At 67.3% G+C, this 56,087-nt stretch carries 52 protein-coding genes and 1 tRNA gene (1 of these 53 running past the window's edge); 21 read left to right on the forward strand and 32 right to left on the reverse strand.

The window, feature by feature from the left end; all coding sequences use genetic code 11:
• Window positions 1–295: 295 nt before the first annotated feature.
• Window positions 296–850, reverse strand: a complete 555-nt coding sequence (locus tag GO986_RS03105) for a DinB family protein (RefSeq protein ID WP_157457766.1) — start codon at window positions 848–850, stop codon at window positions 296–298.
• On the reverse strand, window positions 847–1,857 hold the full coding sequence (locus tag GO986_RS03110) for a tRNA dihydrouridine synthase (protein WP_157457767.1): 1,011 nt from the start codon (window positions 1,855–1,857) through the stop codon (window positions 847–849). Before GO986_RS03110 ends, GO986_RS03105 begins: the two co-directional genes overlap by 4 nt.
• 166 nt (window positions 1,858–2,023) lie before the next feature.
• Here GO986_RS03110 and GO986_RS03115 point away from each other — a divergent pair, with 166 nt between their 5' ends.
• Genes GO986_RS03115 through argB form a run of 3 tightly spaced genes read left to right on the forward strand, consistent with a single transcriptional unit; the run spans window position 2,024 to window position 3,703 of the window.
• A complete protein-coding gene (locus GO986_RS03115; protein WP_157457768.1) occupies window positions 2,024–2,530 on the forward strand; it encodes a GNAT family N-acetyltransferase in 507 nt (168 codons plus the stop codon).
• A gap of 33 nt (window positions 2,531–2,563) precedes the next feature.
• Window positions 2,564–2,911 carry an Imm51 family immunity protein gene (locus GO986_RS03120; RefSeq protein WP_157457769.1) on the forward strand — a complete coding sequence of 116 codons (348 nt, stop codon included), beginning with the start codon at window positions 2,564–2,566 and terminating at the stop codon, window positions 2,909–2,911.
• Between the two features lie 42 nt (window positions 2,912–2,953).
• Window positions 2,954–3,703, forward strand: coding sequence for an acetylglutamate kinase (gene argB / locus GO986_RS03125; RefSeq protein ID WP_369409114.1), 750 nt, complete (start codon window positions 2,954–2,956; stop codon window positions 3,701–3,703).
• A 33-nt stretch (window positions 3,704–3,736) separates the two neighbouring features.
• Here the strand turns inward: argB and GO986_RS03130 are convergent, their stop codons facing one another.
• From GO986_RS03130 to GO986_RS03140, 3 genes are all read right to left on the reverse strand, one after another.
• On the reverse strand, window positions 3,737–4,303 hold the full coding sequence (locus tag GO986_RS03130) for a GNAT family N-acetyltransferase (protein ID WP_157457770.1): 567 nt from the start codon (window positions 4,301–4,303) through the stop codon (window positions 3,737–3,739).
• Window positions 4,304–4,333: 30 nt separating this feature from the next.
• Entirely contained in the window at window positions 4,334–4,666 is a 333-nt protein-coding gene (locus GO986_RS03135; protein ID WP_157457771.1) for a hypothetical protein, read from the reverse strand.
• A 246-nt stretch (window positions 4,667–4,912) separates the two neighbouring features.
• Complete coding sequence (locus GO986_RS03140) at window positions 4,913–6,067, reverse strand: VanW family protein (RefSeq protein WP_157457772.1); 1,155 nt, start codon at window positions 6,065–6,067, stop codon at window positions 4,913–4,915.
• 145 nt (window positions 6,068–6,212) lie between these two features.
• On the opposite strand from GO986_RS03140, the gene GO986_RS03145 reads away from it, so the two are divergent.
• Window positions 6,213–7,178, forward strand: a complete 966-nt coding sequence (locus GO986_RS03145) for a TIGR01777 family oxidoreductase (RefSeq protein WP_157457773.1) — start codon at window positions 6,213–6,215, stop codon at window positions 7,176–7,178.
• A gap of 49 nt (window positions 7,179–7,227) precedes the next feature.
• On the opposite strand, the gene GO986_RS03150 is transcribed toward GO986_RS03145, so the two are convergent.
• A tRNA-Trp gene (locus tag GO986_RS03150) sits at window positions 7,228–7,303 on the reverse strand.
• Window positions 7,304–7,574: 271 nt separating this feature from the next.
• Here GO986_RS03150 and nth point away from each other — a divergent pair.
• Genes nth through GO986_RS03165 form a run of 3 tightly spaced genes read left to right on the forward strand, consistent with a single transcriptional unit; the run spans window position 7,575 to window position 10,246 of the window.
• Window positions 7,575–8,234, forward strand: a complete 660-nt coding sequence (nth, locus tag GO986_RS03155) for an endonuclease III (RefSeq protein ID WP_157457774.1) — start codon at window positions 7,575–7,577, stop codon at window positions 8,232–8,234.
• Window positions 8,231–9,487, forward strand: coding sequence for an MFS transporter (locus tag GO986_RS03160; RefSeq protein WP_369409116.1), 1,257 nt, complete (start codon window positions 8,231–8,233; stop codon window positions 9,485–9,487). The genes nth and GO986_RS03160 overlap by 4 nt, the downstream gene beginning before the upstream one ends.
• Window positions 9,488–9,523: 36 nt before the next feature.
• Window positions 9,524–10,246: a zinc ribbon domain-containing protein gene (locus tag GO986_RS03165; RefSeq protein ID WP_157457775.1), complete on the forward strand. Its 723-nt coding sequence runs from the start codon at window positions 9,524–9,526 to the stop codon at window positions 10,244–10,246.
• A gap of 191 nt (window positions 10,247–10,437) precedes the next feature.
• Here the strand turns inward: GO986_RS03165 and GO986_RS03170 are convergent, their stop codons facing one another.
• Genes GO986_RS03170 through hemC form a run of 3 tightly spaced genes read right to left on the reverse strand, consistent with a single transcriptional unit; the run spans window position 10,438 to window position 12,584 of the window.
• Window positions 10,438–11,406 carry an asparaginase gene (locus GO986_RS03170; protein ID WP_198170374.1) on the reverse strand — a complete coding sequence of 323 codons (969 nt, stop codon included), beginning with the start codon at window positions 11,404–11,406 and terminating at the stop codon, window positions 10,438–10,440.
• A gap of 58 nt (window positions 11,407–11,464) precedes the next feature.
• Window positions 11,465–11,623 carry a hypothetical protein gene (locus tag GO986_RS03175; RefSeq protein WP_157457777.1) on the reverse strand — a complete coding sequence of 53 codons (159 nt, stop codon included), beginning with the start codon at window positions 11,621–11,623 and terminating at the stop codon, window positions 11,465–11,467.
• Window positions 11,624–11,654: 31 nt separating this feature from the next.
• Window positions 11,655–12,584: a hydroxymethylbilane synthase gene (gene hemC, locus GO986_RS03180; RefSeq protein WP_157457778.1), complete on the reverse strand. Its 930-nt coding sequence runs from the start codon at window positions 12,582–12,584 to the stop codon at window positions 11,655–11,657.
• 71 nt (window positions 12,585–12,655) lie between these two features.
• On the opposite strand from hemC, the gene GO986_RS03185 reads away from it, so the two are divergent.
• From GO986_RS03185 to GO986_RS03195, 3 genes are all read left to right on the forward strand, one after another.
• Window positions 12,656–13,993 carry a GH1 family beta-glucosidase gene (locus GO986_RS03185; protein ID WP_157457779.1) on the forward strand — a complete coding sequence of 446 codons (1,338 nt, stop codon included), beginning with the start codon at window positions 12,656–12,658 and terminating at the stop codon, window positions 13,991–13,993.
• A gap of 583 nt (window positions 13,994–14,576) precedes the next feature.
• Window positions 14,577–16,367: an ABC transporter ATP-binding protein gene (locus GO986_RS03190; protein ID WP_157457780.1), complete on the forward strand. Its 1,791-nt coding sequence runs from the start codon at window positions 14,577–14,579 to the stop codon at window positions 16,365–16,367.
• Window positions 16,368–16,458: 91 nt separating this feature from the next.
• Entirely contained in the window at window positions 16,459–18,270 is a 1,812-nt protein-coding gene (locus tag GO986_RS03195; protein WP_157457781.1) for an ATP-binding cassette domain-containing protein, read from the forward strand.
• A 345-nt stretch (window positions 18,271–18,615) separates the two neighbouring features.
• Here GO986_RS03195 and pyrE read toward each other — a convergent pair whose 3' ends face one another.
• Complete coding sequence (pyrE, locus tag GO986_RS03200) at window positions 18,616–19,176, reverse strand: orotate phosphoribosyltransferase (protein ID WP_157457782.1); 561 nt, start codon at window positions 19,174–19,176, stop codon at window positions 18,616–18,618.
• Between the two features lie 47 nt (window positions 19,177–19,223).
• Here pyrE and GO986_RS03205 point away from each other — a divergent pair, with 47 nt between their 5' ends.
• From GO986_RS03205 to GO986_RS03215, 3 genes are all read left to right on the forward strand, one after another.
• Entirely contained in the window at window positions 19,224–19,427 is a 204-nt protein-coding gene (locus GO986_RS03205) for a helix-turn-helix domain-containing protein (protein WP_157457783.1), read from the forward strand.
• Window positions 19,428–19,607: 180 nt separating this feature from the next.
• Window positions 19,608–20,357: a ribonuclease H family protein gene (locus GO986_RS03210; RefSeq protein ID WP_369409130.1), complete on the forward strand. Its 750-nt coding sequence runs from the start codon at window positions 19,608–19,610 to the stop codon at window positions 20,355–20,357.
• A 267-nt stretch (window positions 20,358–20,624) separates the two neighbouring features.
• Window positions 20,625–23,063 (forward strand): glycoside hydrolase family 31 protein, encoded by a 2,439-nt coding sequence (locus tag GO986_RS03215; RefSeq protein ID WP_157457784.1) that lies wholly within the window; start codon window positions 20,625–20,627, stop codon window positions 23,061–23,063.
• Between the two features lie 313 nt (window positions 23,064–23,376).
• Here GO986_RS03215 and GO986_RS03220 read toward each other — a convergent pair whose 3' ends face one another.
• From GO986_RS03220 to GO986_RS03255, 8 genes are all read right to left on the reverse strand, one after another.
• Window positions 23,377–23,751: a hypothetical protein gene (locus tag GO986_RS03220; protein WP_157457785.1), complete on the reverse strand. Its 375-nt coding sequence runs from the start codon at window positions 23,749–23,751 to the stop codon at window positions 23,377–23,379.
• Window positions 23,748–24,305 (reverse strand): VUT family protein, encoded by a 558-nt coding sequence (locus tag GO986_RS03225; RefSeq protein ID WP_198170376.1) that lies wholly within the window; start codon window positions 24,303–24,305, stop codon window positions 23,748–23,750. The genes GO986_RS03220 and GO986_RS03225 overlap by 4 nt, the downstream gene beginning before the upstream one ends.
• 92 nt (window positions 24,306–24,397) lie before the next feature.
• On the reverse strand, window positions 24,398–24,910 hold the full coding sequence (locus tag GO986_RS03230) for an NUDIX hydrolase (protein ID WP_157457786.1): 513 nt from the start codon (window positions 24,908–24,910) through the stop codon (window positions 24,398–24,400).
• Between the two features lie 75 nt (window positions 24,911–24,985).
• Complete coding sequence (locus GO986_RS03235; protein ID WP_157457787.1) at window positions 24,986–25,669, reverse strand: arginase; 684 nt, start codon at window positions 25,667–25,669, stop codon at window positions 24,986–24,988.
• 425 nt (window positions 25,670–26,094) lie between these two features.
• Window positions 26,095–27,069, reverse strand: coding sequence for a GNAT family N-acetyltransferase (locus GO986_RS03240; protein ID WP_157457789.1), 975 nt, complete (start codon window positions 27,067–27,069; stop codon window positions 26,095–26,097).
• A complete protein-coding gene (locus GO986_RS03245) occupies window positions 27,066–28,052 on the reverse strand; it encodes a GNAT family N-acetyltransferase (protein ID WP_232337380.1) in 987 nt (328 codons plus the stop codon). The genes GO986_RS03240 and GO986_RS03245 overlap by 4 nt, the downstream gene beginning before the upstream one ends.
• Window positions 28,052–29,074 (reverse strand): GNAT family N-acetyltransferase, encoded by a 1,023-nt coding sequence (locus GO986_RS03250; protein WP_157457791.1) that lies wholly within the window; start codon window positions 29,072–29,074, stop codon window positions 28,052–28,054. The genes GO986_RS03245 and GO986_RS03250 overlap by 1 nt, the downstream gene beginning before the upstream one ends.
• Window positions 29,075–29,148: 74 nt before the next feature.
• The gene (locus GO986_RS03255) at window positions 29,149–29,988 is read right to left on the reverse strand and encodes a hypothetical protein (RefSeq protein ID WP_232337381.1); all 840 of its coding nucleotides are present in this window, start codon (window positions 29,986–29,988) and stop codon (window positions 29,149–29,151) included.
• 70 nt (window positions 29,989–30,058) lie between these two features.
• Between GO986_RS03255 and GO986_RS03260 the strand changes: the two genes are divergently transcribed.
• The gene (locus GO986_RS03260; protein ID WP_157457793.1) at window positions 30,059–30,646 is read left to right on the forward strand and encodes an HAD-IA family hydrolase; all 588 of its coding nucleotides are present in this window, start codon (window positions 30,059–30,061) and stop codon (window positions 30,644–30,646) included.
• Here the strand turns inward: GO986_RS03260 and GO986_RS03265 are convergent.
• The 6 genes from GO986_RS03265 to aceE form a co-directional block, all read right to left on the reverse strand.
• Window positions 30,630–31,451 (reverse strand): isocitrate lyase/PEP mutase family protein, encoded by an 822-nt coding sequence (locus tag GO986_RS03265; protein ID WP_157457795.1) that lies wholly within the window; start codon window positions 31,449–31,451, stop codon window positions 30,630–30,632. The genes GO986_RS03260 and GO986_RS03265 overlap by 17 nt on opposite strands.
• Window positions 31,441–32,892, reverse strand: a complete 1,452-nt coding sequence (locus GO986_RS03270; RefSeq protein WP_157457797.1) for a DNA-3-methyladenine glycosylase 2 — start codon at window positions 32,890–32,892, stop codon at window positions 31,441–31,443. Before GO986_RS03270 ends, GO986_RS03265 begins: the two co-directional genes overlap by 11 nt.
• 113 nt (window positions 32,893–33,005) lie before the next feature.
• The gene (locus tag GO986_RS03275) at window positions 33,006–33,563 is read right to left on the reverse strand and encodes an RNA ligase 1 family protein (protein ID WP_157457799.1); all 558 of its coding nucleotides are present in this window, start codon (window positions 33,561–33,563) and stop codon (window positions 33,006–33,008) included.
• A gap of 91 nt (window positions 33,564–33,654) precedes the next feature.
• Window positions 33,655–34,158, reverse strand: a complete 504-nt coding sequence (locus GO986_RS03280) for a hypothetical protein (protein ID WP_157457801.1) — start codon at window positions 34,156–34,158, stop codon at window positions 33,655–33,657.
• Window positions 34,159–34,246: 88 nt separating this feature from the next.
• Window positions 34,247–36,007: a dihydrolipoyllysine-residue acetyltransferase gene (gene aceF / locus GO986_RS03285; protein ID WP_157457803.1), complete on the reverse strand. Its 1,761-nt coding sequence runs from the start codon at window positions 36,005–36,007 to the stop codon at window positions 34,247–34,249.
• An 83-nt stretch (window positions 36,008–36,090) separates the two neighbouring features.
• Window positions 36,091–38,820, reverse strand: a complete 2,730-nt coding sequence (aceE, locus tag GO986_RS03290) for a pyruvate dehydrogenase (acetyl-transferring), homodimeric type (protein WP_157457805.1) — start codon at window positions 38,818–38,820, stop codon at window positions 36,091–36,093.
• A 110-nt stretch (window positions 38,821–38,930) separates the two neighbouring features.
• Here aceE and GO986_RS03295 point away from each other — a divergent pair, with 110 nt between their 5' ends.
• The 3 genes from GO986_RS03295 to GO986_RS03305 all read left to right on the forward strand — a co-directional run bounded on the left by GO986_RS03295 (window position 38,931) and on the right by GO986_RS03305 (window position 40,694).
• Window positions 38,931–39,455 carry a hypothetical protein gene (locus tag GO986_RS03295; RefSeq protein ID WP_157457807.1) on the forward strand — a complete coding sequence of 175 codons (525 nt, stop codon included), beginning with the start codon at window positions 38,931–38,933 and terminating at the stop codon, window positions 39,453–39,455.
• A 27-nt stretch (window positions 39,456–39,482) separates the two neighbouring features.
• The gene (locus GO986_RS03300) at window positions 39,483–40,385 is read left to right on the forward strand and encodes a LysR substrate-binding domain-containing protein (protein WP_157457809.1); all 903 of its coding nucleotides are present in this window, start codon (window positions 39,483–39,485) and stop codon (window positions 40,383–40,385) included.
• A 168-nt stretch (window positions 40,386–40,553) separates the two neighbouring features.
• Entirely contained in the window at window positions 40,554–40,694 is a 141-nt protein-coding gene (locus tag GO986_RS03305; protein ID WP_157457811.1) for a hypothetical protein, read from the forward strand.
• 16 nt (window positions 40,695–40,710) lie between these two features.
• Here GO986_RS03305 and GO986_RS03310 read toward each other — a convergent pair whose 3' ends face one another.
• Window positions 40,711–41,934, reverse strand: coding sequence for a TCR/Tet family MFS transporter (locus GO986_RS03310; RefSeq protein ID WP_157457813.1), 1,224 nt, complete (start codon window positions 41,932–41,934; stop codon window positions 40,711–40,713).
• Between the two features lie 166 nt (window positions 41,935–42,100).
• Between GO986_RS03310 and GO986_RS03315 the strand changes: the two genes are divergently transcribed.
• Both GO986_RS03315 and GO986_RS03320 read left to right on the forward strand, forming a co-directional pair.
• A complete protein-coding gene (locus GO986_RS03315; RefSeq protein WP_157457814.1) occupies window positions 42,101–42,712 on the forward strand; it encodes a hypothetical protein in 612 nt (203 codons plus the stop codon).
• A 153-nt stretch (window positions 42,713–42,865) separates the two neighbouring features.
• Window positions 42,866–43,969, forward strand: a complete 1,104-nt coding sequence (locus tag GO986_RS03320) for a GNAT family N-acetyltransferase (RefSeq protein WP_157457816.1) — start codon at window positions 42,866–42,868, stop codon at window positions 43,967–43,969.
• Window positions 43,970–44,062: 93 nt separating this feature from the next.
• Here GO986_RS03320 and GO986_RS03325 read toward each other — a convergent pair whose 3' ends face one another.
• Entirely contained in the window at window positions 44,063–45,454 is a 1,392-nt protein-coding gene (locus GO986_RS03325; protein ID WP_157457818.1) for a 3' terminal RNA ribose 2'-O-methyltransferase Hen1, read from the reverse strand.
• Window positions 45,454–47,958, reverse strand: coding sequence for a polynucleotide kinase-phosphatase (locus tag GO986_RS03330; protein ID WP_157457820.1), 2,505 nt, complete (start codon window positions 47,956–47,958; stop codon window positions 45,454–45,456). The genes GO986_RS03325 and GO986_RS03330 overlap by 1 nt, the downstream gene beginning before the upstream one ends.
• A gap of 205 nt (window positions 47,959–48,163) precedes the next feature.
• Between GO986_RS03330 and uvrB the strand changes: the two genes are divergently transcribed.
• Window positions 48,164–51,745, forward strand: coding sequence for an excinuclease ABC subunit UvrB (uvrB, locus tag GO986_RS23565; protein WP_439648691.1), 3,582 nt, complete (start codon window positions 48,164–48,166; stop codon window positions 51,743–51,745).
• Window positions 51,746–51,809: 64 nt separating this feature from the next.
• Window positions 51,810–52,376 (forward strand): GNAT family N-acetyltransferase, encoded by a 567-nt coding sequence (locus GO986_RS23190; protein ID WP_198170377.1) that lies wholly within the window; start codon window positions 51,810–51,812, stop codon window positions 52,374–52,376.
• On the opposite strand, the gene GO986_RS03345 is transcribed toward GO986_RS23190, so the two are convergent.
• The 5 genes from GO986_RS03345 to GO986_RS03365 form a co-directional block, all read right to left on the reverse strand.
• Window positions 52,312–53,019, reverse strand: a complete 708-nt coding sequence (locus tag GO986_RS03345; RefSeq protein WP_157457823.1) for an HAD family hydrolase — start codon at window positions 53,017–53,019, stop codon at window positions 52,312–52,314. The two genes, GO986_RS23190 and GO986_RS03345, sit on opposite strands and share 65 nt — an antisense overlap.
• Before the next feature lie 12 nt (window positions 53,020–53,031).
• Window positions 53,032–53,562, reverse strand: a complete 531-nt coding sequence (locus GO986_RS03350) for a hypothetical protein (RefSeq protein WP_157457825.1) — start codon at window positions 53,560–53,562, stop codon at window positions 53,032–53,034.
• Between the two features lie 48 nt (window positions 53,563–53,610).
• Window positions 53,611–54,504, reverse strand: a complete 894-nt coding sequence (locus GO986_RS03355; RefSeq protein ID WP_157457827.1) for an aldo/keto reductase — start codon at window positions 54,502–54,504, stop codon at window positions 53,611–53,613.
• Window positions 54,505–54,561: 57 nt separating this feature from the next.
• Window positions 54,562–54,852: a hypothetical protein gene (locus GO986_RS03360; RefSeq protein ID WP_157457829.1), complete on the reverse strand. Its 291-nt coding sequence runs from the start codon at window positions 54,850–54,852 to the stop codon at window positions 54,562–54,564.
• A gap of 289 nt (window positions 54,853–55,141) precedes the next feature.
• Window positions 55,142–56,087, reverse strand: the 3' portion of a protein-coding gene (locus GO986_RS03365) for an ABC transporter ATP-binding protein (protein ID WP_439648692.1). 896 nt of this gene lie beyond the right edge of the window; only the last 946 of its 1,842 coding nucleotides appear in the window; its start codon lies beyond the right edge, outside the window; its stop codon occupies window positions 55,142–55,144.

Here is a 56,087-nt window from a genome sequence, read left to right on the forward strand (position 1 = left end):
GAGGCCACAGAGGCCACACCTGAGATGTGAGAGAAGCACCCCTCCACAGCTTTGGGGCGGGTGGCCTAATGGGATGGCGGCTTCAAGCGAGTCTCTCCATTGAACCAGGAACTCTGTGATGTAAACGAGTCAAACTCAACGCTGTGACGATCAGACGGTGGAGAGCGTCTGACCGCTGAACACTTGAAGCCTCTTCAACTCCTGAAATGGTTGTGGAGGCTTCAAGCTCGTTTGAGGACAAGTGTGCGGGTCAAGGCAACTGTATTAGGGGTTCTCTGCCCCTCTCTGCCCGCAGTTACAGCTCGTCGTCGGTGTCGTCGGCCTCATCACTGTGGATAGGCGTGCTCTGGGGCCGGGCAAAGCGCATGTAATCCAGCCAGGGGGGCGTGTGACCCAGCTGGCGAATCATCAGGGCAATCTGGGCCGTGTGCCGCACTTCATGGGTCATCACGTTCCAGAGCAGCTGGTCCAGGGTCACGGTGTCGCTGGCAGGGTCGTCCTGCACCAGCTTGACCAGGCGGCCCAGGTCAGGCTGGCCGTCCAGAAAGGCAGCGGTGCGCCGCGTCACTTCGCGGCTGTAGGCCAGAATCCAGCCCAGGTCATACTGGGCCGCCTGCGGCTGGACCCAGTCGTGCGGAAACTGACCCTGCACCCCGTCTCCCAGCACGATGCTGTGAATCCAGTGGTCCTCAAAGTCTGTGACGTGCAGCAGCAGGTCCTTGATGCAGTGAAAGCGGTCACCGGACTCGATCAGGTCGCGGTCCAGGTCTTCGGGAGGCAGGGCGCGCAAAAAGTTCCACAGCTGCTCGCGCGCAGCGGTCAGGTAGGCGTAGTACTCGCGCACGTTCATGAATGACTCATAGCATACTCCGCCGCACTGGGCCCCGTTGCTCTCTGGTCGCCTGCCTGCCCCGACAGCACCCCGGCCAGGGCCGAACGCACGTCCTGCACGGTCAGCACACTCACCAGGGCCTCCCGCAGCTCGGGGAACTCTGGCAGGTAGGCGGGCAGCACCTTGCGCAGCGGGCGCAGGGTCAGGCGGCCACTGGTATCGTCGTAAAACTGCTCCTGCAACTCGGCATGGCGCAGGGCCATCTGAGCGCGTTCCTGGGGCCCTGGCCGGGTCTCGTCGCCAGTGGCCAGGGCGCGAAAAATCCAGGGATTGCCCACTGCGCCGCGCCCAATCATGACGGCCGCCACCCCACAGCCGGCCCGCTCTCGCGCTTGTACCGGGCTCAAAATGTCGCCGCTGCCGACCACCGGCACGTCCACGCTGGCGGCCACGCGGGCAATGGCGTCCCAGTCGGCCTGCCCTGTATAGCGCTGGGCACTGGTGCGGCCATGCACGGTAATCAGGGCGGCGCCCGCCGCCGCCAGGCCCTGCGCGACCTCCACACTGCGGTCTGTATCCCAGCCCAGGCGAATCTTGGCGCTCACGTCGAGCGCAGTGGCACTCTTCATGGCGCGCACCAGCTCGTAGGCGACTTCTGGGGTTTGCAGCAGGCAGGCGCCGCCCCGGCCGCGCACCTTGGGCACCGGGCAGCCCATATTCAGGTCCAGGGCGGCCGGCGCAAACCAGGCTTCCGCGCGCGCCACAGCCGCCGCCAGCACCTCGTTTTCGGCACCAAACAGCTGCACCACGCGGCCCGCCTCGCCGGGGTAGGGCCGGCCCAGGTTCAGTTTTTCGCTGTCGCCCCCCGACACCAGACCGCGCGCGCTGATCATCTCGCTGACGGTCCACAGGGCGCCCTGCTCGGCGGCCAGCTGCCGCATGGGGGCGTCGCTGTACCCCGCCATCGGGGCCAGAACCGCGCCGGGACGCTGAAGGCGCTGGGCATAGAAGCCGGGGGCAGACATCCGCCCAGGGTAGCGCACCGTCCCCCCCCAGCGGGTGAAGTCCGTCTTGGCCGCGCGCTGTGCAGGACTTCACCGCGCCGCGCGGCACGCGGAGTATGCTTCGGCCAGTCCGGCCTCCTTCTCCTAGCACCTTGCTGCCCGCCCCAGCCGGACTCGGGGAGGCCCTTTGAACGTTACGCCGCTGGCGCTGCACCATGCGCCGCTGCTTCACCGCCTGTACAGCGCTGCGCCGGGGTATTTTGCCCTCCTCAGCACCCGCGTGCCCACCCTGAGCGAGGTTCAGCGCGACCTTGAAATTGCCCTGCTGGACCCGCGCCGCAGCCTGAGCCTGCTGTGCGATGAGGGGGGCGAGGTCATTGGCAGCCTGGACTGCAAGCGCAACTTTCCCGAACCCGGCGACCTGACCATCAACCTGCTGCTGATCCGGGAAGACCGCCAGTCGCAGGGGTGGGGTGAGCGGGCCGTGCGTCACCTGGAAGCGCGGGTGCCCCCCGGCACGACCCGCATTCTGGCCAGCGTATTGGGCGACAACCCGCGCGGCGCCCGGTTCTGGGAACGCCTAGGCTACACCTTCGCTCTGGACGCCCGCCCCGTCATGACGTGGTATGCGCGGCCGGTGGGGCAGCCCCCCCAGGCACAGGCGCCTGTGGGCATCCGGGCCGGGCACGATTGACCGCCCCGCCAGGGGCCTGACTGGGGCCAGCAGATGACGCCCCCGACCTCCGACGCGCTTTTTCCACTGCTTCTGGCCGAACACGGCTCCTCTACCAGCTTGCTGCTGACAGACTTTTCGGCGGGCGCCCCGGTGTTCCAGGCCGCTGGCTTCAAGGCAGGCGGGTACGCCTGTCAGGGGGTTGCCCAGGCCCTTATTCGGCTGCATGCCCCCCACCTGACCACGGCGATCCGGTTCGACTCGGAATCCAGTATGTTCACGGCCTACAGCGCTGACCGGGCCGCCCTGCTGGCACTGGCGCAGCTCCTCCAGCAGGCCATGACCGACCCGGTGATGCTCGACGGGGCCCTGCGCCACGCTGACCCCGCAGAACTGGATTAGCCGGCGCTTCCTGGCGCCCGGCCCGCCCCTACACTGAGAGGCGTGATTGTCAAATACGGCGGCAATGCCATGAAAAGTCCCGAACTCCGCCGCGCGGTGGCCGCCGAGATTGCGGCGCTGCGCGCCGAGCAGCCAGTGGTCGTGGTTCACGGCGGCGGCCCCGTCATTGAACAGGAACTGAGCGCGCGCGGCCTGACCAGTGAATTTCGCTCTGGCCTGCGCGTCACCCCGCCCGGCGCCATGCATGTCGTGGAGATGGCGCTGTGCCAGCTGAACAAGCAGCTCAGTCAGGACATCGGCGGGGCTGTGGGCGTCATGGGCCGCGATGACCGTCTGCTGCGCGCAGAGGTCTTTGATCCTGCGCTGGGGCGTGTAGGACAGGTGACCGGGGTCAACGCCGAGTTGCTCCGGACCCTGCTGGGCGTGGGCCTGACCCCGGTGGTGGGCTGCGTGGCGGTGGACGAGGGGGGCGAGGCGCTGAACATCAACGCCGACACGGCGGCCGGTGCGGTGGCAGGCGCGCTGGGCGAGGGCATCGTGTTTCTGACCGATGTGGACGGCGTGTACCGCGCCTACCCTGACCCGGCCAGCCTCACCCCCCACCTGACCCGCGCCGAGGTGGAAGCGGGCATAGCAGAGGGCTGGATTGCGGGCGGCATGCTCCCGAAGGTGCGCGCTGCTCTGGACGCCCTGACGCGCGGCGCCCCTTTTGCGGTCATTGCCAGCGGGATGAAAGCTGGCGTGCTGGCCCAGGCGGCACGCGGGGAAGCAGGCACGCGGCTGACGCCGTAAGGGACCAGAGGCAGCAGCCCTGAACCGCCGGCCTCACTGCACCCGGCTGAACACCAGCGTGTCGCGTAGCCGCCCCGGCTCGGCGGGGCACACATCGTCGTTCACCAGATGGGCGTCCAGGCGATAACCCAGTGCAGCGGGGATGCGGGCACTGCGACTATTGGCCGGGTCGCAGCGAATTTCCAGGCGGCGAAAGCCCAGCCCACCTAAGGCCAGGGCTGTCAGGGCACGCGCGACCTCTTCGGCGTAGCCCTGGCCGGTGTGGGCCGTGGCCACCCAGTACCCTATCTCGCCCTTGGGCACGCGCCAGTCCAGCGCGTGAAAACCGCTGCTGCCCAGCAGTTCGGTGCCTGCCGGATTCCAGATGTGATAGCGCAGGGCTTCGCGGCTGTCGAAACGTTCGGCGGCGGCGCGCAGGTTCTCTTGTGCGCCTTCCAGAGTCTGTGGAGTCTGGGCCCAGTGCATCCAGGGCCGCAGTTCGGGCAGCGAGGCATTGACGGCCGCCACCAGGGCCGGCGCGTCGGCGGGGTCAGGGCGGCGCAGCCACAGGCGCGGCGTACGAACCTCCGCTGGAATAGCAAGTGTCACGGGGCGCAGCATAACGGCAGGCCCTGCCTCACCGGCAGCAGCCTAGAAGTGGGTGCGGAAGACACCAGCGCGCGGGGCCGCTTTGGCCCTGCTGGGCGCGCGGCGGGTCGCGTCCAGGTACACCAGGCGCAGCAGCTGCCAGCGCTTCAGCCCAGGCCGCTGCCGCTGCTTGTGCAGAACGCTCCGTTCCAGTGCGGCGCGGTTGCCTTTCAGGGCCGCCAGCACGCGGGCTTCCCAGTACACGTCCTGCGCGTTGTCCCGCCGGGCGCTGCCATGCGGAATGGTGGAGTAGCGGGACTTGCGGCCCGTGAACGCGCTGAGCAGCAACGCTGCCGCGCCCAGAACCAGAACGACGAGCAGGATTGTCAGGGACACAGGCACAGTCTATGCCGGTTAGCCTGCGCAGACGAGGAACTTTTACACGATGTCAGCTGGCGTTCAGACAACTGACAGCAGAACTCAGCATGGCTGATAGGTATGATCCTTAACCACGCTGAGGCGAACACACTGAGTGTCCGTTAGAGAGCGCGGCGAAAGCAGGGTTGAGGAGCGTTGGTGGCTCCTCAATGGAACTGGCAGCCGCTGTGAGGCAGCAGGTCTGTTGCCCTGCTGACTTGCGCCTCAATTCAGGCGGTTATCCCCAGGGCTAACGCCATACACCGCTCCCCAGGGTTTATAGACGCTCTTGAGGGTGTCTTTGCCCACCACTTTGCCCGCGACCTTGATGGTGCGCGTGAGGACGCTGGTCATGCCCTGCATCGGCTGGTCCAGCAGGCGGCGGCCCCCTGGCGCCACCCGGTCGTCCGGCGAGTAGCTGGGGCTGGCCGGCGGCTTAAAGTCGGTAATGACCGGCTTGCTGATGCTGACCTGCCGGCCAGTGTTGGCCCCAAACACGTCAAAGCGCAGGGTGTCAGCCGCCGTGTCCCAGCTGGCCTGAACAAACAGGTGCGCGCCCGTGTCGTTTTTCATGCGCAGGTTCTTGCTGGGGGCGTACACCGTCGCCTCGAAGCCCACCGGGTCGTAGTAGCTGACGCGGTGGCTGTGCTCGTGCCGCTCGGTGATGGGCAGTCCCGCCTGATATAGCGCGCGGAAGATGGTCGTGCTGACCTGACAGATACCGCCGCCGTCCTCCTTGGTCAGCGTGCCGCCGCTGATGACAAACCCCTTCACAAAGCCTGTGCTGGCGTCAATCTGCCCAATTTCCTCGTTGAAGTTGAATTCGTGGCCCGGCGCAATAAAGAAGTTGTCCAGCTTGCTTGCCCCCACCAGCACGTTCTTTTCCCGAAAGTCTGGGCTGCCCGCATAGCTGCTGGTGCCGGCGGCCACATGCCACAGCACGCCGCGCTGGGCCAGCACCTCCACGCTGCGCGTGGGCGTCACCCGTTTATAGGCCACCGGCGCGCTGCCCTTGCCCGCCTTGATGGCTTTCAGCAGGTTGGCCTTAGTGGCGTCCCGGTCAAAGACCCAGCCGGTCTGCCCCTTGGCTATCCAGCTGCCTCCCACATTGCGGAAAACCGCCGGTTTGGGCACGCGGGCTTTCAAGGTCTTTTCAATCTTGTCCAGCACGGGCGTGAAGGTGCTGCTGACTTTGCTGTACTTCTTGCTGGCTTTTACGCCGGCCGCGGGCAGCGCCCAGGACTTGAGGATGCGCTCCTCCTTGACCTCGCCCTTGCGAATCTGAGGCTCGGTGGCCGTCAGAATCAGTTTGAACGGTTGCTGGGCATGTGCGCTGCCCAGCAGGGCCAGGGTGACCAGGGAAGAGAGAAGGCGCCTCATCACCTCAGGCTAGAGAGGCAGGGCTGGGCAGCGGTGAAGCGGCGTTGCGCCGGCCCTTACGCCGCCTTGCCCGAAAGTTGAGCCTTCTGGGGCACCCCTGCCCCCAGGGGCACCTGTCTGGCCAGGCGCGCCGTAGCGTGACCGCATGACCACGCCGGAAACCTCTGTGGGGCAGCGACTGGTAATTGCAGGTGGCTCGGGCTTTCTGGGCCGGGCCGTGACGCGCTTTTTTGCGGCGCAGGGCTGGGAGGTCGTCATCCTATCGCGCAGCCGCCCCCAGCACCCGCTGCCCGCGCGCTGGGTGGGCTGGGACGGCGTGACTCAGGGCGAGTGGGCGCGCGAGCTGGACGGCGCCGCTGCCCTGCTCAACCTGGCCGGCCGCAGTGTCAATTGCCGCTACACCGCCGCCAACATGCTCGACATTTACACCTCGCGCCTGGACAGCACGCGGGCGCTGGGCCGGGCCGCCGCTGCGGCCACCTCTCCTCCGCCCGTGTGGCTCAATTCCAGCACCGCCACCATTTACCGAGACGCCCGCGACCTGCCTCAGGACGAGGCGGCGGGTGAGCAGGGTCAGGGCTTCAGCGTGGACGTGGCCCGGCGCTGGGAGGCCGCTTTTCTGGAGGCCGACCTGCCAAACACCCGCCGCGTGGCCCTGCGCACCGCCATGGTCTATGGCGTGGGCGAAGGCGGCGTGATGGAAACCACCGACCGCGTGGTGCGCCTGGGCGGCGCCGGGCCGATGGCGGGCGGGGGTCAGCGGGTGTCCTGGATTCACGAGCAGGACTTCTGCCGCGCAGTAGCCTTCCTGATCGCCAGAAACCTGAGCGGCCCCGTGAATGTCAGCGCCCCCGAATCGCCCACCAACGCCGAGTTTTTGCGGGCATACCGCAAAGCCTGGGAGGTGCCGCTGGGTGTACCGTCAACTGCCTTCCTGATCCAGTTGGGTGCCCGTGTCATGGGCTCCGAAGCCGAGTTGCTCCTGAAAAGCCGCTGGGTGGCGCCAGGGCGGCTGCTGTCGGCGGGCTTCGCCTTCGACTTCCCCGCCTGGCCCCAGGCGATAGAGACGCTGGTGGCGCAGGCCCGCCGGGAAGGCCATCAGGGCCGCTAGAGGGAACGAAGGCAAACCCCCCGCCAGCATTCGGCGGGGGGTTTGTTCGTGGCGGGCCCTGTAGGACTTGAACCCACGACCTACGGTTTTGGAGACCGCCGCTCTACCAACTGAGCTAAGGACCCGTTCTCGCGCCGCAGCGCGGGCGTGTGCAGAGTAGCAGAGGGTCTGGGGCCGTGCAAGGGGCAGGGCTCATAGGGAATCGGATTGAGCCGAGCAGAATGCCGGGTGGAATCTGAGCGGACTTGCAAAGCCCCGCAGGAGAGCGAGAAGGTACGGATGCCGCTCAATGACGGCACAGCCGGCAGGGCACCGGCTGCGCCTCATATATCGCAGCATCCGATCAGCCAAATGGCGCAGCCGACACGCTGGGCGCATGCTCTAGGGTGAGCAGCGATGACCAAGCAAGCGGCGCAGCGTCCCAGGGGCGCCCAGGTGCGGGCAGCGCAGGTGCTGCCGGCCCTGCACACCCTGTACCCGGACGCCAAGACGGAACTGGCGTTCCGTAATCCCTTCGAACTGCTGGTGGCCACCGTCCTGAGCGCCCAGGCCACCGATGTCAGTGTGAACGCCGCCACCCCAGCCCTATTTGCCGCTTACCCCGACGCCCACGCCATGAGCCTGGCCCAGCCGGAAGACCTCGAACCCCTGATCCGGCGCATCGGACTGTACCGGGGCAAGGCGAAGAATCTGGCGGCGCTGGCGCGGCTACTGGTCGAGCGGCACGGCGGCGAGGTGCCCAACGACTTTGACGCCGTGGTGGCCCTGCCCGGCGCTGGGCGCAAGACGGCCAATGTGGTTCTCAGTAACGCCTACGGCTACCCAGCCATTGCGGTGGACACCCATGTGGGGCGCCTGAGCCGCCGCCTGGCCCTGAGCGTGCAGACCAACCCGGACAAGGTTGAAGCCGACCTCCAAACGCTCTTTCCGCGTGACCGCTGGGTCTTTTTGCACCACGCGCTGATTTTGCACGGGCGGCGGGTGTGCATGGCCCGGCGCCCCCTGTGCGGGGCCTGCGTCATGAACACGTTCTGCCCGAAAGTGGGCGTGGAGTGACCGGCCCTGGTTCCGGGCGGGGACAGACCTGGCGCTTTTCAGGGCAGGTGTGGCTGTTTCTGGCGTCGGTGTTCGTGTTTGGGCTGTCGCAGGCGTTTACCGCCCTGTTCCTCAATTTTTATCTGCGGGCGCTGGGGCTAGGCGCCGAGTGGCAGGGTGTCATGAATGCGCTGCCGGCCCTGACGCTGGCGGCCCTGAGCCTGCCCGCCGTGGCGCTGGCCCGGCGCATCAGCAACGCGCACACCCTGAAAGTCGGCGCGGCCCTGAGCCTGCTGGGCACTGTGCTGCTGGCGCTGGCACAGGGGCCGCTGCTGGTGGTCCTGGGCGCGCTGGTGCAGGGTGCGGGCGCCGCGCTGAGTGTGGTGTCGGGTTCGCCCTTTATGGCCGACAACAGCACCGAACGCAGCCGCGTCACGCTGTTCAGCGTGCAAAGCGCCCTGATGACCGGCGCGGGCTTTCTGGGGAACCTGCTGGGCGGCCAGGTGCCATCGCTGTACGCGGCGTGGACGGGCAGCGAGCCGGACGGGCTGGGCGCCCTGCGCGCCGCGCTGCTGGTGGCGGCGGGGCTGCTGGCCCTGGGGCTGATTCCGGTGCTGGGCCTGCGCGCTAGCGGGCATACAGTGCGCGAAGGCCGCAGCTTCCGGGTACGCGACCGGGCGACGATGGCGCGACTGGTGCTGCCCAACGTGCTGGTGGGGCTGGGGGCGGGGGCCACGATTCCCTTCCTGAACATCTTTATCGAGGGCAAGTTCCGCATTAGTTACAGTGACCTGGGCACGCTGTTCGCCTGGACCAGCCTGGCAACGGCTGCCACGGCCCTGCTGCAGCCCCTGCTCGTCAAGCGGCTGGGCCAGTTGCAGGCGGTGCTGCTCGTGCAGGCCAGCAGCCTGCCGTTTCTGGCGATGCTGGGCTTCGCGCCGAGCCTCTGGCTGGTCACGGCGGCGCTGTTTACGCGCGGCGCCCTGATGAACGCGGCGGGGCCGGTGTATTCCGCCTACGCCATGAGCGCGCTGCCAGAAGAAGACCGGCCCATGTACTCGGCCGTCAACGTGATTGCCTGGGACGCTGGCTGGGCCGTCAGCAGCGTGCTGTCCGGAGTGGTACGCGGCCTGCTGCCGTTTGGCGCGGCTTTTCACGTGCTGTTCGCCTGGACCCTGCTGATGTACGCCAGCAGCGTGCTGGCCATCTACCTGGGCCTGTACCGCCGGGCGCGCATGAAGGGGGCCGCAAGTCCACTTTCTCCGCCCGCGTGACGCTGAATGCAGCATTGGGGGGTAGACTGCCTGGTGATGAGTGACACGTCTCCCCTTCGCCGCCTGCACCGCGTTCAGGAACTTGACCTGAACCTCGACCGCCTGCGCGACGAGGAACAGAACATTTCCGGCGAGCTGCGGGGCGCCCGCGCCGAGCAGGAGCGCCTGAACAACGACCTTGAAGACACCGAAATTACCCTGGAAGGCGTGCAAAAGCAGCTGCGCCAGCAGGAACTCGACCTAAGCGGCACCCGCGAGCAGATTGCCCGCGCCCGTGAGGAGCAGGAAAAAAACGCCTTTGACGCCCGCGCGCAGTCGCAGTACGGCAGCCGCATTCAGATGCTGTCGGAACGCGCCGACGAGATGGAAGAGGACCTGGGGCCGCTCAAGGCCCGTCAGCAGGAACTGAACGAGCGCTCGGCCGATCTGCGCGCCCAGCACCGCACCCTGCGCCCCACCTTAGGCGCCTTGGAGGAGCAGGACGACGCCCGCGTGCAGGACCTGCGCGACCAGGGCGCGGCTGACCGCCAGGAACGCGCCGATCTGGCTGCCGCCCTGGACACCCGCACCGTGCGCGAATACGACATGATTCGCCGCGCGAAAAAGGGCCTGGGCGTGGTGGAAATCAAGGCCGGGCGCTGCTCGGGCTGCAACGTTAACCTGCCGGTGAACGTGCAGCAGAAAGCCGCCCAGGGCAAACTGCCCCCGGTGAAGTGCCCCAGCTGCGGCCGCTTCCTGATCCGGTTGGACCTGGCGTAAGCAGACCAGAAGTGCCGCGCCCCCAGCATCTGCTGGGGGCGTCACTTTTTGTAGGTTGGACGGCTGCCGTCTGTTTCGGCAATTACTCAGGAGAGGACCGAGTCGCAGACTCCGTCCCTAAGAGCCCTCCTATTCCCACCCACTCCCCTCAGAGTTCACCCTCTAGGCTAAGGACTTAATCGGCGTCCATCTTAAAACTCGTCGCGGTCGAACACGGCCGCAATCTGCTCGCGGCTCAGCCCCTGCCCCAGCAGAATCAGCAGCAGCAGGCGAGCCTTATGGGCGTTCAGAAAACTGGCTGGGATAGCGCCCGCTTCCACCAGCGTTGCGCCGCCGCCCGCGTACCCGTACACCGGCAGCACGGGCCCGGCGTGGGTGCGCGTGGCGATCACCACTGGCTTGTCCGTGGCTCGAATCAGGGGCAGCAGTTCGGCGGGCAGGTTGCCGGTGCCCAGGGCGGCAATGACTAGGCCATCAGCCCGCGCGGCGGCCTCGGCGTAGCCCTCGCCAGTCCAACCCGCGTAGGCGTACAGGATCTCCACCTTTGCCCCCAGGTGCGCTGGGTGGTAGGTGGCACGCGGCTCGGGGACTGCAAAATAATGAACGCGTGCGCGCGTACCCTCGCGGTCAATGCGGCCAATGGGACCGGGATAGCCGCCAAAGGCGTCCACCGCCGTCGTGTGAATTTTGGTCACGGTGCGCGCGTCAAAGATGTCCCCGCCAATGACCACCAGCGGCCCCCGGCCCCGGCTGCTGGAGTGCAGCGCCACATGCGCGGCGTCCAGCAGGTTGGCAGGGCCGTCCCAGGACACCTCCTCGGCGTGGCGCATGCTGCCGGTCAGCACCACCGGCAGCGGCACGTCCAGCAGCAGATGCAGCGCAAACGCCGTTTCTTCCAGCGTGTCGGTGCCGTGCGTGACCACCACGCCGTCGTGCGTGTCGGCCAGGTCCCGAATTAGCGCGGCCAGTTGGCCCATGTGGGCTGGGGTGACATGCGGACTGGGGAGGTTAAACGGCTGGGCGTCCGTGACCGTCACGCCCTCCAGGCCGGGCAGGCTGGGGGGCTGCTGGGGCGTCAGGCCGCGCCCGTCGGGACTGGGACGGCTGGCAATCGTGCCGCCCGTGTGAATCACCGCGAGGCGGGGCGCTGGAAGGGACATGCCCGGCATCCTAACGTGCCGGCCGAGCGGAGCGTCCAGCGCGAGGGACTGCCGGGGCCTACCGGCGACGCAGCCGGACCCACACCAGCGCCAGCACAAAGACGGCCAGGGTCAGCGGCAGTTCGGTCATCAGGGCGGCTTCCACCTCAGACCCGGCGCGGGTGCGCTGCCACACGCCAATTCCCAACCACAGCAGCGCGGCCGCCAGGGCGGTCAACACCTGCTGAAAGAGGAGCGGCACCCCGGCGTTACTCGCGCGCCGCGTCGATCAGGGCCTGGGCACCCTGACCCAGCATGTCAGCGGCCAGTTCGGCGCCCAGGTCGGCGCATTCGCCGGGGTCGCCCTGGGTGGTGCCGCGAATCACCTGCGTACCGTCCAGCGCACCTACCCAGCCTTCCAGGGTCAGCAGGCCGCCCTTGACGCTGGCGTGCGCCCCCACCGGCGCCATGCACCCGGCGCCCAGCCCGGCCAGAAACTCGCGCTCGGCGGTAATGCGGTCGTCGGTGGTGTGGTCGTGGATGGCGTAGGCGACTTCAATGCTCAGGTCGTCGTCGGCGCGGGTTTCCAAGGCCAGAGCGCCTTGCCCAGGGGCCGGCAGAATGATGTCGGGCTCCAGAAACTCGTCAATGCGGTGGCGCATTTCAGTGCGAATCAGACCGGCGGCGGCCAGCACGATGGCATCGTATTCATCGCCCGCCAGCGCGGCCAGGCGCGTGTCAATGTTGCCGCGCAGGTTCACGATCTGCAGGTCCGGGCGGAAGGCGCGCAGGAAGGCCTTGCGCCGCACACTGCTGGTGCCCACACGGGCGCCCTGCGGCAACTCGGCCAGCTTTTTCATGCCCTCTTTGCCAATCAGAACGTCGCGGGCGTCCACCCGGCGCGGAATGGCGCTGACCTCCAGGCCCTCGGGCTGCTCGGTGGGCAGGTCCTTGAGGGAATGCACGGCAATGTCAATCCGCTTGGCCAGCAGGGCGTCCTCAATTTCCTTGACCCAGAAGCCCTTGTCGCCCTTTTGCGCCATCGCTTCCAGGCTGCCCCGGTTGCGGTCGCCGCCCGTGCTGATGGTCTGAATCCGGAAGTCCGTCTCGGGCCACTCCTCTTTCAGCCGGGCCACCACCCAATGGGTTTGTGCGAGCGCCAGAGTCGAGCCGCGCGTGCCTACCGTCACCATCCGCATAACCCAAGCAGTATACGGGCTGACCACGAGGACGGGCGGTCGGCCTCTGCCCGTGCGGCACAATGGGCCCTATGACCTTTCCAGACGGCTTCGTGTGGGGCGCGGCCACCGCTGCCTATCAGATTGAAGGCGCTGTGCAGGAGGGCGGGCGCGGGCCCAGCATCTGGGACACCTTTGCCCACACACCGGGCCGGGTGCGCGGCGGCCAGACAGGTGATGTGGCCTGTGACCACTACCACCGCTTTGCCGAAGACGTGGCCCTGCTGCGCGAGTTAGGCGTGGGCGCCTACCGCTTCAGCGTCTCGTGGCCGCGCGTGCAACCGGGCGGCCGGGGCCGGGCCAACCCAGCGGGCCTGGCCTTCTACGACCGCCTGACCGATGAGCTGCTGGCGGCTGGGCTTGAGCCCTGGGTGACGCTCTTCCACTGGGACCTGCCGCAGGAACTGGAAGACGCGGGCGGCTGGCTGAACCGCGACACGGCCCACCGCTTTGAGGACTACGCCTATCTGGTCGGCGAGCGGCTGGCCGACCGCGCGGCAGCCTTTATGACCCTGAACGAGCCTTTCGTGGTCATGGCGCTGGGCTACGCACTGGGCGTCCACGCGCCGGGCAAAACGCTGGGGCTGGGCGCATTTCCAGCGGCGCATCATCAGCTGCTGGCCCACGGCCTGGGGGTGCGGGCGCTGCGCGAGGCCGGGGCGCGGCAAGTCGGCCTGGCCAATACCTACGCCCCAGCCTGGCCCGCCAGTGACCGGGACGCCGACCACCGCGCCGCTGACTTAACAGACGCGCTGCACAACCATCTTTTCACGGACCCGCTGCTGCGCGGCGAGTACCCGGCTCCTGTCCTCGACCTGCTGTCTGAACGCGCGCCCGAAATGCTGGACGTGGTGCGCCCCGGCGACCTGGCCGTCATGGCCACGCCGCTGGACTTTTTGGGGGTCAATTACTACCAGCCCGACTGGGTGAAAGCCAGCGCCGCCTCTCCATTTGGCGCCGAGGTGGGGACGGTGCCGGGGCGCCCGCAGACCGGACTGGGCTGGTCCGTCGTGCCCGAGGGCCTCACGCAAACCCTGACGGGTCTGAAGGCGCGCTACGGCGAGACCTGCCCGCCCTTGATCGTGACAGAGAACGGCTGTGTGTGGCCGGATACCCCAGGGGCAGATGGCCGAGTGCGCGATGACTTCCGCATTCGGTATCTGGATGCCCACATTCAAGCGGCGCAGGATGCCCTCACCCAAGGGGCGCCGCTGAAGGGCTACTTCGTGTGGAGCCTGCTGGACAATTTTGAGTGGGCGGAGGGGTACAGCCAGCGGTTTGGGCTGGTGCATGTGGATTTTGAGACGCAGGTGCGGACGCCGAAGGACAGTTACTTCTGGTTTCGGGAGCGGGTGAAGGGTGGGGGTTGACGGGTGAGTTTTCTGCATTTGCCCCACCCCCCCAGCCCCCCTCCCCCAGAGGGGCAGGGGGGAGCAACGTTGGCACTGGGCAAGGGTTGACTGGCACGGCGGGGAGGCCAAGGCTTTCTACGCTGTGGACGCCGTGGCCCACCTGCCGCCCATCGCCCCACGCCCGCGCGCTGCGCGCACGACGGCTTCGGTTGCTGGTCTTGTGGTGCTGCCAGGTGGGACACTCAAAGCATGGGATTCTACTTTTAAAAAGCGCCTCAGCAAAAGCATCTTTTTAAAGTCGAACCTCTAGGCCGCACCAAGACCCCTGGCCCCTTTACCGCCCAAGTTCAGGCGAGGCCATTGTGCGCGCAGCGCGTAGGCCCTTCCGGTGGGGCAGCGGATGGCGTCGAGGCCAGACACATTACCGAAATGTGCGGCCTCGCCAACGTCAGTCAAAACTCTTGCCTAGTGCCAACGTTGCTCCCCCTGCCCCTCTGGGGGAGGGGGCTGGGGGGTGGGGCCACTCCGTTAAGACATCCCCCTCCCCCCATGCGCCACACGGCGGATGCGCCCCCACCCCCCCCAGACCTAGCCTGAACGCATGTCCCCCTCTGCCGCTGCCCCCCCACCAGAACGAACACGCAGCGCCCTGGGGGTGCTGGGCACCTACCTGGGGCCGCTGAAATGGCAGGTCGTCGCCCTGGCCACCCTGCTGCTGACCGGCACCGGCCTGAACCTGCTGCTGCCCCAGCTGCTGCGCCGCTTCGTGGACAACGCGGGTCTGGGCGCGGGGGCTGATGTGGGCCTGCTGGTGCGCCTGGCCGGGCTGTATATCGCGCTGGCCGTGGGCGTTCAGCTGATGACCGCCGGCGCAACTTACGTGGGCGCGCGGGTCGGCTGGACCGCCACCAACCGCCTGCGCGCGGATCTGATGGCGCACCTGCTCTCGCTGGACATGCGCGAACACAAGGAGCGCACCCCTGGCGAGATGATCGAGCGCATTGACGGGGATGTCACGGCCCTGAGCAACTTCTTCTCGCAATTTGCGGTGCGCGTCTTCGGCGCCGCGCTGCTGCTGACCGGCGCACTGATCATGTTCTTCCGTGAGGACTGGCGCGTTGGGGCTGGCGTAACGGTCTTTACGCTGACCACCCTGACGGCCATGAACCGGGTGCGCAAACTGGGCGTCGAACCCACCCGCCTGGAGCGCGAAAGCAGCGCCCGGCTGTTCGGCTTTGTGGAGGAGCGCTTAGCAGGCCTGGAGGACATTCGCAGCCTCGGCGCCGGGCGCCACCACCTGCGGCGCTTTCTGCAAACGCAGCGTGAGTTCTTTACCCGATCGGTCAATTCCTGGCGGCGGCGCAGTGTGGTGTGGCAGCTGTCCATGCTGCTGTTCGCCATCGGCTACGTGGGCGTGCTGACAGCGGCGGTGGGCCTGTACGCCGCCGGCACCATCTCGCTGGGCACAGCGTTCCTGATGTACCAGTACATGACGCTGGTGGAAGAACCCATTGACCAGCTCACCCAGCAGCTTCAGGACCTGCAAAAGGCGGGCGCCAGCCTGGGCCGCGTGTCCGAACTGCTGGCCCTACGCAGCGAGGTGCGCGGCGGCCAGACCCCGCTGCCCACTGGCCCACTGGCGCTGGACTTTCAGCAGGTCAGCTTTTCCTACGCCCCCGAAGACCCGGCGGCGCGCGGCGTGCTGCATGGCGTCTCGTTTCACCTGCCCGCCGGGCAGACGGTGGGCCTGCTGGGCCGCACCGGCAGCGGCAAAACCACGCTGACCCGCCTGGTCTCGCGCCTGTACGACGCCACCAGCGGCGTCATCACCCTGGGCGGCGTGCCGGTCACGGCTGCGCCCCTGCACGACCTGCGCCAGCGTGTGGCGGTCGTGACCCAGGACGTGCAGCTGTTTCAGGCCAGCGTGCGCGACAACCTCAGCTTCTTTGACCCGCAAGTGACCGACGCGCAGGTCGAAGCCGCGCTGCGCGAGGTCGGGCTGGGGACCTGGCTGGAACGGCTGGAAGAAGGAGTCCGCACCCCCCTACCCACCGGCAGCCTCTCGGCGGGCGAGGCGCAACTGCTGGCCTTTGCCCGCGTGCTGCTGCGCGACCCCAGCGTGATTATTCTCGACGAGCCCAGCAGCCGACTGGACCCCGCCACCGAGGCCCGGCTGACGGCCGCCATGACCCGCCTGCTGACCGGGCGCACCGCCATCATCATCGCCCACCGCCTCGACACCGTGGCGCGCGCTGACCGGATTCTGGTGCTGGGCGACGGCGAGGTGCTGGAAGACGGCGAGCGTGACGCGCTGGCCCAGGACCCCCGCAGCCACTACGCGGCGCTTCTGCGCGCAGGCGTGCTGGACGAGGGCGAAGGGGTGCTGGCGTGAGGGGCAAGCTCAGCACCACCTACGAGCAGGCCGCTTCCCTCCTGCCACCTCTCCTCCACGTTTCCCACTCCTCGCTCTGCCGGAGGCCCGCATGACCACCACCCCTCAGCCCCAACATCAGGAACGGACTTTTGCGCTGTCCAAAGAGCTGTTCAAGTACAAGCCCGGCCTGTTCGCCTTCAACCTCCTGATGTGGGGAATGGTGCACGCCTCGCCCGCGCTGCTTACGCTGGCGGTCAGTAGCCTCTTCGGCGCCCTGGAACGGGCCGACAACCTGAATACAGCCGGGCAACCCATTCAGCCGGCCGTCGCCGCCGCCTGGGTTGCGCTGGGGTGGTTCGCTTTCGTGCGTCTAAGCCGCTTCGGCATTTTTTATGGGGCGTTCCGGGCCTGGATTGAACTGTGGTACACCCTGGACGCCCTGGTGCGCCGCAACCTGATGGGCTACCTGCTGACAGCGCGGGGCAGCCGCCGCTTACCCGACACCCCGGCCGAAGCCGTCAGTCGCTTCCGCGACGACGTGGACGACGTGGCTGGCTACACCGAAGTCTGGGTAGACGGCGCAGGCTTCCTGCTCTACTCGGTGGTGGCCATCACCTTGATGGCGCGCGTGGACCCCCTGATCACCCTGCTCGTCTGCGCGCCGCTGCTGCTGATGGTGCTGTTTGTGCAGCGGCTGTCGCCCACCATTCGCAGTTACCGCCGCCGCATGCGCGAGGCGACCGCCCGCGTGACTGACTTTATCGGCGAAACCTTCGGAGCGGTCAGCGCCGTGAAGCTGGCCGCCCAAGAAGGCAGCATGGTCACGCATCTGCGCTCGCTGGGCGAAACCCGGCGCCACGCCGCCCTGCGCGACGTCCTGCTGACCGAACTGATCCGGGGCGTGAACACCAATATGGTGAACCTCGCCGTGGGCCTGGTGCTGCTACTGGGCGCCAACAGGGTGCGAGGCGCGCAGATGGATATTCAGGATTTCGTGCTGTTTATCGGCCTCCTGCCGCGCCTGACGGGCAGCATGGGCTTTTTTGGCGACGCCATCGCCCGGCACCGCCGCACCGGGGTCAGCTACGACCGCATGACCCGCCTGCTGCAAGACGCGCCGGACACGACCATCGTGGCCCACCACCCGGTCTATCTGCAGAGTGATCCCCCTGCAGAGCAGACCACGCCGACGGCCCTGCCTCTGCAAGAGCTGCGCGTTGAGGGCCTGACGGCCACCCACGCCAGCGGCCTGGGGATTCAGGACGCCAGCTTCACCTTAAAGCGCGGCGAGTTTGTGGTGGTCACGGGCCGCATTGGCAGCGGCAAAAGCACCCTGCTGCGCGCGCTGCTGGGCCTCATCCCTGTGCAGAGCGGCTCGGTGTTCTGGAATGGCGAGCAGGTCACTGACCCTGCCACCTTCCTGATTCCGCCCCGCAGCGCTTACACAGCGCAGCTACCCAACCTTTTTTCCGACACCTTGCGCGAGAACATCACGAGTGGCGAGGCCGACACGCACCTGGGCCGCGCCGTGAATCTGGCGGTGCTGGAACCCGATCTTGAGGCGCTGGGCGGCGGGCTGGACACCCCCGTCGGCGCCCGAGGCGTCAAACTGTCTGGCGGCCAGATTCAGCGCGCGGCGGTGGCCCGGATGCTGGCCCGCCCCGCCGACCTGCTGGTCTTTGACGACGTGTCCAGCGCCCTAGACGCCCGTACCGAAGCGCAACTGTGGCAGGGCCTGAGCACCACAGACGCCACCTGCCTGGTGGTCAGCCACCGCCGCGCCGCCCTCCTGCGCGCCGACCGCATTCTGGTGGTGCAGGGCGGCCGGATCACCGATGAAGGCACCCTGCCCGACCTGCTGGAACGCAGCGACGAAATGCACGCCCTGTGGGCCGAGGAGGAAGTGGTCAGCGGGCAGTAAAAAATGGGAAGTGGAAAAAGCTGGAGGGGCGCCGATTCAAGCACCCCTCCAGCCTTTGTTTGACAGCTCTCTGGTTCACCCAGAGACGAAAAGGCATTTTTCGCTTTTCAAAGTAGATCCCCTGGCACACACCAAGACCCCTGGCCCCGTTTCTGCCCAGGTCCAGGCGAGGCCATTGTGCGCGCAGCGCGCAGGCCCTTGCGCGGGGGCAGCGGATGGCGTCGAGGCCAGACCCGTCAACGAATAGAGCAAGCTGGCCAACGCCAGGAGCAACTCTTGCCCAGTGCCAACGTCTGCTCCCCCTACCCCTTCGGGGAAGGGGGCTGGGGGGTGGGGAAAGCCAGCTCAAATCTCCTGAAGCGGAATCGCCGCCAACCACTCCGGCACCTCATCCGGCGCGTAAGTGTCAAACACCAGCCGCGTCAGCGCCACCAGCGGATACCCGCCCAGCTCGCCCCCCTCCTTGCGCCGGTCCACAATGCAGGCAATCCCCACGCATTGCCCTCCCGCTGCCTCGGCCGCCTTAACGGCTTTGAGCACGCTGCCCCCGGTGGTCAGCACGTCCTCGACCGCCACGAACCTCTCCCCTACCCCCACCGCGAAGGCTTCCCGAATCTTCATGCCGCCCTGCCCGTCCTTTTCAGCGAAGATGGCGCGGGTGCCGTAATGGCGTGCGGTTTCGTAGGCCAGCACCACGCCGCCCATCGCCGGGCCGATGATGAAGTCGGCCTGGATGCCCGCCGCCTGAATGGCCTCGGCCAGCGCCTGCCCAATCTGCTCGGTGTACTGGGGATGCTGCAACACGGTCGTGCTCTGCAAAAACTTGGGGCTGTGGCGGCCACTGGCCAGCAGAAAGTGACCCTCATGGTAGGCGCCCGCCTGCTGATACACCTCAAGAACGTTCATGGGGGCAGTATTCCATTCTGGCAGCCCCCGGCGGGGCATCATGCCCTATGGACACCGTGACATTTCCGGGGGCGCGGGTGGTGGGGGCGCGGCGCAGGCTGCTGGGCATAGGGCGCGCCGAACTGGCGCAGGAAGCGGGCCTGCCCCCAGCCCTGCTGGCCCAGTTAGAAGCCGGGCATTACGACCCGCGCAGCCTGCACGAACTGGCTCGGCGGGTGCTGGCGCGCCGCCTGGACATCACGCTGGACTAGGCCGCGCGGCTTAAGGCGGCTGGCGGATTCGCGGCCGCCCCCATTCATGTTGAGATAGAGGCCATGTTGAGCTCAGGGCCGTGCCGAGATAAGGAAAGGGCCAACGGCGCTGGACCCAGTGACCCTGGAGAATTGAACTATAGAGTTCTGCCTGAGAAGGCCGAAAAGGAACGGTGCGGCGTGAATCAGGCGTTTGTAGATGCCAGCTGGCACGAGGTGCCTGGCGACGATGGAAACCTGACTGGCCTGGGCGGCTGGGGCCTGGTGCTGCTGGTGCCGGGAACGCTGCCGGCGCGGTTTCAGGGACAGCTGCGCGCCCCGGACAACAATGCCGCCGAGGTGCGCGCGGTGCTGGAAGCCGTGCGCGCGGCGCCGGCCGGACCCCTGACAGTGCATACCGACAACGAGGCCGTCATCGCCGCTGTGGGCCGGGGCCGGGGCCCGGAGGTGCTGACCGACGCCGCCCATGAGGTCCTTGAGGAAGTGGCGGCGCGCGGCGTGACGCTGCGGGTGCGCTACGCCCCCCGCACCCGGCGGCACATGATGACGGCGCATCTGCTGGCCAACGACGCCCGGCGGGGCCTGGGCACCCCTGGCCTGCTGGGCACCCGCTCGGACGTGGTCATTGAGCAGCGGGCCGCCGGGGGTGAGGCGCGGGTCAGCCTGCGCCGCGAGGGCGAGCGCGTCACCGCCCACGTCCCGCTGGACTTTGCCTCAGAGGTGCCGCCCAGTGCCCAGGCGCTGCTGGCGGCGGTGGGCCTGGCCCTACCGGGCGAGGTGCTGGTCGTCCGGCGCGCCAGCAAGGTGGCTCAGGCGCTGTGGCAGCGGCCAGAACGCGCCCTGCGCCCCGCCGCCCAGGCACTGCTGCAAGGCGCCCGCCGCGCCGCCGACGAAAGCGGTGTGCAGGTGGAGTTTCTAGGCGTGGGCTAGAGCTGTCCTATAGGAGAACCCAGAGCGGAGAGAAGGTCATCCTCCTCACCGCTGTAAGGTCCCCTCTGGGCCTCCACAACGCAGCCTCCGTCGTTTCGCTCGCTCTGCTCCCCAACTCTTCGATTCTGCTCGGATTGCATCCAGCATGCGGCTGAAGTCCACCGGGGTCCGTCTCTGTCCGCAAGAGGCAGAAGTGCCAACGGAACCCTGCGGTGTTGTCAGTCCCAGGGTGGAACTCGCAGCCGCTGTCAGGGGGTACGCTGAACCATGCGGTTCACATCGTTTGAGGCGGAGCAAGGCGGCAGGCAGGTGCGGGTCTGGGGCGCCGCCGATCTGCTGGTGGTCAGCGCGCCCCTGCCGGGTGTGCTGCGCGTGCGGCTGCTGCCCGAGGCGCGTGCTCAGAGCCTGAATTTTCCCCACCCCGGCCCAAAGGCCAGCTTCGCCCTGCGCCCCGACCTCCCCGAAAGCGTGGCCCTGAGCGTGACCGAAGCGGGCGACACAGAGCTGCTGGTCATTGGCGGCGGGCTGGCCCTGCGCCTGAACCGGCACACCGGCGCCTGGCAGGCCCTGAGCGGCAGTGGTCCCTCGGCGCGGGTGCTGGCCGAGGCCCTGGGCTGGGCGGGCGAGGCTCCGGCCCCGCGCCCCCCGCTGGACGCCGCCCGCTTCAACTTGCGCCGCACCCGCCTGTCCCTGGCCGCCCCTGCAGGCGCCGCGTACTTGGGCTTTGGCGAGAAGGTGGGCCCTCTGGACAAACGCGGCATGGCGCTGACGTTCTGGAACACCGACTGCTTTCCGCACCACACCGAAACTGACCCCCTCTATGTCTCGGTGCCGTTCATGACGGTGCTGGACGCTGGGCGCGCCCACGGCGTCTTTCTGGACGAGCCCTGGCGCCTGGAGGTGGACGTGGCCCGCGCCCACCCGGACGAGGTGCGCTGGGCCTCGGCCGGGCCAGAGCTGGACGTGTACGTCGTCTCCGGGCCCCGCCCGGCCGATGTGCTGCGGCGCTACGCCGACCTGACGGGTGCGGCCCCCATGCCGCCGCTGTGGGCGCTGGGCGCGGCCCAGAGCCGCTGGGGCTACCGCGCCGAGGCCGACCTGCGCGCGGTGATCGCCGGTTACCGTGAGCGTCAGTTGCCGCTCGACAGCGTCTACGTAGACATTGATTACCTGGACGCCTACAAGGTCTGGACGGTTAACCGCGCCAATTTTCCCGACCTGAAGGCCTTTGTGCGGGAGGCGGCCGGGCAGGGCGTGAAGCTGGTGCCCATCGTGGACCCCGGCGTGAAGGTCGAAGCGGGCTACGACGTGTACGAAGAAGCCGTCAGGGGTGACCATCTGGTCAGGACGGCGCGCGGCGAGGTGCTGGTGGGCGAGGTCTGGCCTGACCCGGCGGTCTTTCCAGACTTCACGCGGCCTGAGGTCGTGGGGTGGTGGGCCGGACGCCACCGCCTGTTTGCCGAACTGGGCATTCAGGGCCAGTGGAACGACATGAATGAACCGGCGTGCTTCAGCCTCCGGGTCCCCCGCGAGACCGAAGGCAAGACCCTGCCCTACGACGCCTGGCACGGCACCCGCACCCACCTGGAGGTCCACAACGCCTATGCCAACGGCATGAGTGAAGCCAGCCGCGCCGGCTACGCGCGCCTGAGCCCCGGCATCCGCCCGTGGATTCTCACACGCGCTGGCTACGCAGGCATTCAACGGCACGCGGCTGTCTGGACCGGCGACAACACCGCCACCTGGTCTCATCTGGCCCTGAGCCTGCCCATGCTTCAGGGCCTGGGCCTCAGCGGCGTGCCCTTCGCCGCAGCCGATGTGGGCGGCTTTGGCGGCGACACCACCGGTGAGTTGCTAGCCCGCTGGTATCAGGCGGCGGTGGGCTACGCCTTCCTGCGCAACCACGCCGCGCTGGGCACCGCCGACCAGGAGCCGTGGCGCTTTGGTGAGCCGTATACGGGGGTCATTCGGGCGGCGCTGGAGTGGCGCTACCGCCTGCTGCCGCACCTCTATACGCTGGCCCATACAGCCACCCGCACCGGCCTGCCCGTGATGCGCCCACTGGCCCTGCACTTTCCCGCCGACGAGGACGCCGTGCGCGAGGACACCCAGTATCTGCTGGGGGACGGGCTGCTGGTGGCTCCGGTGCTGCGCGCCGGGCACCGCAAACGGCTAGTGTACCTGCCCGCTGGGCGCTGGGCCGAGGTCTTCAACCTGGGCCAGCTGGGCACCGTTCATGAGGGCGGGCAGCACATCGTGGCCCACGCGCCGTTAGACACTCTGCCGCTGTACCTGCGCGAGGGCGAAGCGGTGCCGGTGACCACGCCGGCCCAGCACACCACCACCGCCCGCTGGGAAGAACTGTCGTGGCTGGTGCATGCTAGCCCGGCGGGCTTTCTGGGCCAGCTGTACGAAGACCTGGGTGACGGCCCGGTGCGCGGCCGCCTCACCCGCCTGATGGGCGAACGCCAGGGCCGACGCCTGCTCATTCGCCGCGAAACGCAGGGCGAGGCCGGCCCGGAAGCCCGCGTGACCATGCGTGTGGTGGGCCTGGGGCATGTGCGCGGCGTGCAGGGGGCCGTGAACTACACCTATGAGGACGGACTGCTGACCCTGACGCTGCCCGCCCGCTGGACCGGCGTGACCCTGGACTTGGAGGAAGAACCAGAAAGCGAGCCGAACACCCGGCCAGACGAGAACGGCTGAAGGCGAGGGCGCAAGTTGTTCAGGGTGGTCTCGTAGGCACTTGAAGACATTCCACAGCAGCCCTAATACGGCTTCCGTCCATTGCCGGAATATCCGGAGAAGCCCCGGATGTTCTCCGCTTTCAGCGATTTGCAAGCCCCAAAAATCCGTACTCTTTCCTTCTCGCTCTTCTGCAGAGCTTTCCAAGTCCAGTCGGAAAACTTCCGGAACGCAGCTGTTAGGCCGCTGGCCTCAAGAACGTACAGAGCAGCCCAATTAAAAAGACCGACCTGGAAACTCAGGTCGGCCTGGGGCTGGGGCATAGAGGCGCCGTTTACCCGTCTGATGGTTGCGCCGTCACCGTCACCCGCTGACCCTGCCGCAGCCGGTTAAAGGTCACATCGGCGTGGGCCATCACGGGGCAGCCCAGCAGATTCGCCGCGTCTTGGGCGGCAGTCTGCACAAAAAATTCCATATCGCGCACCACCGGATGCCCGATAAAGGCGTCAATGTAGGCGTCCAGGCTAAACAGTTCCAGCAGCCCCGGCCCAGCCTCGTAGCGCAGGGTCAGGGTGCTGCCGGGGGCCGGGTTCAGGGTGACCGGGCACAGATGCGGCAGGTGCAGCACGTGTTCAATGGCCGTGGTCAGGTCAGGCCGCGCGTTGGCAATCACCCGCAGCAGGCTGGCCGGCGGCGGGGTCTCACTCATGCGGCGGCGGCCCGGGCGGCGCGGCCCACCCGGAACGCCAGCAGCGCCGCAATCAGGTACTTGGCCAGAATGTCGGCAAAGATAATCTGCGTCATCTCGCCGCCGCTCATGTCGCCCCAGAACGCCAGCAGAGTAAACAGAATGGAATCCAGCGGCACACTGACGGCGTTGCTGGCCAGCACGCGCGTCCACCAGCTGCGCTGAATGAGGCGCTGGTACACGGCGGTATCGGCCAGTTCGCCCACCAGAATCGCCAGAAAGCTGGCCCCGATAAAGCGCCAGGGCGTGTCGGTGACCAGCGCGGCGGCCGTATTGACCACCAGCGCAGCAGCGATGGCGATATAGACGGCCTTCAGGCCACCGGCACGGTGAATGCGGTCACGCAGGGTAAACACGGCGGCAAAGAAGATGGTGCCCACGCTAAGCAGGCCATACACCGGCAGCGGAATGAATTTATTCAGCGTGAGGTTGGCGAGCAGGATGCTCAGCGCGTACAGGGCAATCAGCAGCAGGGGCAGCGGGGCAAGCAGGCCACGCGCGGGAGAATGATTCATAGAGGAGCCTCCAGCCGCAGCGACAAAACAGGTCGCGGGCCACCCCCGAGCCTACCAGAGGTCAGGGTCACAAAGCATGAATGGGCGGCCCTCTAGCGGCGGCGCCCAAAGCGCAGGCGAGAGGTCGGCGCTGGCTCTGGGGGCGGGGCGGCCGGCGTGATGGCCTCGAACTCACGCACGGCGCCCTGCAACCAATCGGGGGCGCCGCCGGGGCGCAGCAGGTCCTCGCTGGGCACCCACTCAGCGCCAGTCAGCTGGCTGTGGTCCGGCTGAAGGATGCCCGCGCAGTATTCGGTGCCAAAAATCAGGTTCAGGCGCATGCCGTCTCCGGCCCCGTAACTGCCGCGCGCCGCGTGCGACCCCACCAGCTTCAGGTCACTGACCGCCAGACTCAACTGCTCGCGGATGGTGCGGCGCAGTTGCAACTCGACCGGGTTACTTCCGGTGGCTGCACTGAGCACAAAGCCCGGCAGATCGTGACGGCCGCCGGGCAACAAGGGGGTGCGGGGCGCCGTGATGAGGTACGCGCCCCGGTGCGCAATCAGGGCGAAGGCCCCCACGTGGTAGGCGGTGGGCAGGGTCTGCTCGTCGGCGGGGGTCATCACAGGGGGCACTCCTGCTGCCAGGGGGGTCATGAGGGAGGGCAGGTCAGGGCATTGTACCCTCCGCCCCCACCGCCGTCACGACCGCCGCAGGGGGGGCACGAGGGGCGAGCAGCGCAGCGCCGCCGCCAGATCCAGCAGGGCGCCGTCATGTGCGGGGTTGGTCCAGGCCGGTGACTGCACCAGCAGCACGCTGCTGACTGCGGCGGGATCGGGCAGCCCGCTGCCGGGGGCCACCTGCCGGGTCAGGGTCACGCGCGCCAGGGCGTCTGGGGGCAGCAGCGCCGTCAGCTCACCGGCAGTGCGCGCCAGGTCGTAGCCCTCGGCCACGGGCAAGGCCTCATGCCAGACCGGATACAGGGTGGTGACGTGCCGCACCCGGCCCCGCCGCAGGGCCAGGCCTGCCCAGTTGCCGGGCCGCACCCGCTCAGGGTCGCCGCTGGTGCTGCCCAGGTCGTGGTGCGAATCCAGATTCAGCACCGCCTGGCCTGGAAACTGGTCCAGCCATTCCCAGGCGTCGGCGTGGCTGAGGGTGACAAAGGCGGGCACCCCCGCGTAGGCGCGCAGGGCCTCCCAACCGGTGTACAGGGGAAAATCGGTGTCCAGCGCCGCCCAGTCCGCTGGGCCTGCCCCGCGCCGCTGGGCCCGCACCGACCAGGCGGCCAGACGGTCGGTGTCCCGGTCAGGGGTGCCCCAGATGGGCGCGTCGAAGACCAGTTCACGGGTGCCCGAAAAGGCGTCCCAGTCCACACTGAGGAGCATATGAAGTCCAGTTCTAGCGCACTGGGGCGGGTGACAGCAGCACCCAGAGCGGCGGTGTCATTCTTCACCGCGCCTCAGATGAATGAAAGGAGTGTCGGCAAGAGACCACAGCGTGAGCGGCATGGAGGAGCGGCCCGGCCCCAGGGTGGACCGGGCCGCCACAGTCAGACGGCTTCGTCCGCTTGTTCTCCGTCGGGAGCGCAGCGGCTGGCCCCTCCCGGCGCGGAAGGGGGTGCCTCTCGACTTCTGCCAATCGGAGGTCACCCCTGTGGCACACGCTTCAGGCAGTAGCAGCAGGAGCCAGCAGAAAGGGCGGCCAGGCCTCCCTGACAGAGAACCCGCCGCCCTGAAAGCAGTTCGAGTGGAATTGAGGGGCCGGTCAGTCCCACCCAACGGAACGGCCTACCGCTGGAAGACCAGGGGCTTCAGAACACGCGCTGGTAGGACACGCTGGCCGGGTCGCGTACAAACCCCAGCCGGTCATTGATGGCCAGCATGGGCGCATTGTCGCTGGCGTTGTCGGTGCGAATCAGCGTGCCCCCCATCGCCTGCCCAGCGCGAATGGCCCCCAGTTTCAGCAGAGTCGCCACGCCTTTCCCCCGCCAGTCGCGCGTGACCCCGGTCAGGCCAGTGAGCAGGTCCGGGCTGGCCTCGCTGCGAAACAGGGTGGTCTGCCCAATGAACTGCCCGCCGTGCTCGGCGACCAGATAGCCGCCTAGCAACAGCGCCGGGTCTTCCAGCACCGCCTCTTTGAAGACCTCGAAGGACAGTGGTGTGGCTGGGTCGGCGCGGGGCACGTCCTGGCGCACGTCGCTCATCAGGGCGTGCAGGCGCGCGTCCAGGTCAGGGGCGCCGGCGGCCCGCAGCTCGGTGAGGGACCGCAAACGGATTCCCTGGGCCGCCAGCCGCGCCTCCAGGGCCTGATACGGCGCCGCGTCAAAGGTGGTCAGGTCCAGGGCACTGGTGAAATACCGCTTGTCGCCCACAAACCCCCGCCGGGCCAGAAACCCGGTGGCGACCTCGTTGTCCTCACGGGCCAGGATGCGGGCCGACTCGGCGTTCAGGCCCCGCAGGGCTGCCTCCAGCGCTGCCCAGAGCGCTGCTCCGGCTCCCTGGCCCTGCCGGTCAGGCCGCACGCCCAGTTCCAGCGTGAACCGCTGCGGGTGGTACGCGCCGGGGTTCTGGAAGTAGAAGGCACTGCCGATGACTTCGGCGTTCTGCCGGGCCACCAGCACCTCCGCGTGATAGTTCCAGCCGCGCTGCTCCTCGTCGCGGCGGCGCAGTTCGGCGCCGCTGACCGGGTCGTCGGGGAGGGCGGCGGTGTAGGCCTGAGCTGCCGCGTCCCATTCGTGGGCTTCAATAGGGCCGACCTCTACCTCTGCCACAGCAAACTGATTCATAGTCCACCTCGTTTCATTTCAATCCAGGCCACACGCGGGCGAAAGCCCAGGCGGTCATTCAGGGCCAGCATGGGCGCGTTGGTGGTGGCGTTGCCCGTCCAGACCTCGCGCACACCCCGGTCATGGGCCAGGCGCAGCGCGGCCAGCTTCAGGGCCAGGGCCAGCCCCTGGCGGCGCCACGCGCGGCGCGTGCCGGTCAGGCCAGTGTTCAGGCGCTCTGGGTCGTGCAGGTCACGGTACAGCTCGGACAGGGCGGCCACCTCGCCTTCAGGCGTCACGGCCAGCAGCACGCCTTCCGGCAGAAACTCGGGGCGGCCCAGACGCTCACGGAAGGTCTCAAAGGCCACTGGTGTGGCCGCCCCGGTGCGCGGCACGTCCTCGCGGGCCTCCAGAAACCCCTCGTAAAAGGCGTGGGCAGCAGCGTCCTCGCCGGCCTCGGCCGCCAGTTCGGCAAAGCTCAGGACGCGCAGTCCGCTGGGCAGCCGCGCCTCGTCGGCCCAGGCCGCCGGGTCAAAGTCGGCAACGGTCAGCACGTTGTCAAAAAAGCGCATCTCCTCGGCAAAGCCGCGCGCGTGCAAGAAGGCCAGGCTCTGCGGCTCGTCTTCGTAGGCGCCGGCCAGCAGTTCCTGGGCGCCCCTGGCGTGTAGGTGGGCCTCCAGCGTGGCTGCCAGAGCGGTGCCCACGCCCTGCCCGCGCGCTTCCGGGTGAACGGCCACCTCGGCGTGGTAGCGGCCCGGATGGTACATGCCGCCAAATTGCAGCGCCGAGGCGGCGCCCAGGAGCCGCCCATCTTCGGCCTGCGCCACCCACTGCGCCGTGTGCAGCCCCAAAGGGTGGGTCCGGAGTGACGTCATCTCGTGGCGCAGCGTGTCTTCAGTCCAGGGGTGACGGGGGTTCACCGCCGTCAGCAGGGCGGCGAGCGCGCCCAGATCGGCGTCGGTGGCCTCGCGGACGGTGAAACGCAGGGCGGTGTCCTGGGTCATCACAGCGCCTCGACCGTTATGGGCCGGCGCTCACCGGTGACGGGGTCCAGGTGCAGTTCGTAACGGCTGCGCGTAGGGCCAGGGCGGAAACCCAGGGCGCGGTTCATGCCCAGCATGGCCTTGTTGGGCGGATCGTTGAAGGTGCGGATTTCGCCGCCGCCGTCTGCGTGCAGCGCGCGCATGGCGGCCACCTTCAGCGCCTTGGCCAGCCCCAGGCCCCGGTCCTCACGGCGCACGCCCGTCATGCCAATCACGTAAAAGCCGCCCGGCGTTTTCATCAGCGAGCTGTAGCCCACGTAGGGGCCAGTTTCAGGGTCGTTCAGCCCTGGCCGCAGCGCCACGAAGGAGAGGTCATGGCTGAAGGTGGGGTCATCCAATTCCTGCTTGACCCAGGTGTCAAAGGGCCGTTTGGTCATGGTCTGGCCCATGGGAACATCCTGAAAGAGGCGCCAGTCCAGTTCCCACAGGCGGCGGTCGCGCTCCGGGTCGCCCGCCAGGTCAGCCACCGACCGCAGTTCGATGCCCTGGGCGGCCACGGTGTCCAGGAGGGGGCCAAAAGTGGTCAGGTCAAGGTCGCCCGTGTGCAGGCGGGACTCGTAGCGGTCCCAGGTGCGGGTAAAGCCGCGTCCCGCCAGAAACGCGCGCCCGGCTTCATCGCGCGGCTGGTCGCTGACCATCGTGCGAATGTCCTGGGCGCCGCGGGCCTGCAACCGGCTCATCACCTCGTCATAGAGCGCCGTGCCCACGCCCTGCTGGCGGGCGTCTGGACGCACAGCCAGGTGACCGAAGTACCGCCAGTCTTCATAGGCAAAGTCGTCGTGGCCCACCTGCGCCACGCCCACAATCTGGCCACCTTGCTCGGCCACCAGTTGCACGTGATACAGGGCTGGGTCGCGCGCAGCGTCCCAGACGGCCAGCAGTTCGGGGGTGGCGGGCCAGTCAGGGTCGCTGGCGCTGAGCACGCGCGCCACGCCTGGGTAGTCGTCGGGTTTGCGCGCTTCGCGCACGGTCAGGGGCGTCATGCCGACCATCATGAGCCGCCGCCCGCAGCAGCGGCATCCGCCAGGGAGCTTAGGGCAGCGGCAGGCGGCTTAGGTCAGATGAGGGTGGCCCGCGTCAGGCGCTGGCCCCGCGTGCGCGAGTGGCGCCTGAGCTGACCGACTGGCAACACCACGCGCGGTGTCCACCAGGTCTGGGCCGGCTTCTGCAGCGCCCAGCCGCCGCCCAGGGTGACGGCCGCATGCTGCGCCAGGCCGTCGCGGCTGCGCCAGATCAGCAGGGTGCCGGGTTGATCGTCCTGGCCACCCCGGCGGGTGCGGGCGGCCAGAAACGCCTCAAAGGGCTCCCGCTGCACCCAGGTGTGGGCGGCGCCGGGTACACCAGCCGCACCCATCACGGTCCCGAAGCAGTTGCCAGCGCTGCCCGCCGGAAACGTGCCCGCCAGAGCGCGGGCGCCCGGTAACTGGTCCTCCGCTGCGTGCCACACCACCTCCGGGACGCGTGCCCGCTGACAGGGGGCGGCGTCCTGCGCCACCAGCCGCGTCAGGACCTCGGCCGTCAGGTCCTCGCGCAGCCAGAGAAACCGGCCCACGGGCAGACCGGGCCGCAGGTCGCGGTACTGGCGCCCCAGGGGCACGTTGCCCCGCCCGTGCCGCACCTGCGCCCGCAAGAGGTCGCGGCGCACCCGGGCTGGCAGCGCCGCCCACTGCGCGGGGCTCAGCCAGACCACCCGTTTGGCTGCTGGCCGCACCGACCAGAGGGTGAAGGTATCGCGCAGTTCAGGCGTGAGCGCCGCATCATCTCTGGGCACACTGCCGAGGCCCAGCGTCTGCGTCTCCCCTTCCGTCAGAAAAAAGGGCTGCTGGGCCGGCACCAGCCAGGCCCGCCAGTGACTGACCAGGGCAGACGGCACGTCAATATTCAGGACGTTCATCATCAGACAACCTCAGGCAGCATTTGCCCAGTGTGACGCCCCTGGCCCCAACAAGCGCCGTATCCTGCCCCACATGAATCCGGAGACCCATGTCCTGCTGCTGGATGTAGACGGCGTTCTCGTGACGCCGCCCGAATGGTTTGGGGCCAGGCTGCTGCGTGAGCATCCCCAGCAGACCAGGGACTTTTTTCAGACGGCCTTCGTGTCGGCCAGCACCGGCCAGAGCGACCTGAAAGACCATCTGCCCGCGTTCCTGAAGGCCCTGGGCCGTGACCAGACCCCCGGCGACTTTCTGGCCGAGTGGCTGGCCAGCGAACACCACCCCAACCCCGACCTGCTGCCCCTGGTGCGGGCGCTGCGCATGCGAGGCTGGCGCACCTTTCTGGCGACCAACCAGGAGGCTTGGCGCACTGCACATCTGCTGGATGTGGTGGGGCTGGGCGAGGTGGTGGACGGCCACCACGCCAGTTACGCCGTGGGACACCGCAAGCCCGACCCTGCCTACTACGCCGAGGTGACCCGCCGCCTGAACGTCGCCCCCACGCAGATTGTGTTCTGGGATGACAGCGAACAGAACGTTCAGGCCGCACAGGCGGCCGGCTGGCAGGCGCACCTGTACACCAGCCCGGCCGACTTCCAGCAGGTTATGGGCCTGGACTGAACCAGCCCTGGACCTCGGCAAAGGGCAGGGGCTGCGGCGGGTCAAAGGTGCCGCCGCGCAGGTCACGCGCGAGCTGCCCAACGTGGCCCAGCGCCGCCAGCAGCAGGCCTGGCCCCACGCTGACCCGGCACGCGCCTGCGGCCAGCAACTGGTGGGCGCTGGGGCCACCAGGGCTCATCATCACACTCAGAGGCCCGCCGATGCCGACCCGCAGCGCCCGCACCGTCTCTGTATCAGTCACGCCCGGCACAAAGAGGCTGTCGGCGCCGGCCGCCAGGTAGGCCCGGCCCCGGCGAACGGTCTCGGCCAGACGCTCGGCGGAGCACGCCCCAACCGCCGTGAGATAGGTGTCGGTGCGGGCATTTAGATACGCCGGCACCCCCTCGGCTTCGGCGGCCTGGCGGGCAGCGGCCAGGCGCTGAACCTGCGCCTCTACGGTAAAAAGAGGCTGCGCCGGATTACCTGTGGCGTCTTCGAGGTTCAGCCCCACCACACCGAGGCCCAGCGCGGCCCTCACCGTGTCGGCCACCTCGGCGGGTCGGGGGCCGTACCCCGCTTCCAGGTCAGCCGTGACCGGAATCTGCACAGCGCGCACCACGCGGTCCAGCGCCACGAGCAGGTCAGCCCGCGCCGCCCGCTGACCGTCGGGCTGCCCCAGCGCGAAGGCTAGGCCCGCGCTGGTGGTGCCGAGAGCGGGAAAGCCGGCTTTCTGGAACAGCCGGGCACTGACGGCGTCCCAGGCGTTGGGCAGGATGAACCCCGACTCGTGCAGGGCGCGGAAGGTGGCGGCAGGGTCAGTGGTCATGGGGAGCTCCTCTGGGGTGAACGTGGTGCCAGAACTGAAAGGTGGCCAGGCTGCGCTGCGGGGCGAAAGGCGCCAGCAACTCGCTGACCTGCGCGGCATCTGGCCGGGCGGGCAGGGCGAAATACCGCTGAAGGGCCGCCGCCAGCGCCGCGTCCCCAGCAGGCACAATGTCGGCAAAGCCCAGCACGCGCAGCAGCACATACTCGGCCGTCCAGGGGCCGACGCCCGGCACCGCCAGCAGACGGCGGCGGGCCGCGCCCACCGGGCCGGCTGCCAGGCCTGGCAGGTCCAGTTCACCGCAGGCCACCTGCCCGGCCAGTCGGCTCAGCGCCGCGGCCCGCGCACCGGTCAGGCCCAGCGCCCGGAGGTCGTTGACGGAGAGGCGGGCCACGTCCTCTGGCGCCGGCGGGGCGAACAGCCCGTCACCCAGCGCGGCGCCGCAGCGGGCCACCAGGCGCCGCCGCAGCGCACAGGCGCAGGCGAACGTCACCTGCTGCCCGGCCACCGCCCAGATCAGCCCGTCAAAGAGGTCGGGCACCAGCGGTACCCGGAGCCCACGCCCAAAGGGGGGTGCCCGCTCAGGTTGGACCGGAGATGGATTCAAAGGGGCCGCGAGTGCTTCGCCGGTCAGCCCCAGAGCGCGCATGGTCAAGTGATGCAGCGCCAGTGCGTCGGGGGCGGTCAAAGCGGAGGCCACCTGCACCGTGACGGTGCCCGACCCAAAGGTCAAGGTGACCCGCCGAGGCCCAGATGGCAGCCGCCAGCCGGCCGTAACCTCGTGGCCCCTGACCTGCTGCGTGAGGCTGAGGGGGTCGCGGGCCAGGTCGCGCAAGAGGGCCGGGACCGGAAATCCGACTGGCAGCCGTACAGTCCAGCCGCCCCGCCCGGCGCCCTGTCGGAAGACCTGCGGCGACACGCCCATGACCCGCCGGAACTGCGCGCCAAATGCCGAGAGGCTGCCGTACCCCACCGCGAAGGCGACCTCGGCGGCCGAGCTCTCTGGGGCACGCAGGAGCGCGTCGGCGGCCGCCTGCACCCGCTGGCGGGCCAGCCACTCTCCGGGGCTGGTGTGCAGATGGTCCCGAAACAGTCGGTGCAGCGCGCTGCGGCCCACCTGCAACTGCTGGCCCAGGGCGCGAACCGTGGGCACTTCGGCCACGCAGACCCCGGCCAGGGCCACCATCAGCTGCGCTTCCTCGACAGGCACCCCAGCCTGAAAGGCGTCGGGCTGACAGCGGCGACAGGCCCGCAGACCGGCGGCGCGGGCCTGCGCGGTGGTGGCGTGAAAGGCCACGTTCTGTGCCTGGGGCTTGCGCGCCCGGCACGACGGCAGGCAGTAGATGCCAGTGCTGGTCACGCCGGTATAGAACAGCCCGTCAAACGCCGCGTCGGCCGCAAACATCCGGCTCAGCATGAAGTCGCGCGAGTAGGGCAGGGACATGGCGGTATTGTCGCCGTCCGCAGCGCCGCAGCTCTACCGGAATCGTGCGCGGGAATTACTGGCCAGAGAAAGCCGCACGCCCCAGGACAGCAGGCGGCGCGCGGCCTGGACCATTAGCGGCGACGGCTGCTGAAAAAGTCTTTGCGCTTGAGTTTGACCATGCGGCCATCCGGGTGGTGCCACACAAGCCCTTCCATCTCTGGGCGGGCCTCCAGGTAGGCGCGCAGGGCGGCAAAGTCGCGTGGCGCGTCGTCCAGTACCGCTTCTCCATGCCGAATCAGCTGGTGACTGATCGTGCCTTCAGGGTTACCCTGCACCTTTGGCCCAATGAGTTCATAGGTACCGTCTGGCAGCGCCCTGTCAGCCGCCGCCCAGGCCTCGCAGTGGTGGGCATCGTCGGGCCCCTCTCCCACTGGCACCCAGCCGGGATGATGGCCGGTCAAGGGGTCAGGCTCCTGCGCGGGTTCAAAATCAGCGGGCGGTGTGCGGCCTTTTTTGGCGTCGTAGCGCCGGTACAAACGGCCGCTCTGCACCAGACAACTCGTGCCGTCCCATTTGCGGGTGGCCTGGCCTTCCCCGGTCAGCACCCACTCGGCGCCGGGCACCACTTCATCCCGGACCAAGCGGTCGGTGTCGTAATTACGCGCGTACAGGCTCAGAATCTTCTGCATACAACCTCCGCGTTGACTGTAGAGGGCAATCAAGCGGGCAGCATCCGTCATCTGGGCCAGCAGAGGCCCCCGCCACATGGCGCAGGAGCGCTTATTTGCCCCGAGCCACCAGGCGAATCCCAGTGGCCGACAGGAAGCGGTCCAGCAGCCGGGTTTCAATTTGCTGAGTATTCACACTGGCGTCCGACGCGGTGGCCTTGACCTTGACACTGACCAGCTTGCCGCCCAGCGGTCTGGATTCCCACAACACATCCACCGTGTTGTTGCTGGTGGGGTTGGTCGCGCGCCACTGCACCTGAACGTGAATGGGCGCTTCTTTCGCGCTGAGAATCTTCATGCTGTCGCTGCCCTCGGGGAAGGTGAAACCGTCGTAGCCCCCAGGCAAACCCGTGTTGTACTGAGACTGAACAATGAGCATGGCCGAAATCTGCGCGAAGCTGCTGACGCCTGCCTCCCGCTCTGGGCTCAGTTGGGACCCCAGGTTGACTGGAGACACCGCTTCGACAATGACTTCATTAGCAGCAGGCGCTGGGCCGGTGTAGGCCGGAGCACAGGCAGCGAGCAACAGCGGGACAGCCAGAAGGAAACGTTTCACGGCGGCAAGGTAGTGCAGGGCGTGGGCAGGCGCAAGCGAAAGTGAACGCCCCCACCACTGGGGCGGGGGCGTGCGGCATCCTCTGTCTTTATAGGCTAATCAGGAAGGGATCTTCGAGGCTCTCCGCGATAAAGCGCACGAAGCGGGCGGCGTCGGCCCCGTCAATCAGGCGGTGGTCGTAGGTCAGGCTCAGGGGCAGCATGTTGCGCGGCTCAAAGGTGCCCGTTTCCTTGTTCCACACCGGCTCCAGGCCGCCGCGCGACACGCCCAGAATGGCGACCTCGGGGCTGTTCACAATCGGCGTGAAGGCGTGCCCGCCAATGCCGCCCAGGTTGGAAATCGTGAAGGTCGCCCCCTGCATCTCGTCGGGCTTCAGTTTGCGGTCCCGGGCGCGGCCTGCCAGTTCCGACAGTTCCAGCACGAGGTCGGTGATGCTCTTGCGGTCGGCGTCCTTGACGACGGGCACCAGCAGACCCACCGGCGTATCCACGGCCACGCCGATGTTCACATAGTCCTTGAAGATAACCTGGTTGTTCTCCAGGTCCAGGCTGGCGCCGAACTTGGGAAACTTGCGCAGGGCGTTCGCCACGACCTTCATCAGGATGTGGGTCATGGTGAGCTTGCCGCCCGCCTTTTCCACCCTCGCGCCGAAGCGTTTGCGGGTCTCCTCCATCAGGGTCACGTCGGCCTTGTCGAAGTGCGTGACCATCGGAATCAGCGTGCTGGCCGTCATGGAACGGACGGTGGCTCTGCGGATGCCGCTCATGTCCTCGCGGGTGACGCGGCCCCACTTGGCAAAGTCGGGCAGCGGCGCGGCGGCTACAGCGGGGGCCGAGGCAGACTGAGCGGCTGAAGTCGGGGCAGCCACCGCAGCCGGTGCGCTGGGCGTGCCCGCCGTGCGGCGCACGTCCTCTTCGCTGATGCGGCCTGCAATGCCGGTGCCGTGGACAGCGTGGATGTCCACACCGATTTCGCGCGCCAGGCGGCGCACGCTGGGGGCAGCAGCCACGACCGCACGGCCGTCAAAGGTCTGCGGATTCTGGGTACCGGACTGAGTGGGAGTGGCAGCCTGCGCTGCCGGAGCGCCAGCAGCCTGAGGCACCGCTTGAGCTTGCTGCGGTTGCGCGGTGGCCGCTGGTTGAGGGACGGGCGTGGCCGCTGGTGCGGCATTCCTCCCGCTCAAGGTGGCAATGACGCCGCCCACCTTCACGGTGTCGCCCACGTTCACGCCGACGCTCTGCACCGTGCCGCCCGCATTGGCTGGCACTTCGACCACGGCCTTGTCAGTTTCAATCTCAATGACCGGCTGGCCTTCCTTGACCTCGTCGCCAGGTTTGACAAGCACGCTGACCACGGTGCCCTGCTCGATGTTGTCGCCCACGTCCGGCAGGGTGATTTGAGCGCCGCTCGTTGGGGCCGAGGCCGCTGGAGCCGGGGTGCTGGCAGTGGGCTGGCTTGGCCCGCCCGCCTGCTCTTTCTGGCTGTCCTGCTGGGCGGCAGCCACACGGTTGGCGGTGCCGGGATCGCTGGCGGTGGCCGGGGCGTCCGGCTCGGCGGAGGGGGTGCCGGGGGCAGGGGTCTGCCCGGCGTTCGCATCTGCGCCACCATTCGCACCACCGCCCAGGGTGGCAATCACACCGCCCACTTGCACGGTGTCGCCCACATTGACGCCCACCGACTCGACAGTGCCGCCGCTCTCGGCAGGGACCTCAATAACGGCCTTGTCGGTTTCGATTTCAATGATCGGCTGCCCGGCTGTAACGGTATCGCCTGGTTTGACCAGCACTGTGACCACGGTGCCCTGTTCAATATTGTCGCCCACATCGGGGAGTTTCAGTTCTGTCGCCATGTTGGGACTCCTTGTGAGGGGCTAAGAGTCGAAGGAGGCCAAGGGTGAAAGCGTTGAAGACACTTCCGCCCTTGACGGTGCACTCAGCGCAGCACGGGTGCGTCGCGTTCAGGGTCAATGCCGAAGTCAGCAATGGCTTTCGCCACCACGTCACCCTTCACCTTGCCGTCGCGTTGCAGGGCGTATAGGGTCGCCAGAACCACGTGCTTGGCGTCCACCTCGAAGAAATCGCGGAGTTCGCTTCTCGCCTCGCTGCGGCCAAAGCCGTCGGTGCCCAGGGTCCACAGCTTGCGGTCCAGATGGCCGTTCAGGCCGTCGGCACCCAGCTTCACGTAGTCGCTCACCGAGATCAGGACGCCGGGGGCATTGTCCTTGCTCAGTTGCGAAGCCACGTAGGACACGCGGGGCTCCTGCGTGGGGTGCAGCATGTTGTGGCGCTGGGTCAGCAGGGCGTCCTGGTGCAGTTCCTTGTAACTGGTGACGGACCACAGGTCGGCGGCCACACCGTAGCCTTCCAGCAGGGTCACGGCTTCCTGGGCCGCGCCCATCGCGGGGCCACCGGCCAGCAGTTGCGCGCGCAGCTTGGCCTTGGGATTGCCCGACTTCTGGTAGCGGTACAGCCCGCGCACGATACCCTCTCGGATTTCCTCGTGCGTGCGGCCGTCACTGGGCATGGCAGGCTGCACTTCGTTCTCGTTGTCAATCGTGACATAGTAAAACTCGTCCAGACCGTCCACATACATGCGCTGAATGCCGTGCTCAATGATGACGGCCAGCTCGTAGGCGAAGGCAGGATCGTAGGTTTTGAGGTTGGGCACCACATATGCCTGGAGGTGGCTGTTGCCGTCCTGGTGCTGCAGGCCCTCGCCCGCCAGAGTGGTGCGCCCAGCCGTGGCGCCCAGGATGAAGCCGCGCGCGCGCTGGTCGGCGGCGGCCCACACGAGGTCGCCCACGCGCTGCATGCCGAACATGGAGTACAGCACGAAGAAAGGAATGGTGGGCACGCCGTGGTTGGCGTAGGCCGTCCCCGCTGCAATCCAGGAGGCCATCGCGCCGTCTTCCGTGATGCCTTCTTCCAGCATCTGGCCGTCCACGCTTTCCTTGTAGGCCATTAAGGAACCACTGTCCACGGGCGTATAGGTCTGACCGCGTGGACTGTAAATCCCGATGCGGGGCACCAGGGCGTCCATGCCGAAGGTGCGGGCCTCGTCGGGCACGATGGGCACGATCAGCTTGCCAATTTCCTTGTCGCGCAGCAGCTTGGAGATGATCTGCACGGCGGCCATGGTCGTGCTGACCTGGCGGTCGCCGCTGCCCTTGGCAAATTCCTCGTAGAACTCGCCGTTGGGAATCGTGGGGTGCGGGTACTCCACCTTGCGGGCCGGCACGGGGCCGCCCAGCGCGGCGCGGCGGTCCAGGGCGTACTTCACTTCCGGGCTGTCCGGGCTGGGGTGGTAGTACTCCATGTGCTCGACCTGATCGTCGGTCAGCGGTAGTTCCAGCAGGTCGCGCAAATTCTTCAGGGTGGAAAAGTCCAGCTTCTTGACCTGGTGGGCCACGTTGCGGGCCTGCGCGCTCTCGCCCAGGCCGTAGCCCTTGACGGTTCGCGGAATGATGATGGTGGGGCTGCCCTTGTGCTCCACGGCAGCCTTATAGGCGGCGTAGATCTTGCGGACATCGTGCCCGCCCCGGTTGAGCAGTTCCAGGTCGGCGTCGCTCCAGCCTTCGATCAGGGCCTTCAGTTCAGGGGTATTGAAGAACTTCTCGCGCAGTTCCTTGCCCCCGAAGGCCGCGTAGCGCTGGGATTCGCCGTCCACCAGCAGCTCGAAGCGCTTGACGATGTCGCCGTTGTAGTCCTTTTGCAGCAGTTCGTCCCACTTGCTGTCCCAGATGACCTTGATGACATTCCAGCCCGCGCCTCTGAACAGCGCCTCAAACTCCTGAATGACCTTGGAGTTGGCGCGCACTGGGCCGTCCAGGCGCTGAAGGTTGGCGTTCAGCACGAAAATCAGATTGTCCAGGTTTTCATAGGAGGCAAAGCGGATGGCCCCGATGCTCTGCGGCTCGTCCATCTCGCCGTCGCCCAGGAAAGCCCAGACCTTGGCGTCACCCTTGGGCTTCAGGCCCCGGTTTTCCAGGTACTTGATGTAGCGCGCCTGGTAGATGGCCTGAATAGGGCCCAGGCCCATGCTGACGGTGGGAAATTCCCAGTAGTCGGGCATCAGCCAGGGGTGGGGGTAACTGGAGAGCCCCTCGCCCTCCTTGCTCAGCTCGCGGCGAAAGCGGTTCATGCGGCCCTCGTCCCAGCGGCCTTCCAGGAACGAGCGGGCGTACACACCGGGCGAGGCGTGGCCCTGGTAAAACACGAGGTCGCGGTCTTGCCCGGCCCCGTGGCCCCGGAAGAAGTGGTTGAAGCCCACCTCCAGCAGTTCGGCCGCCGAGGCGTAGGTGCTCAGGTGCCCGCCGATGCCGTCACTCTTCTTGTTGGCCTTGATGACCATGACGACCGCGTTCCAGCGGATGATGTTGCGGATTTTGCGCTCCAGCTCCACGTTGCCGGGGTACTCGGGCTGCTGGTCCACATCAATGGTGTTGATATACGGCGTGTTCTGCTTGAAGGTAATCGGCGCGCCGTGAAAATAAGCGTAGTGGTCGAGTTCTTCCAGCAGCTCGGCCGCGCGGTTATCCCCCGCGTTGGCGAACACGTAGGCCAGCGAGTCCAGCCACTCCTGCGTTTCCACGCTGTTAAGCTGCTGGCGCTCCGGCGCACTGAGGCCCGCACGCGGAGGGCGGTTGGGGGGCGATTGTGTCATGACCTTCAGCATAGGCCGCGCCTTTGTCCACTTCCAACAGGATCAGTGAGTCGGATTGACCATTCCGGCGTGTGAATGCTCCGGCAAGGCCTCCCTCATGTGGGTGGGCCATGCTGGGCGGCATGGTCACGCTGTACCACTCGGTGCGCACCCGGAAGCCATCCGTCATGATGACCCAGGGGCCCATCCTGCGGTATTGCCCGGCCTGTCAGCACACCAGCCGCACGCCCCTGCTCTACAACGGCAGCCGCTACGGACATGTTGGAGGCTTCGAGTGCGAACGCTGCGGCGCCCGGGTCAACATGGTGGACCGCGACTGCTACCCCCCAGTGCAGTATTTCGCCCGGCAAACCCCGGATGGGCCGACCGCGACCGAGACCATCCTGTACGAGGACCTGTACCGCATCAATGAGCCGGATTTCCGGCAGATAGAGCGCTGGACGGGCCTGACCCTGCTGCGCCAGGAGGACGAAAAGGCGCTGGCCTTCGAGCCTCTGGTGGCGCAGGTGGCCGATGAGGTGGCGCGGCGGGCCCTCCCCCTTCAGACGGCGGCCTTTTCCCGGCCTTTCGTGACCTGGGTGCCCGAGCCGTTCCAGACGTGGCTGAACTTGTACGCGACGCTTGAGCGGGCCTGAGCCGCACCCCGCGCTAGGCTGGCAGGTATGGAACTGCGCCACCTGCGCCATTTCGTCGCTCTGGCCGAGGAAGAACACTTCGGGCGGGCGGCCGAGCGCGTGTTTGTGGTGCAGCAGGCGCTCAGCAATTCCATCCGCAACCTGGAAGACGAGGTGGGCGTGCCGCTGGTCCTGCGCACCACGCGCCGGGTCCAGCTGACCCCTGCCGGACAGGAGTTTCTGGCTGGCGCGCGCGAAACGCTGGCGCTAGCCGGCCAAACCGTGGAACGGGCGCGGCGGGCGGCGCGGGGCGAGGTGGGGCGACTGGCGATTGGCTTTGTCTCGGGGTTGGCGTTCGGGGGCCTGCCGGAAATCGTGCGGCGCTTTCGCGACCTCTTCCCGAATGTCAGCGTGGACCTGCGCGAATTGACGGCCCAGGAGCAGGAAGCGGCCCTGCGCGGCGATCAGATTGACGTGGGCCTGATGCTGCTGCCGGTGCGCGACCCCGGCCTGGACTCGCGCGCGCTGTGGCGGCAGCCGCTGGTGGCCGCCCTGCCCGCCGCGCACCCACTGGCCCGCAAGCGCCGCCTAAAAATCAGCGACCTGCGCGACGAGCCGTTCGTCTTTTTTCCCCGTCAGATCCGCGCCGCGTACTTCGATCAGGTCATGCGCTGGTGCGCCGGGGCCGGGTTCACGCCTCATGTGGTGCAGGAGGCGATTGAGGTGCCCACGCTGCTGTCGCTGGTCGCGGCGGGCGTGGGCGTCTTCCTACCCATTGAGTTTTTCAGCCGATTGAGCCTGCCTGGCGTGGTCTACCGCCCGGTGGAAGACGCGCCGCTGGTGGACATCGTGGCTGTATGGCGGCGTGAGGACGGAAAAAGCCCGGTGGTACGGGCATTTCTGGGTGTGGCGGAGGAGATCTTGAGAGGTGAAGATGCTGATCCCTCCTGAAACGCCAGCGGAACCCGCTCCTGCACTTTCAGGCCTTCGGGGGCAACTTTGAACGTTCAGCAGCGCGGATAACTCTTGGCGGCCTCGGGAGCATCCCTCTTAGACCTCGCTCAGTGGGCCAACGCCCAGGGCTTGGGCGTCGTTGAGCTCATTCGTCTCCTCCGGTCGTTGTTTGATCTGTCTCTCCTGCAAGCCAAGGACCTGGCCCATCAGGGGGTCTACGGCCTGACTCTAAATGACTATCAGGAGCAAGTCTTGCTGCCTCTGGTTCGGGAAGCCCTCAAAGAAGAGGGTGAGCTGAAAGAGTGAGTAGGGGCAACAACCCTTACCCCTCTTTCTGAACGGGTCCGGTCATAGGTATCCCCCGCAATACGCCCAGGATCAGCACGGCCCCCACCACCGACAGCACCGCGCCCATGAGGAACGCGGCGCCGGGAAAGCCCTGGCTGGACCCGAAGGCGTACACCGCCGTCGCCACGATGGGGCCCACCACGCCGACCAGGCTGTTCAGGCTGGTAATGGCCCCCTGCACCCGGCCCTGCTCGGTTTCGCTGACCTGCCGTGAGATAAGGCCCTGAAGGGCCGGATTGGCCAGGCCGCCCAGCGCTCCCACCACCAGCGAGGCGTACAGGGCCGCCCCCGTGCGCGCAAACGCCAGCACCAAAAATTCCAGAATGGACGCTATCACCCCAGTCATGATGGTTCGCCGCTCGCCAAAGCGGGCGATAAAAGGGCCGATCAGGCCGCCCTGAACCGCCGCCGTCAGCAGGCCAAAAAACGCCAGCGCCACCCCGTTCTGGCCCGGCGACCAGCGCAGCACACCTTCGGTGTACAGCACCCAGGTGCTGAAGATGACCTGTGCCGCCAGTCCCAGCACCACCAGCGCCAGGGTGAGGCTGCGCAAAACTGGGTACTCGATCAGGGCGCCTAGGGGCAGCAGCGGATTGAAATTGCGCTTCTGAAAACCCTGAGCACGGGCCGATGGCGGCAGCGATTCGGGCAACACGAAGAGGCCGTACAACAGGTTCAGGGCGGTCAGTCCCGCCGCCACCATGAACGGTACGCGCAGGCCGTATTCGCCCAGAAACCCGCCCAGCGCTGGCCCCAGAATGAACCCCACTCCAAAGGTGGCCCCCAGCAGGCCAAAGTTCTTGGCGCGGCTTTCGGGCGGCGAGACGTCGGCGATATACGCGTTGGCCACCGTCAGGCTGGCCCCGGTAACGCCCGCCAGCACGCGGCCCAGCAGCAACCACCACAGATTTGGCGCCAGGATCAGCAGCACGTAGTCCAGCGCCATGCCCGCCAGCGACAGCAGCAGGATTGGCCGCCGCCCAAAACGGTCACTCAGGCTGCCCAGAATGGGCGCGAAGACGAATTGCATGACCGCGTAGGCCGCCGTGAGCCAGCCAATGCTCTGGGCGCCAGCAGCCTCAGACCCCGCCAGTTCTTTGACCAGCCCAGGCAGCACCGGGATGATCAGCCCAATGCCGATGATGTCAATCAGGGCCGTCAAGAGAATGAAAATAAGTGCGGCGGGACGAGCAGACATGAGGAGCAGTGTATAAACGAACCGCTCATGACGGCCCCGGCTGTCTCGCCCCTGCCACCGACAGCCGGCCGATCCGCAGAGCACAGCCAGACCTTTCAGGCCAGCGGATCAGTCAATTTCAAAACACCTGGTTTCAATTGAAAAGAGGCCCGTGCACAATGCCGACATGCCCGGTCCCCAGGCCACTCCCTTTCAGATCACCTCCCCCGACCAGGCGGAGGCACTGCTGAACTTCACGTATGGGGCTCGCCTTCTTGAACAGTTTCTGGAACCCAGCACCTCCAGCCGCGCCGCCCACGCGCTGGCTGAACCCGCCAACCGCGTCGCCTACCATGTCCGCAAACTGGCGGGCTGCGGCCTGCTCTGCGTGGCTGGGCATCAGGGCAAACGGGTGCTGTATCAGGCGGCGGCCCAGACCTTCTCCGTTCCGCGCGCGCTGGTTCGGCTGGACGACCCCTCCACGCTGATCCGGCCGGTCATGGAAGAACTCACCGCCGCCTATGTTCAGGCCATTGTGAACTGGCAGTCACGGCACCCGCCCGAACCGCTGCTGGTGAACCTGAGCACCCACGGCCAGGCTGCTGAACCGCCGCCCCAGGAACCTTATCTCCCGGCCATGCGGCTGCGGGCGGTCCGGATGACCCCAGAGCAGTACCGGCAGGCCCAGGCCGCGCTGGACCACATCCTGACCGGGATGGACTGCAGCGACCTCTCCGCCGACGCCCGGCCGGCCACCTTCGTGCTCATGGCCTTTCCAGGCCAGCTGCATCAGGACTGAGACGGATTCCAGGCCTGGCTGGCACCGGGTCGGCGCTCGCCCGATGTGTCAGCGCAACAGACGAAATCTGGCAGAGCTGAACTCCAGAAACGCCGCAAACACAATGTCTGTCTTCAATAGCAGGCGAGCCACCCGGCCCGCCGAGGAGAACCCATGTCCAGAACAGTCCTTGACGATCCCACACCTGAGTCTCAGCCGTCTTTGCCTGCGGGGCTGCACCTGGAGGCTTACGACGCCCGAACGGCACCAGACGCGCTGTTAGGCGCCCTCGCCGCGTTTCACACCAGCCAACTGCATGAGCGGCAGCCGGACGATCCGCCCGTCCTGTCGGCTCAGCTGGCCGCTTCCCTGCGCCATCTTCCCCCTTTCGTGGACCTGCCCGCCTGGGTGGTCCGCGACGGTCCGCGCGTGGTGGCTGAAGCCAACGTCGCCCTGGTGCACTTGGATCAGAACCGGCATCTGGCCCAGTTCCAGTTGGGCGTCCTGACCCCCTACCGCCGTCAGGGGCTGGGCCGCGCTCTACTCCGCTGCGTGGTCGAAGCCGCACAGTTAGACGGCCGACGTCTCCTCATGGCCAGCAGCAGCGGACGGGTGCCGGCGGGTGAAGCTGCCCTGCGCCGGGCAGGCGCCCAGCCCGGCCTGACCGCGCAGGTCAACCAGCTGAACCTCCGCACCCTGGAGCCTGGGCTACTGGAGCACTGGACCACGCAGGGGCAGACCCGTGCGGCGGGGTACACCCTTGAGGTGTGGGAGGGCCTGGTCCCAGGACCAGAGTTCACTGCGTTTCTGGAACTGACCCAGGTGATGAATGACCAGCCGACCGGAGACCTGTCGCTGGAAAACAGCCGCATGACCCCAGCACAATTCCGTGAAGCCGAGGCCCACTTTCAGGCCTCGGGCCGGCAGCGCGTGACTGTGGTAGGACGCCGCACCTCGGACGGCCACCTGGTGGGGTTTACAGAGCTGAGCTGGCACCCAGGTCGGCCCAGTCTCCTGACGCAGGGAGAAACGGGAGTCCGCCCCGAGGCCCGGGGCCTCGGCCTAGGGCGCTGGCTCAAGGCTGCTGCGTTGCAGCGGGCCCTGGACCGCAACGGGGCTGCCCACTTTGTCCGCACCGAGAACGCGGACAGCAACGCGGCCATGCGCCGAATCAACGAGCAGTTGGGCTTCCGGCCTTACACCGCCACCACCCTGTGGCAGCTTGAGGTCTCGCAGGCCCAGGCCTACCTGCGCCCCCAGGTGGACCCGTGTTGTTAGGGGCTGCGTCTGAGGATGCCGGAGGACGGCCCTGCGCCACAACCCGGCCGAGCAAACTCGGCAGCCATTGGGCCGCTGGTCAGGAACTCAGAGTTATGCCTGGGCGAGCGAGAACAGCGCCAGTTGCGTAATCGGGCCGTATTCCGGGTGCACCTCGCCCAGATCGTGGAAGGCGACCGTGTAGCCGTACCCCTCGGCCGCCGCCTGCGCCCAAGTCTGAAACTCGGCGCGCGTCCATTCGAAGCGGTGGTCAGCGTGCCGCAGGGTCCGGGGCTCCTCGAACGTCGCGTTGTACTCGCGGTTGGGCGTGGTCACGACCAGCGTGCCAGGGCGCGCAAAGCCCAGCACGTTCTGGGTTAGGGTGGCCAGCCGGTGCGGTTCCAGGTGTTCAATGACCTCTACCAACGCGGCAGCGTCAAAGCCCTTCAGGCGCGAATCGGGATAGGCCAGGCTCCCGTGCAGCAACTTGACCCGCTCGCGCAGTTCGGGCCGCTCTTGAAGGTGCAGTTTGTCGGCCGCGATCTCCAGGCTGCGGGCGCTGAGGTCCACCCCCACCAGTTCGCGGAACTGCCCCACTTTCAGCAGACGCCGCAGCAATTTGCCCTCGCCGCAGCCCAGGTCCAGTACCCGGCGCGCGCCGCTTTGTTCCAGCAGCCGCGCCACGGCGTCCAGGCGCTCGTCGTGCAGCCGGGGCGGGGGCGGCAATTCGCCACTCTCCGGGGGCTCGGCCAGGCCAGGCTCGGCGGTTCCAGGTTCGTCAGGCACGGTCAGCCGGGCCCTGGCCTGCGTCACCAGACCCCGGAAGCGGAGGTAGCGTGCCGTGATCAGGTCGCGGTCCGGGTGCGCTTCCAGCCAGCCCTGTCCGTGGCGCAGCAGTTTCTCCACCTCATCGTCACTGATGAAGTAATGCTTTTTCCCGTCCAGCACGGGCAGCAATACATACAGGTGGCGCAGCGCCTCGGCCACGCGCACCGTGCCACGCAGGGTCAGCTGGACATAGGGCCGCTCGCCCCATTCGGGAAACTGGGGGTCCAGGGGAAGAGGCGTCACCTCGACCTCATAGCCCAGGGGTTCAAAGAGGCGCGCGGGCAGGTCGGGCTGGCCCCGCGCCGCCACACACGGCAGTTCCAGGATCAGCGGCAGCGGTGTGGCAGCCAGGTCGGGACGGTCGCGGCTCTGGCCGGTCATGGCGGTGCCGAAAGCGTCACGCAGAGCCACCGCCAGAAAACTGCCCGAGGCATACGGGCGGTCGTTCACATATGGTTCCAGGGTGCCGGCCTCGCCGCCCGCCGGAGCGCGCGATAGGGCCACTGGGTCCACTTCTACAAGGAGGGCGGCGGTGGTGCGTTCAGCCTTGGCCTCGGGGTAAAACACCAGCGACTTGCCAAACGGGAGAGGGCGCTCCAGCACGCGCTCCGGGTGCTTCATAAGCAGGAAGCCCAGGTCGGTGGCAGGGGCATGGGTGGTGGTGATGGTCAGGAGCATCAGAGCCTCACGTCAATCGGGTTGCTTTCCAGCGCCAGAACGCCCAGCACGCATTCATGAACCCGGCCAGTCGCCGCATGTTCGGTGAAGCGGTGCAGGCCTTCCAGACCCAGGTGAAATTCGCGCGTGGCCCGCGCCCGCTTGGCACCCAGCGCGCGGGCTTTCAGGCGGGCCAGGTGTTCAGGGCGTGTGTATTCCGGGCCGTAGATGATGCGGAGGTATTCGCGGCCACGCACCTTCACGGCAGGCTGGCCCTGACGCTGCTCTGGCCGAAAGGCCAGTGGTTTGACGACCATGCCTTCGCTGCCCTGTGCGGTCAGTTCATGCCACCACGCCGCCGCCTCGGCCTCATCGGGGGTGCCCAGCATCACCGAACGGTGGGCGGTGCGGCCAAACAGCGTGGCGTCGGCATCGGCCAGGGCGCCCAGCGTGGTCAGGTGCCACAGGTGGTCCTGGCCGTCATGCACCTGCCCCTCCGAAGCCAGCAGGTGAAACGGCCGAATCTGCACATTCTGCGGGCCAGCAACACGGCGCACGTAGGCGCGGTACGCCCCTCGGTACAGTGCTAAGTCGGCGGCGCGCTCCTGGGTGCGGGGGAGCCACTCGCCCACAGCCACGCCGCGCGCCTGAGCGGCCTTCAGGGCCTGAACCGCCGCGGGCAGGGTCGCATTCCCCGCCGCCCCCACGGCCGCGTACTGCGCCTTGATCAGCTCCTCGGCCTTCAGGCTCCAGGGCAAGATTTCGGCGTCCAGCAGCAGCCAGTCGGTGTTCAGGCGGTCCCACAGGCCGGCGTGGGTCGCGGCCTCGCGGGCGCGGGTCAGCACGTCGGCTTCCCAGGCCGGCTTGAAAAAGGGCCGGCCCGTGCGGGTATAGATGCTGCCCAGCCCCTCCACACCGAAGCGCTGCCGCGCCACCGCGTCGTCGCGGGTCAGCACCAGCAGGGCGCGGCTGCCCATGTGTTTCTCCTCGCACACGACCTGCGCGACGCCCTGACCCCGGAAGTACGCCAACGCCTCATCAGGGTGTTCCAAGAATTCCGGCCGGGCGCTCGTTTCCACCGGGCTCATGGTGGGGGGCAGGTACAGGCACCATCCTGGGTCCACACCGTAGCGGCTGAAGGTTTCGACGGCCGCCGCCCGCTCTCCGGCCCGCAGCAGCACGCCGCCGAAGCTGCGCGTCTCAATGCGCCCCGGTTGCAAGAACTCGGCCAGGTCAAAGGTTTCGCCACCCGGTTCCTGCATCATCTCCAACGGCCGGGCGGGCACCGCGTACTGGGCGTGGGCGGGCACGCTCACCAGCTCCATCTCCGGGTAGCGCAGGGCCGTCAGCGCGCCGCCGAAGGCACAACCCGTATCAATGTCAATCGTGCGGTTGACCCAGCGGGCCTGCCCGACGGGCGTGTGGCCGTACACCACATGCGCCGCGCCCCGGTATTCGGCAGCCCAGTCGCGCCGCACCGGTAACCCCAGGTCGTCGGTGCTGCCGTCCACGTCGCCGTATAGGGCGAAACTGCGGACCCGGCCACTGCTGCGGCCCTGATACTTCTCGGGCAGGCCCGCGTGGGCCACCACAACCTTCCCGTCGTCCAGCACCAGATGACTGACCAGGCCGTCAATGAACGTCCGCACCTGCGCGCGAACTTCAGGGCCGGCCTCGTCCAACTGTGCCAGCGTGGCGTCCAGACCGTGCAGCGCCTTGACCGCCTTGCCGTCCAGGGCGCGCTTCAGTTTCTCGTCGTGGTTGCCGGGCACGCACAGGGCGGCGCCACTGGCGACCATCCCCATGACCAGCCGCAGCACGCCCGCGCTGTCTGGGCCCCGGTCTACCAGGTCGCCCACAAAAACGGCGGTGCGACCGGGCGGAGGCGTGACCTGATTCTCGTCCAGCACATAGCCTAGCTCCATCAGCAACTCGCGCAGTTCGGCCAGGCAGCCATGCACGTCGCCAATGAAATCGAAGGGGCCATGTAGGTGCTTCTTGTTGGTGTAGAGCGGCACGCGGGTCACCTGGGCTGCTTCTACATCTTCAGACGTTCTCAGTGTCCAGACGTGGCGAAAGCCTTCTTTTCCCATCCCGCGCAGCGTGCGGCGCAGTTCGGTCTGCTGGCGGCCAATGACGGCGGCGTTGAAGGGCCGGTCTCCGCGCGCCTCGTGTCGGGCTTCCAGCACACCTCTGGGCAGGTCCAGCACAATCGCCACCGGCAGCACATCGTGCGCGCGGGCCAGGTCCACCAGGCGGCGGCGGTCGTCCGGGCGCACCGAGGTCGCGTCAATGACGGTCAGCAGGCCGCGTTCCAGCCGCTTGGCCGCCACATAAAACAGGCTGTCGAAGGCCGCCGCGTTGGCGTCCAGCGTGTGTTCGCTGCCGCTGACGAGCGCGCGAAAGTGGTCGCTGCTCAGGACTTCAGAGGGGCCGAAGTGCTGCGCGGCAAAGGTACTTTTGCCCGACGATGAGGCGCCGACCAGGGCGACCAGGGCAAGTTCAGGCAGGGGAATCTGGGTCATGGAAGCCTTCTTTCAGGTGCAGGGCACCGGCCTTTCACTGTAGCGGCCCACCCCCTCTTCCACCTGCGTCAAATGACGTGCATCTGCTGCCATCTCTCAAGCCTGCATGAGTCATCCGGCTTACCGTCCACTTACGTTCGGGGCGTAAAATAGGGAGATTCGTTCGCTTCACGCCGCACCCCTGCTTTCTTCTCCTGGAGGTTTCATGCTCAAGGTCAGATCCAGCTTTACGCCCTCGGGTGACCAGCCCACCGCCATCCGCTCATTGGTGGACGGCCTGGAGTCGGGCCTGCGCTTCCAGACGCTGCTGGGAGCGACAGGCACGGGCAAAAGTGTCGCCTGGCACGAGCCCGTCACCGTGCAGGTTGCCGGTCAGGTACAGCGTCTCCCCATCGGTGAGTTAATTGACGGGCTGTTCGGCTCTCCCATTCAGGCCGAGGATTCACTGGAACTCCCGCCGCCAGACCCCATGCAAGTGCTGGCCTGGGACGCGAGTAGTGGCGCGGTGGCCTGGCGCACGGTCACGGCTCTGTCGCGCCACGGATCGCCAGAAACGCTGCACCACCTGACCACCGCCTGCGGACGCGATGTGACCGTGACGGCCGACCACAGCGTCTGGGTGCTGCGTGACGGTCAGGTTCACCTGATTCACGGCGACGACGTGCGCTCCGGCGACGCGCTGCCCATTCCCCGGCGGGTGCCTGAACCAGGAGGCACGCTGAACCATCTGGACACGCTGGCCGTGCTGGACGGCACCCCATTCCATGTGGCGGTGCCGTACACCTCTGAACAGGATGACGCCTGGCGCACCCTGGTGAGGGCACATCATGATCGACCCGACGGCAAGCTGCACGCCCTTCGGTACGGTAAGCGAGGCGGTGGCCTGAGTGTTGCTGCGGCCAGGACAGCTGTTCGGCAAGGGCTGGCCGTCGCAGAGCAGACGCGTATTTCAGCCCGTTCTGCTCAGTTGGCCGGGCAACTGCCCCTAAGTCCGGCCCTGGCCCTGCTGTTCGGGCAGTATGTGGCCGAGGGGCACGCCGCGCCGGGCTTCGCGCTCATCTCTGTGCGTGACCCGGACGTACAGGCGCAGTTAACGGCAGCTCTGGCCGAATTGGAAATCGGACACTTCCGCCGTCAGGACGGAGACTTCGTGCTGTCGGGCCGAGTCTGGCGCGAACTGCTGGCCCGGCTGATGGGCGAGCGCTCGGGTGAAAAACACTTGCCCCCCAACTTTGCTGCCTTTCCAAATACCTTTCTGGCGGGCCTCCTGCGGGCCTATTTCGAGGGTGACGGCGGCGTGGACAGCGGCGCGGTTACAGCGGTGACCAACAGCGCGCCGCTGGCCGGGGAACTAACCGAGGCCCTGCTGCGCTTCGGCATCTGGGCGCGGCTGCGTGAGGTGCAAAAACGCCGACCCGACGGCACGGTGGGCACCTACCACAAGGTCACGATTTCGGGGGCGGAGAACCTGCGCGCCTTCGCCGATGAAGTGGGCTTCCTGAGTGGGCGCAAACGTGAAGCGCTGCGCCGCATTTTGGCTCAGGCGGGCGAGGGCAACACCAATGTGGACCTGATCCCTGGCGTCGGGCCACGCCTGCTGGCCGAGCGAGAACGGGCGGGCCTCTCGCAGCGAGATGTGGCGCAGGCGGCCGACTGCACCCGAACGATGGTGTCTGCCATTGAGCGTGGCGTCCGTGTCCCTAGCGCAGGCCTCTTTCGCCGTCTGTGCCGGGCACTGAACGTTCAGGACGCAGCGTTTATGGGTCTGGCCGACGTTCACTGGTCCCCGGTTGAAGGGGTGGAACAGGTCGCTCCACAGACGCCCTACGTGTACGACTTCAGCGTGGACGGCTTTGAAACCTTTCTGACCGGACGCGGCGGGCTGTTCGTTCACAACACCTATTCCGTCGCCAAAGTCATTGAGGAAACCCAGCGCCCCGCCTTGATCATGGCCCCGAACAAGATTCTGACCGCGCAGCTGGCCTCCGAGTTCCGCGAGTTCTTCCCGGACGCCGCCGTGGAATTCTTCATCTCCTACTATGATTACTACCAGCCCGAAGCGTACGTGCCCGGCAAAGACCTGTTCATCGAGAAAGACGCCAGCATCAACCAGGAGATCGAGCGTCTGCGCCACTCCACCACCCGCAGCCTGCTGACCCGGCGCGACACGATTGTGGTGGCGTCGGTGTCATGTATCTACGGCCTGGGCGACCCCAAGGAATACACCGCGCTGAATGCGGTTCTGAAAAAGGGCGGCCAGATGCCCCGCGACGAGCTACTGGGTCGCCTGGTCAACATGCAGTACGAGCGCAATGACGTGGAACTGATGCCGGGGCGCTTCCGGGCCAAGGGCGAGATGATTGAAGTCTGGCCCGCCTACGATGAGCAGCCGCTGCGCGTGGAACTCTGGGGCGACGACATCGAGCGTATCAGCGTGGTGCACCCGCTGACGGGGGACCGCCTGGCCGAACTGGACGCCACCGTCGTCTACCCCGCCAAGCATTACGTGAGCAGCGCGGGCAACATCGAGCGGGCCATCGTCACCATCCAGCAGGAACTGGATGAGCGGCTGGAATATTTCAAATCCACCGGCAAATTGCTGGAAGCGCAGCGCCTCAAAGAGCGCACCCTCTACGATCTGGAGATGCTCAAGGTGCTGGGCTACTGCTCGGGCATCGAGAACTACTCGCGGCACATTGATGGGCGCGTGACCGGGGCCACGCCGTACACCATGCTGGACTACTTCCCGGACGACTTCATCACGTTTATTGACGAGTCGCACGTCACGGTGCCGCAGATTGGCGGCATGGCGAACGGCGACCGCGCGCGCAAGCAGACGCTGGTGGACTACGGCTTCCGCCTGCCGTCCGCGATGGACAACCGCCCACTGAACTTTCAGGAGTTCATGGACAAGACCGGGCAAACGGTGTTCGTGTCGGCCACGCCAGGTCCCTTTGAGCGCGAGCACAGCGACAGCATTGCCGATCAGATCATCCGGCCCACCGGCCTGATTGACCCGCCTGTCACCGTGCGGCCCATCCAGGGCCAGATCGAAGATCTGCTGGGCCGCGTCCGCGAGCGCACGAAGGCCGGCGAGCGCACCCTGGTCACCACCCTGACCAAGCGCATGTCCGAGGACCTCACGGAATACCTGCTGGAAAAAGGCGTGAAGGCGCGCTACATGCACAGCGACATTGACAGCGTGGAGCGGCAGGTCATCATCCGCGACCTGCGCCTGGGCCACTACGACGTGCTGGTGGGCATCAACCTGCTGCGCGAGGGGCTGGACCTGCCGGAAGTCTCGCTGGTCGCCATTCTGGACGCCGACAAGCCCGGCTTCCTGCGGTCTGAACGCGCCCTGATTCAGACCATCGGCCGCGCCGCGCGCAACGTGAACGGCGAGGTCATTCTGTACGGCGACACGGTGACCCCCGCCATGCAGTTTGCGATGGAAGAGACCGCCCGGCGCCGTGAAAAGCAGGTGGCCTTCAACGAGGAACACGGCATCACGCCCACCACCGTTATCAAGGGCGTGCGCGACGTGATTCGCGGCGAGGAGCAGCCCGGCGAGATCAGCTCGGCCACGGTGGGCGACGACCGCGACAGCCTCAGCGCCCAGCTCACCGACCTGGAACTGGATATGTGGCAGGCCAGTGAAGACCTCGACTTTGAGCGCGCCGCCAGCCTCCGCGACCAGATTCGCGCCATCGAGGCCAAGTTGCAGGGCAAGGAATTTCAGCAGGCCACGGTGCCGGGGCAGAAAGTCAGAAGGAAGGGTCGGCGCTAGGTAGGGCCACTCACCCGGTCATCTGGCGGATGTGCGCCCGGTGGCCGGGTGGTTCCATGAGAGCGTGACCACTCCTCCAACCATCGTGCCTTTCCAGGCGGCGGACGCCCCTGGCGTGGCCGCCGTGCAGGTCGGCAACTACCACCACGACTACGCCCCCTTCTTTCCGCCCGGGTTCTGGGATGGGGTCACGGTTGAGGAGCAGACCAGCGACTGGCAAGCGTGGCTGGCCCAGCACCCAGACGACATGCTGCTGGTCGCGCACGAGGGCGAGGAGGTGGCCGGCTATGTCCTGGCCCGCCGGCACCCCTTTCACGGCACGGACGCCGAGATCATGGCCCTGCATGTGCGAGCGGCCTCGCGGGGTCGGGGGTACGGGACGGCCCTCCTGCGCGCGGCGCTGCTGGCGTTGCAAGCCAAAGGAGCACAGAGCGTGGGCCTCTCCACACTGGAAGCCCATACCTCGCGCGCCTGGTACGAGCGCTTAGGTGGGCAGCTGGGCAATGTCCTGACCCAAACGTACGGCGACCATCTCGTGCGCGAGGTGGTGTTCAGCTGGCCGGCCATTAGGGCCTTGCTGACACATCTGGAGTCCCCACCAGCCGAAGCACGCCCCATAGATCGGCACTGACGTGAGGCGACTGCTCACCCGAACGAACCAGAATGGCGGGCAGCCCCACGCCACCCGCCCCCTGCACATCGGCCGTCAGGCTGTCGCCAATCATCCAGACCGGCGCGGCCTCTGGATGCGCCCGCAAGACCGCCCGGAAGGCTTCGGGATGAGGTTTTTCCCACCCCAGCGCCGCCGACGTGTAGACCGTGTCCAGTAGAGGCGTCAGCCCCAGCGCGTCCAGCACCTGCTCCAGTTCCGGCACATGATTGCTCAGGACCACGTGGCGCCACCCTCTGCTCTGCAGGACGCGCAATACCGGCAGCGTCTCGGGATAGAGCCGCCACGCCGCTGGGGCCAGGTAAGCGGCCCGCATCAGCGGCACCAACGCGGCCGCGTCTGCCGCGGCCACTCCGGCCCCTCTGTAGGCAGCGAGGAAGACATGGTCGAGTTCGGCCCACCAAGCGTCCGGGTGAGTCTGCCGGGGGTGGGCCTGCTCTGGACGGTGCCAGCGAAACCCCTGGGCCAGCCCAGGCCGCAGGGCTTCCAGCGTCACCCCATGTCCAGGCCGCTGCTGGTCCAGAACGTCCAGCAGCGCCCCACTCCACAGCCCAGGGCGGTGCGCCAGCGTGCCGTCAAAATCCCAGATCAGCAGCGGCGGCATGGATGAGGCGCGTTACTTCTTCAGCGTCAGGGTGCAGGTGCCCACGTTCAGGCCAGCGGCGCGCATGGTGGCCAGCGCCTCACTGGCGCTTTTGGGGTCAGGGAAATTATCGAGCTGTGCCAGTTGGCTTCTCATTTCGTCTACAGAGCCGGTAAGCAGTGCCCCCCGCCCTATGCCAGCTTCCAAGAAACCCATGCAAAGTGTCATGTAGTCACCCGTTACCATTCCACTCAAGTCTGTGACATACAGCGTGTTGTCCACAGGGTGATAGCCCAAAATGTCAATTTCTGATTCAAAGGCCCAGCCATCAACATTCCAAGTCGGCGCCTGAGGACCCAAGACAATCTCACGGCTAATTTTCTGACCGCTGGCGGTGGTGCCACCCAGAATCCAAGTCTGCCCGGGCTTGACGGGCGAGTTGGCCGCCAGCACACGCGGCGCACCAAATGGCGCCACCACACGCGGCTGAGCGTTTTGGCTGCCGCCGGCAAAGGCGACAGAGGGAAGCAGCAGCAGAGAAACAGCCAGCAGAGCACGCACCATAAGGCAGAGGCTAGCAGGCGGTCCCGGCCCACGTTGCAGCACTTGAGGTTAGACTTCGCCGCCCCAGGTCAGGCCGTGCTCCACCCAAGCCGCTTCAATGTGGGTCAGGGCGTCCAGCGGCAGGGGCCCGTCCTCGATCAGCCGGATATTCCGCTCCAGGTTGTCAATGTTTGCCGTGCCCACGATGGCGCTGTGCACACCCGGTGCAAACGCGGTAAACCGCAGGGCAAAGGCAGTCCAGTCCAGCCCGACGGCCTCGCGGACCGCATTCAAATTCAGCACCCGCAGCCGCTCCCAGTAGGTTTCGGCGTAGTCGCCTACCGGGCGCGTCTCAAAGCGCCATGCCGCGTTGGCGATAGGCCGCTTGGCGATCACGCCCAGGCCGCGCTCATTAGCGCCGCTCAGCAACTGGCGGCGGCTGAACTGGTCGGCCAGATTCACGCTGGTCTCCACGCTGCCAAAGCGGCCTGAACTGATAGCGCCGGCCAGCGCCTCGTTCTCGCCGCTGTAGGCCGCTACGCGAATCAGGCCGGCCGAGCGCGCCTCGTCCAGCGCCATCAGCAGGTCCTCGCGGCGCAGCACGTCGGCCGGGCAGGAGTGGAGGTGAAAAATATCAATCCAGTCGCAGCGCAGCCGGGTCAGGGCCTGCTCAATGCCCAGGCGGATGGACTGCGGCGTCCAGTCTTCGGCGCCCTCGGCCCCGTAGCCGCCTTTGCTGCTCAGAATGTAGTCGTGACGGCGGTACGAGAGGTGACGCCCGATGCGCTCCTCACTCAGGCCGTAGCCGCGCGCCGTGTCCACCAGCGTGATGCCCCGGTCAATGGCGCGGTTGAGCAGGGTGCCGGCCTCATCTTCGCTCAGGTGCTCTGAGCCGACCTGTCCCGCCCCCAGCCCCAGCACACTGACCCGCAGCCCCGTGTCGCCAAACGCCCGCTGTTCCATAGGGGCATTGTGGCGTTTAACAGGCCAGAAGGGCGAATAGACACCCAGTCCACTCCATTACTCACAGCTTCTGGACAGCTGGCTCAGGCTGGGCAGGGCGTAGAGACTGGCGCTGCGTGACGAGCGAACGCACAGCGCTTTGCCCTGCATGGACAGCGCCAGAGGCGGTTCCCCATATCTGCTGCCTGATTCGACCACCCTGGTTCGTACGTCGCCCGCAAGATTCCACAGACGCAGAGTGTTAAAGCCGCCGCCCAGCAGATACCGGCCATCCGCAGTCCAGAACAGCGTTCGGACATTGCTGTTTGGCAAGGGGCGCACCGGCTCTCCGGGCTGCGCCAGCTTCACCTCGCAGCCTGAGAAACGCAGAGCCTCCCAGCAGAACAGCACCGCTGCCCCCTGTCGTCTCGGCGCGTACAGGGTTTGCTTATGTTCCCAAGCATAAGCATCTGTATTCGGTGAAGCGCGAACCGTCACGCTCTGGCTGCCCGAAAAGGGCACAGTCACCTGGGTTTGTGTCAGAGATGCCGCGAGCAACAGAGCCAACATGCGCCACCGTACCGGGACCACCACACCCTGTCATCAAACGAAAGAGAGAGGGCCGCTGCCCCCTCTCAAGTTCCTATTTGCCTGCCGCTCAAGTTGTCAGGGCCGCTGGCCTCAGCAACTCGGCCCGCCCTTCCTGCTCAGCGCGGAACTGGAGTTCATACAGGTCGCGGTACAGGCCGCCGCGTGCCAGCAGCTCGGCGTGAGAGCCGTCCTCTACAATCCGCCCACCGTCCATCACCACGATGCGGTCGGCGGTGCGAATGGTGCTGAGGCGGTGAGCAATCACAAAGGTGGTGCGCCCCTGCATCAGCCGTTCCAGGGCGGCCTGCACCAGCGCTTCGGATTCGTTGTCCAGGGCGCTGGTGGCCTCGTCCAGAATCAGGATGCGGGGGTCTTTGAGCAGGGCGCGGGCAATAGCGACTCGCTGCCGCTGCCCGCCCGAAAGCTTCACACCTCGTTCCCCTACGACTGTCTCGTACCCTAGCTCAAAGGTGCTGATGAAGTCGTGGGCGTTGGCCGCGCGGGCCGCCGCCTCCACTTCTTCGGGCCGGGCGCCGGGGCGGCCGTACAGAATGTTCTCGCGGATGGTGCCGGAGAACAGCAGCGTTTCCTGGGGCACCAACCCCACCTGGGCGCGCAGGTCCGCCACGGCGTAGTCCCGCAGGTCGCGGCCGTCCACCCGCAGGGCGCCGCCCGTCACATCCCAGAAGCGGCCAATCAGGCTGACCAGGGTGGTCTTGCCTGCGCCGCTGGGGCCCACCAGCGCCACGACCTGCCCGGCCGGCACGTCCAGCGTCAGGTCCCGGAGCACCGACGCGTTTTCGTAGGCAAACTGCACGCCCTCGAAGGTGACGCGGCCCTCGGCACGCTTCAGCGGCGCGGGCGTGGCCGGCTCGGGCAGGTCGCTGCGCTCGTCCAGCAGCTCGAAGATGCGCCCTGACGCCCCCAGCGCCTCCTGAAACTGGTTGAAGATGCCCGTCAGCGCCGCCACCGTGCCTCCCACCTGCAGCGCGTAGAACAGAAAGGTCACGAGG

Source organism: Deinococcus arboris (assembly GCF_009755355.1).
Taxonomy (GTDB): domain Bacteria; phylum Deinococcota; class Deinococci; order Deinococcales; family Deinococcaceae; genus Deinococcus; species Deinococcus betulae.

Excerpts from the sequence above, each read along its gene's own strand:
- GO986_RS03120 (WP_157457769.1), top strand. The coding sequence starts at position 2,564 with ATGACGCCCCCGACCTCCGACGCGCTTTTTCCACTGCTTCTGGCCGAA.
- GO986_RS03295 (WP_157457807.1), top strand. The coding sequence starts at position 38,931 with ATGCTGGGCGGCATGGTCACGCTGTACCACTCGGTGCGCACCCGGAAG.
- GO986_RS03275 (WP_157457799.1), bottom strand. The coding sequence starts at position 33,563 with ATGCAGAAGATTCTGAGCCTGTACGCGCGTAATTACGACACCGACCGC.
- GO986_RS03260 (WP_157457793.1), top strand. The coding sequence starts at position 30,059 with ATGAATCCGGAGACCCATGTCCTGCTGCTGGATGTAGACGGCGTTCTC.
- GO986_RS03145 (WP_157457773.1), top strand. The coding sequence starts at position 6,213 with ATGACCACGCCGGAAACCTCTGTGGGGCAGCGACTGGTAATTGCAGGT.
- GO986_RS03300 (WP_157457809.1), top strand. The coding sequence starts at position 39,483 with ATGGAACTGCGCCACCTGCGCCATTTCGTCGCTCTGGCCGAGGAAGAA.
- GO986_RS03110 (WP_157457767.1), bottom strand. The coding sequence starts at position 1,857 with ATGTCTGCCCCCGGCTTCTATGCCCAGCGCCTTCAGCGTCCCGGCGCG.
- GO986_RS03265 (WP_157457795.1), bottom strand. The coding sequence starts at position 31,451 with ATGACCACTGACCCTGCCGCCACCTTCCGCGCCCTGCACGAGTCGGGG.
- GO986_RS03195 (WP_157457781.1), top strand. The coding sequence starts at position 16,459 with ATGACCACCACCCCTCAGCCCCAACATCAGGAACGGACTTTTGCGCTG.
- GO986_RS03250 (WP_157457791.1), bottom strand. The coding sequence starts at position 29,074 with ATGACGCCCCTGACCGTGCGCGAAGCGCGCAAACCCGACGACTACCCA.
- GO986_RS03310 (WP_157457813.1), bottom strand. The coding sequence starts at position 41,934 with ATGTCTGCTCGTCCCGCCGCACTTATTTTCATTCTCTTGACGGCCCTG.
- nth (WP_157457774.1), top strand. The coding sequence starts at position 7,575 with ATGACCAAGCAAGCGGCGCAGCGTCCCAGGGGCGCCCAGGTGCGGGCA.
- uvrB (WP_439648691.1), top strand. The coding sequence starts at position 48,164 with ATGCTCAAGGTCAGATCCAGCTTTACGCCCTCGGGTGACCAGCCCACC.
- GO986_RS03205 (WP_157457783.1), top strand. The coding sequence starts at position 19,224 with ATGGACACCGTGACATTTCCGGGGGCGCGGGTGGTGGGGGCGCGGCGC.
- GO986_RS03105 (WP_157457766.1), bottom strand. The coding sequence starts at position 850 with ATGAACGTGCGCGAGTACTACGCCTACCTGACCGCTGCGCGCGAGCAG.
- pyrE (WP_157457782.1), bottom strand. The coding sequence starts at position 19,176 with ATGAACGTTCTTGAGGTGTATCAGCAGGCGGGCGCCTACCATGAGGGT.
- GO986_RS03225 (WP_198170376.1), bottom strand. The coding sequence starts at position 24,305 with ATGAATCATTCTCCCGCGCGTGGCCTGCTTGCCCCGCTGCCCCTGCTG.
- aceE (WP_157457805.1), bottom strand. The coding sequence starts at position 38,820 with ATGACACAATCGCCCCCCAACCGCCCTCCGCGTGCGGGCCTCAGTGCG.
- GO986_RS03325 (WP_157457818.1), bottom strand. The coding sequence starts at position 45,454 with ATGCTCCTGACCATCACCACCACCCATGCCCCTGCCACCGACCTGGGC.
- GO986_RS03320 (WP_157457816.1), top strand. The coding sequence starts at position 42,866 with ATGTCCAGAACAGTCCTTGACGATCCCACACCTGAGTCTCAGCCGTCT.
- aceF (WP_157457803.1), bottom strand. The coding sequence starts at position 36,007 with ATGGCGACAGAACTGAAACTCCCCGATGTGGGCGACAATATTGAACAG.
- GO986_RS03215 (WP_157457784.1), top strand. The coding sequence starts at position 20,625 with ATGCGGTTCACATCGTTTGAGGCGGAGCAAGGCGGCAGGCAGGTGCGG.
- GO986_RS03255 (WP_232337381.1), bottom strand. The coding sequence starts at position 29,988 with ATGATGAACGTCCTGAATATTGACGTGCCGTCTGCCCTGGTCAGTCAC.
- GO986_RS03130 (WP_157457770.1), bottom strand. The coding sequence starts at position 4,303 with ATGCTGCGCCCCGTGACACTTGCTATTCCAGCGGAGGTTCGTACGCCG.
- GO986_RS03170 (WP_198170374.1), bottom strand. The coding sequence starts at position 11,406 with ATGTCCCTTCCAGCGCCCCGCCTCGCGGTGATTCACACGGGCGGCACG.
- GO986_RS03245 (WP_232337380.1), bottom strand. The coding sequence starts at position 28,052 with ATGACCCAGGACACCGCCCTGCGTTTCACCGTCCGCGAGGCCACCGAC.
- GO986_RS03330 (WP_157457820.1), bottom strand. The coding sequence starts at position 47,958 with ATGACCCAGATTCCCCTGCCTGAACTTGCCCTGGTCGCCCTGGTCGGC.
- GO986_RS03355 (WP_157457827.1), bottom strand. The coding sequence starts at position 54,504 with ATGGAACAGCGGGCGTTTGGCGACACGGGGCTGCGGGTCAGTGTGCTG.
- GO986_RS03140 (WP_157457772.1), bottom strand. The coding sequence starts at position 6,067 with ATGAGGCGCCTTCTCTCTTCCCTGGTCACCCTGGCCCTGCTGGGCAGC.
- GO986_RS03220 (WP_157457785.1), bottom strand. The coding sequence starts at position 23,751 with ATGAGTGAGACCCCGCCGCCGGCCAGCCTGCTGCGGGTGATTGCCAAC.
- GO986_RS03165 (WP_157457775.1), top strand. The coding sequence starts at position 9,524 with ATGAGTGACACGTCTCCCCTTCGCCGCCTGCACCGCGTTCAGGAACTT.
- GO986_RS03350 (WP_157457825.1), bottom strand. The coding sequence starts at position 53,562 with ATGGTGCGTGCTCTGCTGGCTGTTTCTCTGCTGCTGCTTCCCTCTGTC.
- GO986_RS03315 (WP_157457814.1), top strand. The coding sequence starts at position 42,101 with ATGCCCGGTCCCCAGGCCACTCCCTTTCAGATCACCTCCCCCGACCAG.
- GO986_RS03190 (WP_157457780.1), top strand. The coding sequence starts at position 14,577 with ATGTCCCCCTCTGCCGCTGCCCCCCCACCAGAACGAACACGCAGCGCC.
- GO986_RS03345 (WP_157457823.1), bottom strand. The coding sequence starts at position 53,019 with ATGCCGCCGCTGCTGATCTGGGATTTTGACGGCACGCTGGCGCACCGC.
- GO986_RS03240 (WP_157457789.1), bottom strand. The coding sequence starts at position 27,069 with ATGAATCAGTTTGCTGTGGCAGAGGTAGAGGTCGGCCCTATTGAAGCC.
- GO986_RS03270 (WP_157457797.1), bottom strand. The coding sequence starts at position 32,892 with ATGTCCCTGCCCTACTCGCGCGACTTCATGCTGAGCCGGATGTTTGCG.
- hemC (WP_157457778.1), bottom strand. The coding sequence starts at position 12,584 with ATGCGGATGGTGACGGTAGGCACGCGCGGCTCGACTCTGGCGCTCGCA.
- GO986_RS03185 (WP_157457779.1), top strand. The coding sequence starts at position 12,656 with ATGACCTTTCCAGACGGCTTCGTGTGGGGCGCGGCCACCGCTGCCTAT.
- GO986_RS03235 (WP_157457787.1), bottom strand. The coding sequence starts at position 25,669 with ATGCTCCTCAGTGTGGACTGGGACGCCTTTTCGGGCACCCGTGAACTG.